General features: G+C 71.4%; 62 protein-coding genes (2 of these 62 running past the window's edge). 33 read left to right on the top strand and 29 right to left on the bottom strand.

Translation table 11 applies throughout. The features are described 5' to 3' along the window. The 6 genes from E4V99_RS16880 to E4V99_RS16855 all read right to left on the bottom strand — a co-directional run. Nucleotides 1–181, bottom strand: the start of a protein-coding gene (locus tag E4V99_RS16880) for a hypothetical protein (protein WP_209305647.1). 1,478 nt of this gene lie to the left of the window's left edge; 181 of the gene's 1,659 nt are visible here — the first part of the coding sequence; its start codon is at nt 179–181; the stop codon falls past the left edge of the window. Further along, a complete protein-coding gene (locus E4V99_RS16875) occupies nt 178–1,137 on the bottom strand; it encodes an ABC transporter ATP-binding protein (RefSeq protein WP_135065178.1) in 960 nt (319 codons plus the stop codon). Before E4V99_RS16875 ends, E4V99_RS16880 begins: the two co-directional genes overlap by 4 nt. A 111-nt stretch (nt 1,138–1,248) precedes the next feature. After that, nucleotides 1,249–2,025 carry a MerR family transcriptional regulator gene (locus tag E4V99_RS16870; protein WP_135065181.1) on the bottom strand — a complete coding sequence of 259 codons (777 nt, stop codon included), beginning with the start codon at nt 2,023–2,025 and terminating at the stop codon, nt 1,249–1,251. A 15-nt stretch (nt 2,026–2,040) separates the two neighbouring features. Beyond that, nucleotides 2,041–2,814: an ABC transporter permease gene (locus tag E4V99_RS16865; RefSeq protein WP_135065184.1), complete on the bottom strand. Its 774-nt coding sequence runs from the start codon at nt 2,812–2,814 to the stop codon at nt 2,041–2,043. Then, nucleotides 2,811–3,626: an ATP-binding cassette domain-containing protein gene (locus E4V99_RS16860; RefSeq protein ID WP_135065187.1), complete on the bottom strand. Its 816-nt coding sequence runs from the start codon at nt 3,624–3,626 to the stop codon at nt 2,811–2,813. Before E4V99_RS16860 ends, E4V99_RS16865 begins: the two co-directional genes overlap by 4 nt. 236 nt (nt 3,627–3,862) lie before the next feature. Continuing rightward, on the bottom strand, nt 3,863–4,165 hold the full coding sequence (locus E4V99_RS16855) for an antibiotic biosynthesis monooxygenase (protein ID WP_135065190.1): 303 nt from the start codon (nt 4,163–4,165) through the stop codon (nt 3,863–3,865). A gap of 178 nt (nt 4,166–4,343) precedes the next feature. Between E4V99_RS16855 and E4V99_RS16850 the strand changes: the two genes are divergently transcribed. The 4 genes from E4V99_RS16850 (at nt 4,344) to E4V99_RS16835 (ending at nt 10,074) form a co-directional block, all read left to right on the top strand. After that, nucleotides 4,344–5,798, top strand: a complete 1,455-nt coding sequence (locus tag E4V99_RS16850; protein WP_240742843.1) for a cytochrome b N-terminal domain-containing protein — start codon at nt 4,344–4,346, stop codon at nt 5,796–5,798. Beyond that, nucleotides 5,788–6,795 (top strand): RNA polymerase sigma factor SigJ, encoded by a 1,008-nt coding sequence (sigJ, locus tag E4V99_RS16845; RefSeq protein WP_240742844.1) that lies wholly within the window; start codon nt 5,788–5,790, stop codon nt 6,793–6,795. Before E4V99_RS16850 ends, sigJ begins: the two co-directional genes overlap by 11 nt. An 88-nt stretch (nt 6,796–6,883) precedes the next feature. Beyond that, complete coding sequence (locus tag E4V99_RS16840) at nt 6,884–9,616, top strand: LuxR family transcriptional regulator (protein WP_135065193.1); 2,733 nt, start codon at nt 6,884–6,886, stop codon at nt 9,614–9,616. Nucleotides 9,617–9,708: 92 nt separating this feature from the next. Next, a complete protein-coding gene (locus E4V99_RS16835; protein WP_135117920.1) occupies nt 9,709–10,074 on the top strand; it encodes a MerR family transcriptional regulator in 366 nt (121 codons plus the stop codon). A 129-nt stretch (nt 10,075–10,203) separates the two neighbouring features. On the opposite strand, the gene E4V99_RS16830 is transcribed toward E4V99_RS16835, so the two are convergent. From E4V99_RS16830 to E4V99_RS16810, 5 genes are all read right to left on the bottom strand, one after another. Continuing rightward, nucleotides 10,204–10,842, bottom strand: a complete 639-nt coding sequence (locus tag E4V99_RS16830) for a hypothetical protein (RefSeq protein ID WP_135065199.1) — start codon at nt 10,840–10,842, stop codon at nt 10,204–10,206. Between the two features lie 26 nt (nt 10,843–10,868). Next, on the bottom strand, nt 10,869–11,453 hold the full coding sequence (locus tag E4V99_RS16825) for a small multidrug efflux protein (RefSeq protein WP_135117919.1): 585 nt from the start codon (nt 11,451–11,453) through the stop codon (nt 10,869–10,871). A gap of 83 nt (nt 11,454–11,536) precedes the next feature. Further along, the gene (locus E4V99_RS16820) at nt 11,537–12,316 is read right to left on the bottom strand and encodes a MerR family transcriptional regulator (RefSeq protein WP_135117918.1); all 780 of its coding nucleotides are present in this window, start codon (nt 12,314–12,316) and stop codon (nt 11,537–11,539) included. A 13-nt stretch (nt 12,317–12,329) separates the two neighbouring features. Then, nucleotides 12,330–12,551, bottom strand: a complete 222-nt coding sequence (locus E4V99_RS16815; protein ID WP_135065208.1) for a hypothetical protein — start codon at nt 12,549–12,551, stop codon at nt 12,330–12,332. Between the two features lie 103 nt (nt 12,552–12,654). Beyond that, on the bottom strand, nt 12,655–13,161 hold the full coding sequence (locus E4V99_RS16810; RefSeq protein WP_135065211.1) for a hypothetical protein: 507 nt from the start codon (nt 13,159–13,161) through the stop codon (nt 12,655–12,657). A gap of 95 nt (nt 13,162–13,256) precedes the next feature. Between E4V99_RS16810 and E4V99_RS16805 the strand changes: the two genes are divergently transcribed. Further along, the gene (locus E4V99_RS16805) at nt 13,257–14,606 is read left to right on the top strand and encodes a hypothetical protein (protein WP_135117917.1); all 1,350 of its coding nucleotides are present in this window, start codon (nt 13,257–13,259) and stop codon (nt 14,604–14,606) included. Nucleotides 14,607–14,617: 11 nt separating this feature from the next. Here E4V99_RS16805 and E4V99_RS16800 read toward each other — a convergent pair whose 3' ends face one another. Continuing rightward, complete coding sequence (locus E4V99_RS16800) at nt 14,618–15,019, bottom strand: SRPBCC domain-containing protein (RefSeq protein ID WP_261799163.1); 402 nt, start codon at nt 15,017–15,019, stop codon at nt 14,618–14,620. Nucleotides 15,020–15,129: 110 nt separating this feature from the next. Here E4V99_RS16800 and E4V99_RS16795 point away from each other — a divergent pair, with 110 nt between their 5' ends. Further along, nucleotides 15,130–16,197: a VanZ family protein gene (locus tag E4V99_RS16795; protein ID WP_135117916.1), complete on the top strand. Its 1,068-nt coding sequence runs from the start codon at nt 15,130–15,132 to the stop codon at nt 16,195–16,197. A gap of 141 nt (nt 16,198–16,338) precedes the next feature. After that, entirely contained in the window at nt 16,339–17,094 is a 756-nt protein-coding gene (locus E4V99_RS16790) for a CPBP family intramembrane glutamic endopeptidase (protein WP_135117915.1), read from the top strand. Here the strand turns inward: E4V99_RS16790 and E4V99_RS16785 are convergent. Beyond that, a complete protein-coding gene (locus E4V99_RS16785) occupies nt 17,086–18,519 on the bottom strand; it encodes an MFS transporter (RefSeq protein ID WP_135117914.1) in 1,434 nt (477 codons plus the stop codon). The genes E4V99_RS16790 and E4V99_RS16785 overlap by 9 nt on opposite strands. A 60-nt stretch (nt 18,520–18,579) precedes the next feature. Between E4V99_RS16785 and E4V99_RS16780 the strand changes: the two genes are divergently transcribed. After that, a complete protein-coding gene (locus E4V99_RS16780; RefSeq protein ID WP_209305646.1) occupies nt 18,580–19,014 on the top strand; it encodes a helix-turn-helix domain-containing protein in 435 nt (144 codons plus the stop codon). A gap of 16 nt (nt 19,015–19,030) precedes the next feature. On the opposite strand, the gene E4V99_RS16775 is transcribed toward E4V99_RS16780, so the two are convergent. Further along, a complete protein-coding gene (locus tag E4V99_RS16775) occupies nt 19,031–19,390 on the bottom strand; it encodes an MmcQ/YjbR family DNA-binding protein (RefSeq protein WP_135117913.1) in 360 nt (119 codons plus the stop codon). A 69-nt stretch (nt 19,391–19,459) separates the two neighbouring features. Here E4V99_RS16775 and E4V99_RS16770 point away from each other — a divergent pair, with 69 nt between their 5' ends. Further along, a complete protein-coding gene (locus E4V99_RS16770) occupies nt 19,460–20,035 on the top strand; it encodes a PadR family transcriptional regulator (protein ID WP_135117912.1) in 576 nt (191 codons plus the stop codon). After that, the gene (locus E4V99_RS16765; protein WP_135117911.1) at nt 19,977–20,606 is read left to right on the top strand and encodes a GyrI-like domain-containing protein; all 630 of its coding nucleotides are present in this window, start codon (nt 19,977–19,979) and stop codon (nt 20,604–20,606) included. Before E4V99_RS16770 ends, E4V99_RS16765 begins: the two co-directional genes overlap by 59 nt. Before the next feature lie 32 nt (nt 20,607–20,638). Here the strand turns inward: E4V99_RS16765 and E4V99_RS16760 are convergent, their stop codons facing one another. Both E4V99_RS16760 and E4V99_RS16755 read right to left on the bottom strand, forming a co-directional pair. Further along, nucleotides 20,639–21,274 (bottom strand): transcriptional regulator, encoded by a 636-nt coding sequence (locus E4V99_RS16760; protein ID WP_135117910.1) that lies wholly within the window; start codon nt 21,272–21,274, stop codon nt 20,639–20,641. After that, nucleotides 21,271–21,660: a DNA-binding protein gene (locus E4V99_RS16755; RefSeq protein ID WP_135117909.1), complete on the bottom strand. Its 390-nt coding sequence runs from the start codon at nt 21,658–21,660 to the stop codon at nt 21,271–21,273. The genes E4V99_RS16760 and E4V99_RS16755 overlap by 4 nt, the downstream gene beginning before the upstream one ends. A 56-nt stretch (nt 21,661–21,716) precedes the next feature. Between E4V99_RS16755 and E4V99_RS16750 the strand changes: the two genes are divergently transcribed. Genes E4V99_RS16750 through E4V99_RS16740 form a run of 3 tightly spaced genes read left to right on the top strand, consistent with a single transcriptional unit; the run spans nt 21,717 to nt 24,136 of the window. Further along, on the top strand, nt 21,717–22,958 hold the full coding sequence (locus tag E4V99_RS16750; RefSeq protein ID WP_135117908.1) for a PEP/pyruvate-binding domain-containing protein: 1,242 nt from the start codon (nt 21,717–21,719) through the stop codon (nt 22,956–22,958). Between the two features lie 37 nt (nt 22,959–22,995). Next, nucleotides 22,996–23,604: a histidine phosphatase family protein gene (locus E4V99_RS16745; RefSeq protein WP_135117907.1), complete on the top strand. Its 609-nt coding sequence runs from the start codon at nt 22,996–22,998 to the stop codon at nt 23,602–23,604. Between the two features lie 10 nt (nt 23,605–23,614). Further along, the gene (locus E4V99_RS16740) at nt 23,615–24,136 is read left to right on the top strand and encodes a GAF domain-containing protein (RefSeq protein WP_135117906.1); all 522 of its coding nucleotides are present in this window, start codon (nt 23,615–23,617) and stop codon (nt 24,134–24,136) included. A 20-nt stretch (nt 24,137–24,156) separates the two neighbouring features. On the opposite strand, the gene E4V99_RS16735 is transcribed toward E4V99_RS16740, so the two are convergent. Beyond that, on the bottom strand, nt 24,157–24,870 hold the full coding sequence (locus E4V99_RS16735) for a TetR/AcrR family transcriptional regulator C-terminal domain-containing protein (protein ID WP_135117905.1): 714 nt from the start codon (nt 24,868–24,870) through the stop codon (nt 24,157–24,159). 65 nt (nt 24,871–24,935) lie between these two features. Between E4V99_RS16735 and E4V99_RS16730 the strand changes: the two genes are divergently transcribed. Beyond that, entirely contained in the window at nt 24,936–25,337 is a 402-nt protein-coding gene (locus tag E4V99_RS16730; protein WP_135117904.1) for a VOC family protein, read from the top strand. Nucleotides 25,338–25,355: 18 nt separating this feature from the next. On the opposite strand, the gene erm is transcribed toward E4V99_RS16730, so the two are convergent. The 4 genes from erm to E4V99_RS16710 all read right to left on the bottom strand — a co-directional run bounded on the left by erm (nt 25,356) and on the right by E4V99_RS16710 (nt 28,423). Next, nucleotides 25,356–26,147, bottom strand: a complete 792-nt coding sequence (gene erm, locus E4V99_RS16725; protein WP_135117903.1) for a 23S ribosomal RNA methyltransferase Erm — start codon at nt 26,145–26,147, stop codon at nt 25,356–25,358. 261 nt (nt 26,148–26,408) lie between these two features. Then, a complete protein-coding gene (locus tag E4V99_RS16720; protein WP_135117902.1) occupies nt 26,409–27,281 on the bottom strand; it encodes a sigma-70 family RNA polymerase sigma factor in 873 nt (290 codons plus the stop codon). 27 nt (nt 27,282–27,308) lie between these two features. Then, a complete protein-coding gene (locus E4V99_RS16715; protein WP_135117901.1) occupies nt 27,309–27,794 on the bottom strand; it encodes an OsmC family protein in 486 nt (161 codons plus the stop codon). Then, nucleotides 27,791–28,423, bottom strand: a complete 633-nt coding sequence (locus tag E4V99_RS16710) for a GntR family transcriptional regulator (RefSeq protein ID WP_167758142.1) — start codon at nt 28,421–28,423, stop codon at nt 27,791–27,793. Before E4V99_RS16710 ends, E4V99_RS16715 begins: the two co-directional genes overlap by 4 nt. 129 nt (nt 28,424–28,552) lie before the next feature. Here E4V99_RS16710 and E4V99_RS16705 point away from each other — a divergent pair, with 129 nt between their 5' ends. From E4V99_RS16705 to E4V99_RS16690, 4 genes are read left to right on the top strand one after another with little or no spacing between them, the layout of a single operon-like run. Beyond that, nucleotides 28,553–29,326, top strand: coding sequence for an NAD(P)H-binding protein (locus tag E4V99_RS16705; RefSeq protein ID WP_135117899.1), 774 nt, complete (start codon nt 28,553–28,555; stop codon nt 29,324–29,326). A 3-nt stretch (nt 29,327–29,329) separates the two neighbouring features. Then, complete coding sequence (locus E4V99_RS16700) at nt 29,330–29,671, top strand: hypothetical protein (RefSeq protein ID WP_135117898.1); 342 nt, start codon at nt 29,330–29,332, stop codon at nt 29,669–29,671. A gap of 36 nt (nt 29,672–29,707) precedes the next feature. Further along, nucleotides 29,708–30,697, top strand: a complete 990-nt coding sequence (locus E4V99_RS16695) for an aldo/keto reductase (RefSeq protein ID WP_135117897.1) — start codon at nt 29,708–29,710, stop codon at nt 30,695–30,697. Between the two features lie 12 nt (nt 30,698–30,709). After that, a complete protein-coding gene (locus E4V99_RS16690; RefSeq protein ID WP_135117896.1) occupies nt 30,710–31,276 on the top strand; it encodes a mismatch-specific DNA-glycosylase in 567 nt (188 codons plus the stop codon). A 6-nt stretch (nt 31,277–31,282) separates the two neighbouring features. Here E4V99_RS16690 and E4V99_RS16685 read toward each other — a convergent pair whose 3' ends face one another. From E4V99_RS16685 to E4V99_RS16675, 3 genes are all read right to left on the bottom strand, one after another. Next, nucleotides 31,283–31,939 (bottom strand): response regulator transcription factor, encoded by a 657-nt coding sequence (locus E4V99_RS16685; RefSeq protein ID WP_135117895.1) that lies wholly within the window; start codon nt 31,937–31,939, stop codon nt 31,283–31,285. Continuing rightward, nucleotides 31,936–33,159, bottom strand: a complete 1,224-nt coding sequence (locus tag E4V99_RS16680; RefSeq protein ID WP_135117894.1) for a histidine kinase — start codon at nt 33,157–33,159, stop codon at nt 31,936–31,938. The genes E4V99_RS16685 and E4V99_RS16680 overlap by 4 nt, the downstream gene beginning before the upstream one ends. 68 nt (nt 33,160–33,227) lie before the next feature. Beyond that, entirely contained in the window at nt 33,228–34,448 is a 1,221-nt protein-coding gene (locus E4V99_RS16675; protein WP_135117893.1) for a serine hydrolase domain-containing protein, read from the bottom strand. Nucleotides 34,449–34,611: 163 nt separating this feature from the next. Between E4V99_RS16675 and E4V99_RS16670 the strand changes: the two genes are divergently transcribed. From E4V99_RS16670 to E4V99_RS16640, 7 genes are all read left to right on the top strand, one after another. Further along, complete coding sequence (locus E4V99_RS16670; RefSeq protein ID WP_245233224.1) at nt 34,612–35,052, top strand: DUF2809 domain-containing protein; 441 nt, start codon at nt 34,612–34,614, stop codon at nt 35,050–35,052. Next, nucleotides 35,049–35,960 carry a L,D-transpeptidase gene (locus E4V99_RS16665; protein ID WP_245233223.1) on the top strand — a complete coding sequence of 304 codons (912 nt, stop codon included), beginning with the start codon at nt 35,049–35,051 and terminating at the stop codon, nt 35,958–35,960. Before E4V99_RS16670 ends, E4V99_RS16665 begins: the two co-directional genes overlap by 4 nt. Before the next feature lie 69 nt (nt 35,961–36,029). After that, nucleotides 36,030–36,833, top strand: coding sequence for a glycosyltransferase family 2 protein (locus tag E4V99_RS16660; protein ID WP_135117892.1), 804 nt, complete (start codon nt 36,030–36,032; stop codon nt 36,831–36,833). A 2-nt stretch (nt 36,834–36,835) separates the two neighbouring features. Next, nucleotides 36,836–37,135, top strand: a complete 300-nt coding sequence (locus E4V99_RS16655) for a DUF1905 domain-containing protein (RefSeq protein WP_135117999.1) — start codon at nt 36,836–36,838, stop codon at nt 37,133–37,135. A gap of 1 nt (nt 37,136) precedes the next feature. Beyond that, on the top strand, nt 37,137–37,643 hold the full coding sequence (locus tag E4V99_RS16650) for an A24 family peptidase (protein WP_135117891.1): 507 nt from the start codon (nt 37,137–37,139) through the stop codon (nt 37,641–37,643). 62 nt (nt 37,644–37,705) lie between these two features. Beyond that, on the top strand, nt 37,706–38,701 hold the full coding sequence (locus tag E4V99_RS16645) for a YihY/virulence factor BrkB family protein (RefSeq protein ID WP_209305645.1): 996 nt from the start codon (nt 37,706–37,708) through the stop codon (nt 38,699–38,701). Further along, nucleotides 38,694–39,407 carry an NAD(P)H-hydrate epimerase gene (locus E4V99_RS16640; protein WP_135117889.1) on the top strand — a complete coding sequence of 238 codons (714 nt, stop codon included), beginning with the start codon at nt 38,694–38,696 and terminating at the stop codon, nt 39,405–39,407. Before E4V99_RS16645 ends, E4V99_RS16640 begins: the two co-directional genes overlap by 8 nt. Here the strand turns inward: E4V99_RS16640 and E4V99_RS16635 are convergent. Then, on the bottom strand, nt 39,395–40,132 hold the full coding sequence (locus E4V99_RS16635) for a glutamine amidotransferase (RefSeq protein ID WP_135117888.1): 738 nt from the start codon (nt 40,130–40,132) through the stop codon (nt 39,395–39,397). The genes E4V99_RS16640 and E4V99_RS16635 overlap by 13 nt on opposite strands. Next, nucleotides 40,129–42,672, bottom strand: a complete 2,544-nt coding sequence (gene glgP, locus E4V99_RS16630) for an alpha-glucan family phosphorylase (protein ID WP_135117887.1) — start codon at nt 42,670–42,672, stop codon at nt 40,129–40,131. The genes E4V99_RS16635 and glgP overlap by 4 nt, the downstream gene beginning before the upstream one ends. A 65-nt stretch (nt 42,673–42,737) precedes the next feature. Here glgP and E4V99_RS16625 point away from each other — a divergent pair, with 65 nt between their 5' ends. Then, nucleotides 42,738–42,965, top strand: a complete 228-nt coding sequence (locus tag E4V99_RS16625; RefSeq protein WP_135065304.1) for a response regulator — start codon at nt 42,738–42,740, stop codon at nt 42,963–42,965. Then, nucleotides 42,962–43,594, top strand: a complete 633-nt coding sequence (locus E4V99_RS16620; RefSeq protein WP_135117886.1) for a CYTH domain-containing protein — start codon at nt 42,962–42,964, stop codon at nt 43,592–43,594. Before E4V99_RS16625 ends, E4V99_RS16620 begins: the two co-directional genes overlap by 4 nt. Nucleotides 43,595–43,679: 85 nt before the next feature. Here E4V99_RS16620 and lpdA read toward each other — a convergent pair whose 3' ends face one another. Continuing rightward, nucleotides 43,680–45,077 (bottom strand): dihydrolipoyl dehydrogenase, encoded by a 1,398-nt coding sequence (gene lpdA, locus E4V99_RS16615; protein ID WP_135065310.1) that lies wholly within the window; start codon nt 45,075–45,077, stop codon nt 43,680–43,682. A 10-nt stretch (nt 45,078–45,087) separates the two neighbouring features. Continuing rightward, nucleotides 45,088–45,726 carry a copper resistance CopC family protein gene (locus tag E4V99_RS16610; RefSeq protein ID WP_135117885.1) on the bottom strand — a complete coding sequence of 213 codons (639 nt, stop codon included), beginning with the start codon at nt 45,724–45,726 and terminating at the stop codon, nt 45,088–45,090. Between the two features lie 253 nt (nt 45,727–45,979). Here E4V99_RS16610 and E4V99_RS16605 point away from each other — a divergent pair, with 253 nt between their 5' ends. The 3 genes from E4V99_RS16605 (at nt 45,980) to E4V99_RS16595 (ending at nt 47,809) form a co-directional block, all read left to right on the top strand. Then, nucleotides 45,980–46,480, top strand: a complete 501-nt coding sequence (locus E4V99_RS16605; protein ID WP_135065317.1) for an FHA domain-containing protein — start codon at nt 45,980–45,982, stop codon at nt 46,478–46,480. Beyond that, the gene (locus E4V99_RS16600) at nt 46,480–47,166 is read left to right on the top strand and encodes a MerR family transcriptional regulator (RefSeq protein ID WP_135065320.1); all 687 of its coding nucleotides are present in this window, start codon (nt 46,480–46,482) and stop codon (nt 47,164–47,166) included. The genes E4V99_RS16605 and E4V99_RS16600 overlap by 1 nt, the downstream gene beginning before the upstream one ends. Nucleotides 47,167–47,263: 97 nt before the next feature. Further along, nucleotides 47,264–47,809: a MerR family transcriptional regulator gene (locus E4V99_RS16595; protein WP_135065323.1), complete on the top strand. Its 546-nt coding sequence runs from the start codon at nt 47,264–47,266 to the stop codon at nt 47,807–47,809. 109 nt (nt 47,810–47,918) lie between these two features. On the opposite strand, the gene E4V99_RS16590 is transcribed toward E4V99_RS16595, so the two are convergent. Continuing rightward, the gene (locus E4V99_RS16590) at nt 47,919–48,731 is read right to left on the bottom strand and encodes a ParA family protein (RefSeq protein WP_135065326.1); all 813 of its coding nucleotides are present in this window, start codon (nt 48,729–48,731) and stop codon (nt 47,919–47,921) included. A 64-nt stretch (nt 48,732–48,795) separates the two neighbouring features. Between E4V99_RS16590 and E4V99_RS16585 the strand changes: the two genes are divergently transcribed. The 3 genes in view from E4V99_RS16585 to E4V99_RS16575 are tightly spaced (at most 47 nt apart) and all read left to right on the top strand, a layout consistent with a single transcriptional unit that may run on beyond the window. Next, nucleotides 48,796–52,203, top strand: a complete 3,408-nt coding sequence (locus E4V99_RS16585; RefSeq protein ID WP_135117884.1) for a pyruvate carboxylase — start codon at nt 48,796–48,798, stop codon at nt 52,201–52,203. Between the two features lie 47 nt (nt 52,204–52,250). Continuing rightward, entirely contained in the window at nt 52,251–53,912 is a 1,662-nt protein-coding gene (locus E4V99_RS16580) for a MinD/ParA family protein (protein WP_245233222.1), read from the top strand. A 4-nt stretch (nt 53,913–53,916) separates the two neighbouring features. Continuing rightward, nucleotides 53,917–54,051 carry the 5' portion of a peptide deformylase gene (locus E4V99_RS16575; RefSeq protein WP_135117883.1) on the top strand. It continues 357 nt past the right edge of the window, so only the first 135 of its 492 coding nucleotides appear in the window; its start codon is at nt 53,917–53,919; the stop codon falls past the right edge of the window.

Raw genomic sequence — 54,051 nt, 5'->3', positions numbered from 1 at the left:
GCGCGCTGGTCGCTGTCGCGTAGTACACGCAGAACACTGCGAGCGACCCGACCCACACGGCCAGGCGCCTCCAGTCGCGTCGGAGCAGGAACCGCAGAAGGTGTCCGGTGCCCGCCGTGGCCGAAACCCAGATGGGTGTCTGACCCATGGGGCGGGTGCGCGCGACAGTTTCCGACGTCATCGGGGGACCGCCCTGGACTGTTCGAGGCCGCCGACGGCGCCGGCGGAATCACCGTAGTGCCGCAGGAACAGTCCCTCGAGCGACGGTGGTGCGGCGGCGAGCGCGTGCACGCCGAGCTGGGTGAGTGCAACGAGAACGTGGCCCATGGCGGCCGCGTCGACCGCGAACCCGACCCGGGTGCCGTCCTCTCCCGCCGAGATGGTGAGGTCGTGGATTCCGGTGATGGACCGCAGCGTGGTCGGATCCTGCGCGACCACGGCGGTGACCGCAGTGCGGGACAAGTGGCGCAACTCGGTGATACTGCCGCTCTCCACAGTGCGACCGTTACGGATGATGGTCACGGTGTCACAGAGCTTCTCGACCTCGCTCAGGATGTGGGAGGACAGCAGAACAGACTTGCCGGCGGCCTTGGCCTGCTGGACCTGCTCGGTGAAGATCGCCTCCATGAGCGGGTCCAGACCCGAGGTCGGCTCGTCGAAGATGTAGAGCTCCGGGTCGGTGAGGAACGCGGCGACCAGTGCCACCTTCTGGCGGTTTCCCTTCGAATAGGTCCGTGCCTTCTTCGTCGGGTCCAGGTCGAAGCGGTCCAGCAGTTCGGCCTTGCGGGATTGTCGGGTCGCGCTGTCGTACGACTGGCGATGCAGCCGTGTGAGGTAATCGATCGCCTCCCCGCCGGTGAGGTTCGGCCAGAGGCTCACATCTCCGGGAACGTACGCCAACCGGCGGTGCAAGGCGACAGCATCGCGCCACGCGTCACCGCCGAAGAGCCGGGCGATGCCGGAATCCGTCCGCTGCAACCCCAGCAGAGCCCGGATCGTGGTCGATTTGCCGGCGCCGTTCGGCCCGAGGAAGCCGGCGATCTCCCCGGGACGGACGGTCAGGTTGAGGCCGTCGAGCGCTGCGACGGAGCCGAACGACTTGCGCAGATCGATGACTTCGATCGGATTGTCGGTCATGGCCATGTGGATGGGTCCGTTCGTAGGGGGTTCGTTGAGAGCGCGCGGGCAGCGCGCAGCGAATGCGGCGAGGCCGGGCGCGGCATCACCGGGTGCAGTCGGCGGGGTCGGCTACGGGGCGTGTTCGTCGGCGAGTACTCGCTGGACGCGGGTCCAGCCTTTCCAGCCCCGCTCCTCCAGGAGAGTCAGCAGCCGCCTCGCAGCCGGTGCGGCCTGAACCATGGTCGCGTCCAGCAGGGCGACGAAGCGGTCGTCCAACCCGTCGCCGCCGGCCGTGCCCGCCTCGACGGCACGCGTGTTGATCCGGTGCAGGACGTCGGCGGCCTCGACCACGCGCGGGTCGTCCGCCGTCCAATCCATCCCGTCGCTCAAGAGCGTGTAGAGCCGCACCATGTCGGGGTCATCCAGGTCGGCGTGCTTCTGGGCGATCACGGCGTCGATCTGGTCTGGTAGCTGGGCGGCGACCATGATCCAGGCGTTTCTTTCCATCTCGATGTACCGCTCTGCGATGCCGAGCCGGCGCAGCCGGTCCAGGTAGCCGACCACGCTCGCGGGGAGCGCGGCCAACTCGCCGGCAGCGAGCCGGGCGAGGCGCCTCCGGGAGTCCTGCAGCCGTCGAACCTCGGCACGCAGCCGCTTGTCGATGGCCCGCACCCCCACGGCGAACTCGTCCGGGCCGGCGTCGAGGAGGTCCTCCACCTGGGCAAGAGGTACGCCGGCGCCGGCCAGCACGTGGATGCGGATCAGCCGCACGACGGCAGCGGCGTCGTAGCTGCGGTACCCGGAGCGGTCGCGTTCCGGCTCGGGCAGCAGCCCGATCTTGTGGTAGTGCCGGACGGTGGCCACCGTCACCCCGGCATACGCGGCGAGTTGGCTGATCGCGAGCATGGCACTCACCCTGCCTCAGGAGATCTTCCGCCGGTAGACGACCTTCGCGGCGACGTACGCTGCGACGAAGATGCCGACGCACCACGCGAGCGCGATCCAGATGTCGCCGCTCACCGGCTGCTGGGTGAACAGATCGCGGATGGTGTTCACGATGGAGGTCACCGGCTGGTGCTCCGCGAACCATCGCACAGGGCCGGGCATCGACTCGGTCGGCACGAACGCGGAGCTGATGAACGGCAGGAAGATCAGCGGGTAGGAGAAGGCACTGGCGCCCTCGATCGACTTCGCCGACAGACCGGCGATGACTGCGACCCAGGTGAGCGCAAGGATGAACAGGAGCAGGATGCCCGCCACAGCAAGCCACCCGAGCACGCCGGCATCCGCGCGGAAACCGAGCAGCAGCGCGACGCCGATCACCAGCACAACCGAGATGAGGTTGGCCATCAGCGAGGTCAGCACGTGCGCCCAGAGCGCTGCCGAGCGGGCGATGGGCATGGAGTGGAACCGGTCGAAGATACCGCCCTGCATGTCGGTGAAGAGCCGGTACGCGGTGTACGAGATGCCCATCGCCACCGTGATCAGGAGGACGCCGGGCAGCACATAGTCGATGTATCCCCCCGAAGCGGAGTCGGGGCCGGTGTCCACGGCGCCGCCGAGCACGTAGACGAACAGCAGCATGATCGCGATCGGCATCACGGCTGTCGTGATGATCGTGTCGGGGCTGCGGGTGACGTGCTTCATCGAACGCCCGGTGAGGGTGGCGGTGTCGCCGAAGAAGCGCGTGGTCATGATGATCCCTTCTCGTCCGCACCGTCGTACCGGGCGCCGCTGTCGCTGTCCGCGCCCACGAGCGCGAGGAAGATGTCTTCGAGGGAAGGCTGTTTCTCGACGTACTCGACTCTGGTGGGCGGCAGCAGTCGCTTCAGCTCGTCCAGGGTTCCCTCGACGATGATCCGGCCCTTGTGCAGGATGGCGATCCGATCGGCCAGCTCCTCGGCTTCATCCAGATACTGCGTCGTCAGCAGCACCGTCGTCCCCCTCGCTGCGAGCTTTTCGACGGCCTTCCACACCTCGATGCGCAGCTCCGGGTCAAGGCCGGTGGTCGGCTCGTCCAGGAACACCACCGGCGGGTTCCCGATCAGGCTCATCGCGATGTCCAGCCGTCGGCGCATGCCGCCCGAGTACGTGCCGACCTTCCGCCCGCCGGCATCCGTCAGTGAGAACCGGCCGAGCAGGTCGTCGGCGATCGCACCCGGGTTCGTCAGGTGGCGGAGTCTGGCCACGAGGACCAGATTCTCCCGCCCGGTGAGGATGTCGTCCACGGCGGCGAACTGACCGGTGAGGCTGATGGACTCCCGTACCTGTGCCGGCTGGGAGGAGACGTCGAAGCCGTTGACGGCGGCCGTCCCCGCGTCGGAGCGCAGGAGTGTGGACAGGATCCTCACGACGGTGGTCTTGCCCGCGCCGTTGGAGCCGAGGAGGGCGAAGATGCTCCCCGGGGCGACCTCGAAGTCCACCCCGCGCAGCACCGCGAGCTTCCCGTACGACTTCTCCAGCGCGTGCACCCGGATCGCCGGCGCACCTGTCGTCCCCGCGGTCATGACCGGCGGCTCCCGTTCTCTGACCCGTTGCCGATGTCGCCGACGACCTTCTCGATGAAACTCGACATCATCCGCCTCTCTCGATGCGCCGCGCCGCCTTTGCGGGGGCCGCTGCACTCAGGATGCGGGGTTGATGCAGGATCAAGGTCAAGCCCGAATCTGCCACGGAGGGGAGGGTGCGACCGAAGACGGCTCGCTGTCGTTCAGATGCGCCCGTGCCGCCCCCGTCGCTCGGGTCAGGCGGTGAACTCGGCTGCCACGGCGTACCGACCGGGACCGGGCCGCGCGATGGCTGCCGTGCGACGGGCGTACTCGACTGCCGCCGGGTCGCTCTGCGTGGCCTTCACATCCTCGGCGCTCTCCCAGACGGCGATGTTGATGACGCGCGTCCTGTCGAGGCTGGCGAGCAGCGTGACCGAGATGAATCCCTGCCGTGTGGAGATGACCTTCTCGGTGCCCTCGATCAGCAGGTCGATCAACTCCTGCTGGTTCGACGGCTCCACCTCGATGACGTTGACGAACGTGACGGGCTGGGACATGTTCTTCTCCTTCATTCGCATCCACGGGACGGGAGGGTCCCTCTCAGTGAGGGAGACGAGACGGTCGTGCGGATTGTCAGGGCGGCGAGCGGCGTGGCGTCTCGCCTGACGTTTCGACGGGTTACGTCGTCCTTGTCTACGCGGCGCGCATCGGCCGGCCGCGAGAGGAGGCGAGTCGTTGAGTCGTTCAGAGCACGGAACCGGGCAGCTCACGGACCGATTGGCGCGCTGGCTGGACGACCGCACCAACATCGCGACGGTGATCTCGTCCTGGCAGCGACGGGTGATCCCGGATCATTGGTCGCTGCTGTTCGGGCAGGTCGCCGTGGCGAGTGCCGTGGTGTGCGGGCTGTCCGGGGTCTTCCTGCTGTTCTTCTACGAGCCCTCGACGACTGCGGTGATCTACGAAGGCGCCTACCGACCGTTGCGCGGTATGGAGGTGTCGAAAGCGTTCGAATCGACGCTCGAGGTCTCGTTCGAGACCCGCGGCGGCCTGCTGGTGCGCCAGCTTCATCACTGGAGCGCGTCGGCGATGATCGCGGCGGTGATGCTGCACATCCTGCGCGTCTTCTTCACGGGCGCGTTCCGGAAGCCTCGTGAGCTGACCTGGCTGCTGTGGATCGGCGTCCTCCTGTCGAGCATGGCGGCCGGGCTGCTGGGCCACATCCTCCCCGACGACGCCCTGTCGGGCACGAGCCTCATGGTGATGGACGGCCTGCTCAGGGGCATCCCGGTCATCGGCACATGGCTGTCGGCGCTCATCTTCCAGGGCCGTTTCCCCGGCGGTGCGATCGCAACCTTCTACCCTGTGCACGTCATGGTGCTCCCCGGCATCATCGTCGTGCTTCTGGTCGCTATCGGCGCGCTGAGCCTCCTGCACCGCCCTCCGCAGTTCCCGGGGCCCGGGCGCACCGAGCACAACGTCGTCGGGCGGCCGATGAAGGTCGCCCTGGTCACAAGCGTCGGCCTCTTCATGGTCGTCTCCGGGATCCTGACCGTGATCGCCGCGACCACCACGGTCAATCCCATCTGGGTGTACGGGCCGGCCGATCCTGCCGTCGCCTCGGCGGGCGGGGGAGCGCTGTGGTACCTCGCGTTCCTCGACGGTGCTCAGCGCCTGGTGCCACCGGGATGGGAGGTGGTGCTGTTCGACCGCACCTGGACACCCGCGCTCCTCGTGCCCATCGGGGCAGCCGGGCTGTTCTTCCTGGCGGCGATGAGCTACCCGTTCGTCGAGGGCTGGTTCACGGGCGACCAGGACGCGCACCACGTGCTGACCAGGCCGCGGGACGCACCGGCACGCACCGGCATCGGCGTCGCGGGCGTGGTCGTGTACGGGGTGCTGTGGCTGGCAGGCGGAAGCGATGTGATCGCGATGAAGCTCGCGCTGAGCAACGAAGGCCTGACCTTCGCCCTACGGCTCACCCTCGTCCTCGGCCCCCTCGCCGCGTTCTCCCTGACGAGACGGATCTGCCTCGGACTGCAGCGCAGAGACCGCGATGTCGCCCTCCGCGGCCACGAGACGGGCAGGATCCTCCGCCGTCCGGGAGGCGAGTACGTCGAGGTCCATGGGCATGTCGGGCCTCTCCGAAGCCAGGACCGACGACGCGAGGGGATATCCCATGCACAATGACCGTACGGATGCGGCGAAGGGACGAAGGATGCCGGCAGGCGCCACATCGCAGCCCGGCGAGCCGCCGGAGTTCGCGGACGCGATCCGCGAACGAAGCGTCCTTCTGGGGCTGAGTTACCGCCTGCTCGGCTCGCTCGCCGACGCGGAGGATGCGGTGCAGGAGACCTACAGCCGCTGGTACCGGCTCAGCGATCACGAACGACGGAGCATCTCGCACCCGCGCGCGTGGCTCATCAAGACGGCCAGCCGCATCGGGCTGGACATGCTCGACTCCGCCCGTGCGCGCCGGGAGCACTACGTCGGCGAATGGCTTCCTGAACCCCTGCCCGCAGTCGGTCGATGGAGCAGCCAGGGGGCGGCGGGGGAGATGGACCCCGCGGACAGGGTGGCCCTGGACGACTCGGTGTCGATGGCGCTGCTCATCGTCCTGGAATCCATGACGCCGGCCGAACGGGTCGCGTTCGTGCTCCACGACGTCTTCCGGTACACCTTCGGCGAGATCGCCGACGTCGTGGGGCGCACACCGGCGGCGTGCCGCCAGCTCGCCTGGTCGGCTCGTCGTCGCATCGGTGAGCAGCAGCGGACGCCCGTCCGGCCCGCCCAGCATGCTGCAGCCGTGCAGGCATTCAAGGCCGCATGGCAGCGGGGGGATCTGGCCGCACTCATCGACGTGCTCGACCCCGAGGCCACGGCCATCACGGACGGCGGCGGCCTCGTATCCGCGTCCCTGGAACCGCTGCACGGGGCGGAGGCCATCGCGACGTTCCTCCTGGGCGTGCGCGATCGTCAGCCCGACCTCATCATCGGCGAGGAACTGGTCAACGGGGAGCCGGGGCTCGCGGCAACCGACGGCGAAGACCGCACGCTCGCCGTGCTCGCGCTCGCCGCGACCGACGACGGCCGCATCGCGCGGGTGTGGGCTGTCCGCAATCCGCAGAAGCTCGAGATGTGGGGCCCGTCGCGCCGACCGGGACGGGATGCAGCGCCGGGGCCATAGTGTGGGGTGAGCACAGGGTTGAGGGGCGCGTTAGGTGCGAACCGATGACGCCGGTCCCGTTCCTGACTGATGTTCACGGGGGTGACGCGTGCGGTTGTTCGGACGCCAGGAGGAGCGGGCGAGGGTCGAAGGCGTCCTGGCGGAAGCGCAGGCCGGCCGAGGCGGCGTCCTGGTCGCCCGCGGTGAGGCCGGGATCGGGAAGTCGACACTGCTGGACTACGCCGGCGCCGTGGCCGAGCCATCGGGGTTCCGGGTCGTGCGTGCGATCGGCATGGAGTCGGAGCGGCAGTTCGCCTACGCGGCGCTGCACCAGCTGTGTGCCCCTCTTCTGGAGCACGTCGCCGCGCTGGCCGAGCCCCAGCACGACGCGCTCGCCATCGCGTTCGGCACGAAGGCGGGCTCCCCGCCCGACCGGTTCCTCGTCGGCCTCGCCGTCTTGAATCTGCTGGCGGAGAGCGCTGACGAGCGGCCGCTCCTCTGCCTCATCGACGACGCGCAATGGCTGGACCAGGCCTCGGCAGAGGTCATCGCCTTCGCGGCCCGGCGCGTGTACGCCGAACGCCTGGCACTGCTCATCGCAGCTCGCGATTCCGACCACGGCGAGTCCGCACCCTTCGACGGATTGCCGGCACTGACTCTCGGCGGGCTCGGGGAGAGCGACGCGCGGGCGCTGCTGGCTGCGGAGATCCGCATCCCGATCGACGACGCCGTCCGCGATCGCGTCGTCGCGGAAGCACACGGGAATCCGCTGGCGCTGCTGGAACTGCCGCGGAACTCCCGCCCCGAGATCCTGGCGAGCGGGTTCGGGGCGCGGGAGCGACCGAGCGTCGCACGCCGGATGGAGGAGGCCTTCCTGCAGCGGTCGGCGGCGCTGCCAGGGGAGACGCAAGGGCTGCTCCTGGTCGCTGCTGCCGAACCGACCGGTGAGGTGGCGTTGCTGTTCCGGGCAGCGTCGCACCTCGGCATCCCCCGCTCCGCCGCCGCTCCGGCGGAGAACGCCGGACTGTTCCGCATCGACTCGGCGGTCCGATTTCGTCACCCCCTGGTGCGCTCTGCCGTCTACGCCGCCGCCACGCCGTCCGAACGCCGTCGCGCGCACGAGGCGCTGGCGGCTGCCGGCGACGCACGCATCGATCCGGATCGCCACGCGTGGCATCGGGGGCAGGCCGCCCTCGGCCCGGACCAGGACGTCGCCGACGAGTTGGAGCGCGCCGGCCACCGGTCGCTCGCCCGCGGCGGTATGGCGGCGGCTGCTGCGTTCCTCCAGCGTGCGGCCGAGCTCACGCCCGAACCCGCGCTGCGCACACAGCGGGCGACCCTCGCGGCGCAGGCGAAATACGAGGCGGGCGCGGCGGACGAGGCGTTGACGCTGCTCGCGCTCGCCGCGCAAGGACCGCTCAGTCCTTTTGAGGCGGCTCGGCTCATTCTGTTCCGCGCGCACACGACCTTCTACCTCGCGCAGGGCAACGATGTCCCCTTGGAATTCCTGGATGCTGCGCGTGCGTTGACGCCGCTTGAGCCGAGGATGGCGCGGGAGTCTTTTCTGTTCGCCCTCAACGCCGCCATCATCATCGGCGGCGATGTGCGCGGCGCCGCCGAGGCCGCCCGGGCCGCACCTCGCGCGCCGGAGCCTCCCCGGCCCCTCGACCTGCTGCTCGACGGTCTCGTGTCGATCTATACGGAGGGCTACACCGCCGGTGTGAGCCGGCTCCGGGCGGCGCTGACATCGTTCTGCGACGAGGAACTCGATAGAGACGCCGTCGGGCAGACCGACAGCGACCGCTGGCTGTGGCTCGCGAACCGCACGGCCCTCGCGCTCTTCGACGACGATCTGATGCACGACCTGGCGGTGCGCAATGTCGCCATCACCCGCAAGGCGGGGGCGTTGGCGACCCTTCGCGCCGCCCTGGTCTCGCACTCCGTCGCCCTCGCCCTGAGTGGCGACTTCACCGGTGCGGAGGCGATCGTGGCGGAAGCCGCGGCGATCGCTCGCGCGACAGGGGCGGCCTCCCTGCGGTACGGGGACCTCATCCTGGCGTCGTGGCGCGGACGGACGGCGGAGACCACCGCGCTCCACCGGGAAAGCGTCCGGGGGAGGGAGGAGGGTCGGGGAGCGGAGGTCACGCTGGCGCACTACGCGCTCGCCGTGCTCCACAACGCCACCGGCGAGTTCCTTCCCGCCCTGACCGCGGCCCAGCGCGCGGTGGAGTCCGATGAGCTCGCCGTCGTGAGCCTGGCTCTCCCGGAGCTCGTCGAAGCGGCCGCGCGGTCCGGGCGCCTGGATCAGGCTCGCGCAGCCGCCGACGAGCTGGGCGTGCGAGCGCAGGCGAGCGGCACGCACTGGGCGCGCGGTCTGGCGGCCGGTGCACAGGCGCTGATCGCCCAGGACAGCGATGCGGAAGGGCACTACCGCGAAGCGATCGAGCAGCTGACCGGTTCCCGCGCCGCGGGTCACCTCGCCCGAACCCACCTCGTCTACGGTGAATGGCTCCGCCGGGAAGGCCGCCGCCGCGATGCGCGCGAGCAGCTGCGTACGGCGCACGACATGCTGACCGACATGAGCGCGGCGGGGTTCGCCGAACGTGCGGCGAAGGAATTGCGCGCCACAGGCGAGCACCCGCGTGCACGCGCATCCGCGCCCGGCGTGGTGCTGACGGAGCAGGAGCTGCACATCGCACGTCTGGTCGCCACCGGAGCCACCTCCCGGGAGGTCGCCGCGACGCTGTTCCTCAGTCCGCGGACGATCGAGGCTCACCTGCGGAGCATCTTCCGGAAGCTGGGCATCACTTCCCGTCGCCACCTCAAGGAACTGCAGCTCTGACCTTGGCTCGATGCCTCAGGACCCGGCGCCGAGCTTGACCCGGTCCCGACCACAGGGCGTGGACTGAGATCGACGGAGATGAGGTCGATCGAATGTCCTGGAGCACACGAGAGCTGGCGGAACTTGCCGGAACCACGGTCAACGCCGTGCGGCACTATCACCGGATAGGCCTTCTCGACGAACCCGAGAGAGGCGCCAACGGCTACAAGCACTACGGGAGCAGCCACCTGCGGCAACTGCTCCACATCCGGCGTCTGAGGGAGCGCGGCGTTCCCATCGCGGAGATCCCCCCGGACGACGAATCGCACTCAGACGAGCGGATGCTCCGCCTGATCGAGGCGGATCTGTCGGCGAGTATCGACCGGCTTCAGCTCGCGAGGGCCGAGATCAGGGCCATGCTCTCCGCCCGTGGCGACGGCGCCGGCGACGCCGAGTCGAGCGCCGCGGCGACGAGGTGACTCAGGTCGATGGATACGGTCGGCGGCAGGGCGATGTCACCGGGGCGGGGCACGTACATGGGGCTCTCCTGGGCTGGGGGTGGCGGGAACGCCGTGGGTGAGTTCGGACGAGTCTGCGGGACGCGGTCTCTAGTCGCCGCCGAAGAGCCCGCCGTCGAGGAGCCAGTTGTAGCGCAGCCGCAGCGCCCGCTCGGTGCTGGCGGCCAGCGTCGCCACGAGGAGTGAGATGTTCACCCACCCGGGGAGTTGGACGGGGCTGGAGAATGTGCCCACCGTCTCGGCGACCGGAGGGATCTGGGTGATCTGCTCGAGAATCTGCGGTATGCCGAGAACGAGGGCGACCGCGAGGACGACCATCGACGCGACGCCCAGGGTGCGGCTGACCCCGGGGTGCGTTCGATCCAATCGGGCACGCCGTCCCTCGGCGGAGGAGGGATCGGGGGAGAGCTGACGCTCCCTCCCGTCGAAAGTGACGTAGTGACTCCGTTTGACCCCGAAGGCGCTCACGGCGACCTCGATGGTTCCGCCGGGCACCGGAAACGCTGCCGGGACTTTCGCCGTGGCCTGGTGCACACCGTCGAGGTACAGTCGTGCGCGCACCACGCTGTCGGCATCGCCCCCCGGACGGACATCCACCGACCAGGTCTGCAGTGATCCGTTCCCGCCCGCGAGCTGCAGATGGAAAAGGGAGCGGGAGAACGCCTGCCACCAGCGGTACCGGGGCAGTCGCTCGCCCCCACCGAGGGTGACCGGCTCATCGCGCGACATGGGATGTCCTCTCCACTCCGCTGGGGTCAGACGCCGACGACGAAGGTGAGTGCGGCCCACACCGAGACGGTCGTCACGGTCGTCCAGAAGATGATCGCCACCGCCTGCCAGAGCAGAACCCATGCGCGGGCGACGCCGCTGCCGACGAGGATGGCGGAGGTGATCTGGGTCGGGATGGCCAGGGGACCCAGGATGCTCGCGCCGGGGACGCCGAAGCGGACGAGCCACTTCTTGAAGCGCACCCGCCCCTTGGATTCGGGCTTGGCGGAGGTGATCTCATCGAACGTGTCGGCCGGCTCATCGAAGCGTGATGCCTCGGGTGATCCGGCTCCCACACCCGCTCCCACCCGGATCGGTCGGCGGGTGGCGACGGCGGTGCGTGCCCCGGACGTGAGCAGCACCACGAGGAGCACGCTCACGAAGTTGCCGATGGCCGCGGCGATGCCGGCGACCAGGGGAGGGAGGCCGCCGATGATGCCGATCGTGGCTCCCAACTCCCCCTCGAGGAAGGGGATGGCGGCGGCGAGCATCACGATGAGGGGCTGAACGAGTTCGGGCACCTGGCTCACGAGCTGTTGGAAGTTGCTGACGAGTTCCTGCAGGGGATTCATGGCTCCGACTTCTTTCTTCGGGACGGCGGATCGGGAGATCTCTCGACCCGGTGCCCAGTAGAAACCGTGTTCTCAGAACCAGGTCAAGAGGTGTGTCGCACGGACGGCGAAGCGTCGTCATCCGCCGAGCGGTGCGCGGAAAGCAGCTCTTGCGCAAGCAATCCCGCGCGCGCGAGCACGTCGAGCTGGGCGGGGTTGTACAGCTCGGTCACGGCCTGGATGAAGGTCTGTCGGGTCACAGAGGCGCTCTTGGACAGGTGCCCCGCCGGATCCGACAGCCACGGGTACTCGATCAGGTTCTGCGCGAGCGAGGGCGCGAGCTTCTCGGCGAGTTGCTGCCGGGTGACCTCGTCCGCATCCGCGGGGAGAGCGCCGATCTCGTCGCCGACGGCGCCGGCTTCGGCATCCACTTCGACCATGCGCCGCAGATCCGCCATCGCCTCCTCGTCGTAGAGCTGCGAGTAGATGTGGATGATCGAACTGTCGGCCTCGGACAGGTGCGAGGCGACGGACGCGAAACCCGGGGGCGCGTCGGCGGGGGCTCCGTCATCCAGGATCGCCGCGATGTCGGCACGGGCCTGCTGCAGACGTGCGATGTTCTCCGCCAGTTCGGCATCCAGCGCGTGCAGCACCTCGGGAGTGTTCTCCCCACCTGCGCCGACCACTCCCACCTGCGACAGCGGCACCCCGAGGTCGGCCAGCCGCCGGATCCGCAGCAACCGCACCAGGTGGCGCACGCCGTACTGCTTGTAGCCGTTGTACCTGCGATCGGGTTCGTCGAGCAGACCGACCCGGTGGTAGTGACGGACGGTGTTCACGGTCGTGCCCGCCAGGTCGGCGAGCTCACGTGTGCTCCAGGCCATGCGTCGGCCCTCCTCAGCGCGCAACCGGGCCGCGCGTCCCGGCTGCGCACAGCAGGGTGCCACCCAGCGCCGCGGCAAGGCTGATCGCCCCGGCGTAGCGGGTCGCACGCTCGCTCCCGGGCGCGGCCGGCCGGGTCAGGGGATGCGGCGTGGTGTCGCGTGTCCCGGTCAGGGCGCCGGGCCGCGCCGCCGGCCTCCGCTGCGTCGTCAGGGGTTCTCCGTGTTCTTCGAGCATGCAGCCACGATGGCAGTGGCACCGGCGGCTTCGCGTCGGTAGCTCACCCTTATTTCCACCGAGTGGTGAGAACCGGGTTCATCACACGGCGGGCTCCCGACCGTCAGCGCCGGCGGGCGAGCATGCGTTCCTCCACGTGCCACGTGCGCGCCTCGTCGTCGGAGTACTCGCCCAGCCACACGAACCGGTCGGGGCCGATCTCGGTAAATCGCCACCGGAGGAAAGGCGCGTCGTCGGTGCTGACGAGGTGGATCTCGTCGCCCACCTCTCGGCCGATGAACTTCCGCACCCGCCCGTTGACCGGCTCCATCCACGTGGATCGCCACGCCCCCAGCACCTCGTCGAAGAATCTCACCGTCGTGCCGTGGAAACCATAGGGCGCCTCGCCGGCGCCCGGCTGCCCGGGCCCCGGCACCGTCCACACGTCCTGGACCGCGCGGCCGCCGAGCACCCAGCCGAAGTGGACCTCGCCGACGGCATGATCCGGCGCAGCCGGGTCACCCGGTCGCGACCACTCGAGCCGCCACGAGCCGATGAACCGGCCGAAGGTCTCGGATGATGCGTGGTCGGGCGGGCGGCTGAGCAGGTGTTCGTTGAGGGGAGTCGACATGCGGTGAGGATAGGCGCGCCCACCGACGTCCGGGTGGCGCGCCCGATAGCGTGGGAAACCCCGGCCACGTGCTGATCCTGCAGAGCGGAGACACCATGACCGAGGCTCACCCACCGTCGCGCGCGCCCTTTTTCGCCGGGCCCCGGCGTGGCGCAGCGATCGCCGCCGCGATTCTCGGCGCGGTGGGTGTGGCCGGCGGAGTGGCCGCGGTCGTCCTGGACCTCGGCTGGGCGGTGTGGGTGGCGTCACTGGTCGTCGTCGGACTGGCGCTCGTGTGCGCACTGAGCGGAACGCGGCGCTCGGCCCTCATCGGCCTTGTCGCCGGCGCCGCTGTGGTGGCTGGCGGATGCATCGCGATCGATGTTCAGCCGCCCGTGCCGTCGGGCTCGCGGGTGCTCGCCGGCATCTCGCCCAGCGAGGACGTCGACGACTACTGGGAAGTGGGCGGCACGGGCGACGTGCGCGTCGTGGTCGAACGGGATCGGAACGCCCTCGTCGGGTACTCCCCGGACGGGTCGGTCCTCTGGGTCAACGACGACGCCGCCCGGGCGCCGAGTTGGTCCGCCGTCTCGGCGGAAGACTCGGTCGTGGTGTTCGCCGATGGGACGTCGGAGGGATCGGCGATGTCCGTCTCCACGGCGACGGGGCAGACCGAGTGGTCTGCCGAGGTCGGTGATGCGGAACCCTTCTCCGCGAACGCCGACGTCGTCGTCTTCACCGACGGAGAGCGCACCCTCGGCGTGGACCGCCGCACGCGCGAGGGCGTGTGGGAGGCGGAGTCCGGGGCGGTCGCGAGCAGCGGGGGTAGATCGTCCTTCAACCCGCGCCGGTGGACTCCCGAGGCTCAGTGGATCGTCCTGTCCGACGCGGAAGCGGGCCGGCACACCGTCGTGGATTCCCGCACGGGGCAGACCGCCACCACCGTGGAGCTGGCGGACGATTCGCACAACGCGTGGGTGATCGCGGGCGACACGTTCGTCACGTTCGGCTACGAGGACGACCGGCCCGTTGCCGTGGGCACGCCGCTGACGGGCGGTCGCGGCTGGACGACGGAGATCACCGGTGGCGACTGGCTCGAGTCGTATGAGCCGGTGGGCGGGGATGTGCGTCTGGTGAACCGGGCCTCCGTGCAGTGGGTGGACGGGCGTGACGGCGAGCTCACGACGCGGGAGCTGCCGACGGGATGGACGATCGATACCCGCGGCGACATCGACGGCGCCACGGTCCTCATCGTCCAGCATCGCGACCGCGACGATGACTCCGTCGTCATCGGCCTGATGGATTCGCGCACCGGAGATCTGACCCCGCTCGATCCACGGGTGCGAAAGGTGAGCGTCGTCGACTCGACGGCGGGCGGGACGCTCGTCCGGGTGGGATATCGCGACGCCGTCGGCGGCAGCCACGATCGCACGGTGCTGATCCCCGACCCGGGTCTGTCTCCCTGACGCGGCGAGGCTCAGCCTCGCAGGCGCGTCGCTTCCTCGCCGAGCACGGCGGAGAGCCCGTTCAGGCGCAGGGCGATGCCGCCCCGCAGGTGCGGAAGATCCGCGCTGCCGTCACCGGTGCGGACGAGGAAGGCGACCTGCTCGGTCCAGGTCAACAGCGTGGCGGCGGCGGCGTCGGCCAGGAGCACGGTGACGAGGGACGCCCACCTCACGACGTCGTCGATGATCGACTCGTAGGTGAAGACGATCCGGCTCCCGGGAACGATGTCGAGATAGTGCGACCGGTACTCCAGTGCCTCGGGTGCGCTGTCCATGCTCCGGAAGTCGCTGTGCGCGTCCTCCCCGCCGCCGGCGCGGAAGTCCCGGCGCATCCGCGCGCCCGACCCGGGGAGGCGGAACCACCGGCGGTACACGGCCTTCCCGGCGTGCCGCGAGGCTCGCGGTGGTGCTCATCGACGACACCGCAGACGGTTCGGAGATTCCGTGTGCGCCGGCCGGTGGGCGATTCGTTACGCTCAGCATCATGCGCGACCAACTCGTGCTCGCCCTCCTCGCCGTCCTCATCGGCGGAATCGTCGGCTTCCTCTTGTTCGTGCCTTTCGTGGCGGCCAGCTATCGGCACGGGGGGCGGCTGCCGCTGAGCCGACTCGCGATGTGGTCGGCGGCCCTCGTCTACTTCTGGGCGATCTGGACGTACACGCTCCTGCCGCTTCCCGACCCCGACACGATGGTGTGCGCGGGGGTGAATCTCAATCCCGCGCAGTTCGTCGCCGACATCCTCGAGGCGATCTCCGCGCCGGGCGCATTCCTGACCAACCCCGCGGTCTTGCAGCTGCTCCTGAACGTCGCGCTGTTCGTACCGCTCGGCTGCTTCGTCCGCGTGCTCGGGCAGCGTGGCGTCGTCGTCTCCGCTGTGCTGGGTCTGAGCATCTCGGCCATTGTGGAGTTCACGCAGCTCACGGGGGTGTGGGGCCTCTATCCGTGTGCGTACCGAGTCTTCGACGTGGACGACCTGCTCACGAATACGATCGGTGCGGTGATCGGGTCGCTGCTCGCGCTGGCGCTGCCTCGCGCGATGCGTGCAGGCGTCGCGTCGACGAGTGCGGCACCGGGCGGCGAGGTGACGCGCGGGCGCCGCATCTATGCGATGGTCAGCGACCTCGTCGCCGCGCTGATCATTCAGGGGAGCACCGGGATCCTCGTCCAGCTCTGGCTGCAGTTCGTCGTCCAGGATCGATCGGCCGTCATCGCCGGCACGATCGCAGGCGTCACCGGCACCCTCGCCGCCATCATCGGAACGCTGGCCGTCGTGATGGCGACGGGGCGGACCATCGGAGACATCGCCGTCGGAGTCCGATTCGCCGGCGGCCCCGGTGACGAGTGGGTCGCAAGGCTCATGCGCTATCTCGGTGGCATCGGCGGGTACCTTCTGCTGAGTGCTCTGCCCGGCGGATGGGGCGGCCTGGCGTTCGTCTTCGCCGTCCTGTCGCTCGTCCTGGTCTTCACCCGGGTCGGCCCCGGGGGGCTTCCGGGCCTCCTGGCGCGCCGACGGCTCTGCGACGCGCGACGCGGAGCCTCCCGGCCGCGCTAGCCGATCCTCGCGTCACCGGGCTCGATCCACGCGCGCGAAGGGCGCACGGTGGTGATCCCCGACCCGGCCCTGTCTCCCTGACGCGGCGGGGTCTAGCGTCGGGTCCGACGGCGCCCGCGCAGCGTCGGAGGGTGGGGTCGCATGCGGAAGCTCCAGGACAGCCAGCCCCTCTGGCACGCGTTGATCTGGATCGGGATCTACATCGTCGCCGTCAACGTGGGCGACGTCGTGGGGGGAGTGCTGAACTTCCCGGGGGCGACGAGCATCGTTCTGCTCATCCTCTCCGCAGTCCTGCTCGTCTATCTCCGGCGCACGCGCCGGCTCGCCTTCTACGGGGTGCGCCGCGTGCAACCGGGCACGCTGCCGGCGACGGCCTTCTTCATCCCGCTCTTCGTCACCGCCTTCGTGTCCTACGGCAAGGGATGGGCTCCCGGACTGGACACGGAGACGGTGGTCTTCGCGATCCTGCTGGTCGCGGGTGTGGGGTTCGTCGAGGAGCTCGTCTTCCGCGGGTTCCTGCTGCGCGCACTGAGGGCGGAGGGGCGGACGACGTGGGCGATCGTCGTCTCCGGTGTCACGTTCGGGGTCGGGCACGTCGTCAACCTGCTCCGCGGGTACTCGCTCCCCGAGCAGCTGGTGCAGATCGTGCTGGCGATCCTGGTCGGCATCGCGCTGGCCTACGGGGTCGTTCTGACCGGCAGCATCCTGCCCGGAGCCGTCTTCCACGCGTTGTTCAACCTCAGCGGCACGCTCACGTCCGACTCCGTCTGGGGTGAGACCGTCGTGGCGGGGATCATCGCGGCCGTGATGATCCCGTACATCTTCTTTCTGCGCAGTCGCCTCGCCGCGGTGGGGCCGGCGCCCGATCCGCCGGTCGCGTCCGACGGCTCACGCTGACCTTTCGGTGGGGGAGGTCGCGGGGACGGATGCTGCCGGCCGGGGCCGCGACCGCCGCCGGATCGTCGTCACCACGGCCGACGCGAACCCGAGCGCGGCCGCCGCGATGGGCGCGATCAGCGCGATCTTCAGCGCCGTCAGGCCGTCTCCAATCGTCTCGGTGGCGCTCGAATGCAGGGCCGAAGCCCCGGCGATGCCGAGAGCGGCACCGAACTGGAAGCACGTGTACAGGACCGCGCTGACGACGCCCTGGTCCTCGCGTGGGGCGCGCTCGGTGGCGGCGATCGTGAGCGGGCCGTAGGCGAGGGTGAAGGCCAGCCCCACGGCGACCAGCCCCGGAAGGAAGTCCAGGTAATGGTCCGTGCCATCCAGCGGGAGGAACAGCGTGTAGGCGAGGAGCGCGAAGCCGAGCCCGGCGGTGGCCACCGGCCATACCCCGAATCGCCGGACCAGAAGGGGCGTGACCAGGGGTGCCAGGACCGCATCCATCGCCACCACCAGCATGCCCAGCGCGGAGTGCCAAGCGGACCATCCCAGAGACTCCTGCAGGTAGATCACGAAGACGAGCTGGAAGCCCGCGAAACCGGCGGCGAGGGACGCGGCTCCGACCACCGCCGGCACCGCCGACGACTGCGAGAGCACCCCGAGGGGCAGGAGCGGCTCGGCGGCGCGGCGAAGTCGCACGATGAAGAGCAGGAAGGCGGCGACGGCCGCGACGGTCCACGCCACCGGCGGGAACGGGCCGGCGTGGTGGGCGAGGGACTCGATGCCGAGCATGGCGAACGCGACCGCGGCCGCGATGAGCACCGCGCCGGGATAGTCCACGCGCGACGCGCGCCGGTTCCCGACATCGCGCGGGACCAGCGCGGATGCCCCGGCCAACAGGACGAGTCCGACGCCCGCGGGGAAGAGGAAGACCCAGCGCCAGCCCAGCATCGACAGCAGGCCGCCGGCGACCAGGCCGGTCGAGAAACCCGCCGCCCCGATGCCGGCGTAGATGAGAACCGCGCGATCGCGCGCGTGACCGGCCGGATACGTCGTGTTGATGATCGCGAGGCCCGCCGGCATGAGGAAGGCCGCGCACGCACCGGTGAGGACGCGCATGGCGATCAGGACCCAGGCGTCGTCGGCGAGCCCGCCCACCAGTGAGAACCCGACGAACGCGGCCAGCCCGACGAGAAAGACGCGGCGATGTCCGTAGGCGTCGGCGACGCGCCCGCCGACGAGCATCAGAGCGCCGTAACTCACGACGTATCCGCTGACGATCCACTGCACCTGCGGGGTGGTCAAGCCCAGGTCGGCGCGGATGGAGGGAAGGGCGACGTTGAACATCGCGACGTCCATGCCCTCGAGGAAGGCCGCGCCGCACAGGACGGCGAGGAGGGCCGCTTTCGCCAGGGGTGCCGTGGGATTAGGGCGTGACATGGGGTTCTCCGTGTTCGGTTACCTATTGTTCGAGGCCCCATCCTGGGTCACCATGGACGCATGACGGAAGAAGGCACTTTGCAGTCACCCGGTTACCCCAGGGGAACCGAGGGGTGGGACGCCTTCCAGTGGGACCGGCGCGAGGACTGCGAGGTCCGGCAGATCCTCGACCGCATCGCCGACAAGTGGTCGTTGCTGGTGATCGCCCTGCTCGACGGCGCCCCGATGCGGTTCACCGAGCTTCAGCGCGCCGTGGACGGCATCAGCCAGCGCATGCTCACCGTGACGCTGCGGAACCTGGAACGCGACGGCCTGGTGCATCGGGAGGTCTACGCGGTCATCCCCCCTCGCGTGGAGTACAGCCTCACCTCGGTGGGACGGGGCCTGCACGCGACGGTGCAGTCGCTGGTGGCCTGGACCGAGGAGAACACCGAGTACATCATCCGTGCCCGCAACGAGTACGACCGTCGCGACGACGGCGCGGTCGCCGGGTGAGGTGCGACCGTGCGGATCAGCCCGGTCCGTGAGGGTGGGCCAGGTCGTAGGCGCGCGAGAGCTTCTGCGGGACGACCATGCGCCACGCATCCACGACGAGTTCCCGCGCCTCGCCGGCTTCCAGCGCCGCGAGATCCGCGTGTACCCAGTTGAAGCGGAGGTCGGATGCCGAGGGCAGCTGGAACTTGCGGGGGTCGCCGCCCACGAGCGCCTCACGCTCCTCCCTGGGGAAGGCGAACCCCATGACGCCCTCGTCCAGCGAGAAGGCGACGTAGACGAGTTGACCCACGCGGAACTTGAGCCTCCCGCGCACGTAGGCGGGGGAGGAGCGCTCGAGCGACGTGCCCAGGGCGAGGACGTCGCCGATGACCGCCATCCCGACATCCCAACCGCATCCGTCGCATCCGTCAAGGACGAACCGCTATTCTGGCGCTAGGATAGCCCTGTGGAACTCACGCCCGCCGAGTTGACCGTCCTGGGGCTCGTCGTCGAGCGCCCGCAGCACGGCTACGAGCTCGAGCAGGTCATCGAGCAGCGCGGCATCCGGCAGTGGACCGAGATCGGCTTCTCCTCCATCTACTACCTGCTCGCCAAACTGGAGAAGCGCGGTCTCGTGGCAGCCGAGCACGCACGCGGCGGTGCGAAGTCGCGCCGTGTGTTCCGCGCCACGGCGGAGGGGCGGGATGCTGCGGCCCGCAGCGCACGCGCACTCATCGCCGACACGGCTCCCACCCCGCACCCCGTGCTGGTCGGGGTCGCGAACTCCCCGCTGCTCTCCGAGCGCGAGTACGCCGCGGCGCTGGGCGCCCGGCTGCTGCACGTGGATGCGCGGATCTCGGCGGTCGAGGCCGCCGAGCGCGCCCTCGGACCCGTCCCGAAGCCAGCATCCGAAGTTCTTTCCTACTCGCTGAGCCTCATGAAGGCAGAGAGGTCGTGGCTCGCGGAGCGGGCCCAGGTGTCCGATGACCGAGAAGATCGACCTGAAGAAGACGCTCGACAGCTACCGGGCGCGGCGCGGTGAGTTCCGCCTCGTCGATGTGCCCGACCTGCAGTACCTGATGATCGACGGGCACGGTGACCCGAACACCTCACCGGCCTACGCCGAGGCGCTGGAGGCGCTGTACCCGGTGGCGTACAAGGTGAAGTTCGCCAGCAAACGCGAGCTCGGGCGCGATTACGTCGTCCCGCCCCTGGAAGGACTGTGGTGGGCCGATGACATGGCGGCGTTCACCGCATCGCGCGATAAGTCCCGGTGGGACTGGACCATGATGCTCCTGGTCCCCGACTGGATCGAGACCGCCATGATCGCGGATGCCGTCGCCCAGGCCGGAGCGAAGGCGCCGCCGGCGCGCCTGGCCGACGTCCGCCTCGAGGGGCTCTCGGAGGGCCGCTGCGTGCAGACGCTGCACGTCGGCTCGTTCGACGACGAGGCGCCCGTGCTCGAGCGCATGCACGAGGAGGTCATCCCCGCACAGGGCCTGCGGATGGCCGGCCGGCATCACGAGATCTACTTCAGCGATTTCCGCACGGTCGCGCCGGAGAAGCTCCGGACTCTCCTGCGGCAACCCGTCGCGCCACGCGCAGCGAGGTGAGCCGACCTTCGTGCGGCGCGGCCTCGCCCGCCTCAGGGGGCTTGCCCGCGTGTGAGCCCGAGGGTTGCGATGAGGTCCTCGTGAAGCTGGAACCAGACGCGGTGACACGAGTCGACGCCTCCCCGGTCGACCCAGTCATGGTCTCCCGCCCGCGCCCGCCGCAGTGCGGCCGCGAAACGGGTGTCATATCCGGCGAACCGCTCCAATCGACCGCTGAGTCGCCGGGTGAACGGGCTCAGGAATTCCTCGACTGAGTCCAGTTCCGCCAGGACGCCGGCGTCCCACTGCACGTCCCGGTGGTCGTTGTGGGCGAGCACGTCCGTGGGGGAGGGGCGCACCTGCCAGTCGGTGCAGGCCGCCAACAGACGTGCGTTGGCAGGCAGAAAGTCCGTGTGGGCCCTGGTGAGCGCTTCTCGTGCGCCGGCGTCGTCGAGCTCCTTCGCGAGCTGTTGCTCGTTCTCCGCTTTTCCCGTCTCCGTCAGCGACCACCCCGCGATGTCGAGGAACGTCGAGTGCTGGACCCACCCCTGCTCCTGGAAGTCGCGCAGTGCGTCGGCGGTCGGCGCGGGCTCGAGGTCGAACCGCTCCGCGACCTCGGGGGTGTCGGCGAAACCGGTGAGGCGCACGGAGTGCAGGACGAGCACTCCGAACGCTGAGGCGTGCGTCATCGGCGGCCGCTGCGCTCGGTCAGGCGGTTGTAGTGCTGCTGGCAGGCCTGCGGGGAGTTGAATCCCATCGATTCGGCGATCTGAGCCCATGTCAGACCGGCGCTGCGGGCGACGAACAGCAGCCCCGCTTCCAGCCCCTCGACTTCGGCGCGGGCCTCGGCGAGAAGCGTGAGCGCGCTGAGCAGTCCGTCGGTGGGGAGGTCGGCTGACCGCCAGAGGGCGAACTGGGCGAGGTCGACCGCGGACGGGTGCGACGCCGGTCGCCACGGTCGGGGGTCCAGCGCGCTCGCGCCGTGCTCGTGCAGGGTCGCTCGCGCCGTCCGGTAACGGTCTGCCGCTGCGTGGTCTTCTCGCGCCGCTTCGGCGATGGGGGTCTTGCGGATCACGGCACCAGCATGAAGAATCAACGAGCCGTTGTCAACATTGTGTTGAAGGAGGTGTCGTGATCCGCTGGCTCGAGGACGCCGTCGCGCAGGATTGCGGGGGGAAGGCGGCGACCATGGGCGCGTTGCGCAGGTCGGGGTTCCCCGTTCCGGAGGGCTTCGTCATCCCTTTCTCCGCATACCTCGCCGCAGCGACGCCGAGCGCTCCGCCGGACGCCGACGTCCACGATGACGCGGTCCGGTCCGGCGCCGGGGGGCCGGTGATCCCACCGGAGCTGACGGAGTCGATCGCGCGACACCTGTCGCGCTGGGGCGGCGCCCCCGTGGCGGTGCGCTCCTCCGCACGCGACGAGGACACCCGGGGAGCCTCCGCCGCCGGCCAGTACGCCACAGTGCTGGGCGCGCGCGACGTCGCGTCGGTGAGCGCCGCCGTCCGCACCTGCTGGTCCTCCTTGCACTCCGACCGTGCCCGTTCGTATCGTCATGGCCGCGCGCGCCGGGCGCTCGCCGGGCCGGCGGCGATGGCCGTTCTCGTCCAGCGCCTCGTCGACGCGCGTGTCTCCGGGGTGATGTTCACCTCGAGCCGGGGGCACGTCACTCGCATCGAAAGCGCGTGGGGATTGGGAATCGGCACGGTGGGCGGAACCGTCGATCCCGACCGGTACGAGGTCCACGACGACGGCACCGTGATGCGCACGATCGGGCGGAAGCTCACCCGTTCCGACCGCTCGGGAGACACCATCCGCACGCGCCGCGTCCCGGAGCCGCAGCGCGTCGCACCGACACTCGATGACGCTCTGGCGAACACTCTGAGAGGGCTGGGCGAGGGCATCGCCGACCTGCTCGGCGCACCGCAGGACATCGAGTGGGCCATGGATGGCGGAGGGATCTGGATCCTCCAGGCACGTCCCGTGACCGCTGAGGTCCCCTCGCCCGCCAGCGCCACGGCGTCCTCCCCCCTCCGCGGCATCCCGGGCAGCCGGGGGATCGCGCGTGGTCCGGCGCGGATCGTCACGGGACCGGCGGATTTCGCGCGAGTCCGGCGCGGGGACATCCTCGTATGCCGGTACACCGACCCCAGCTGGACGCCCCTCCTGCGCGTGGCGGCAGGCGTCGTCACCGAGACCGGCGGTGCCCTCTCCCACGCCGCGATCGTGGCCCGCGAGCACGGTATTCCCGCTGTCCTGGGCGTCCCGGGCGCCACCGGCCGCATCATCGAATCCGCCGCGCTCACCATCGATGGGGCGCGCGGCACCGTCGACATCCACCTCGCGCCCAGACATCCGAAGGAGCAGAAGTGAGAACACCCGCCACGCCCATCCCGCATCACGCGCGACCATGACGACACGACACCTCTACATCGCACGTCACGGCGCAGCCGACCCGTTCGGAACACTCACCGAGACCGGCCGTCGGCAGGCGGAACTGCTGGGGAAACGGCTCGCCGCACTGCCCATCACCGCGATCTGGCACTCACCGTTGCCCCGCGCCGCCGCCACTGCCCTCGAGCTCGTCCGGCACCTTACAGACGCACCCGTAGCCGAAGCTGCCGAGCTCATCGACAACATCCCCTACGTCCCGCCCGCCGAGACGATGCCCGCGAGCTGGGCGGGTTTCTTCGACGGTTATGCCGAGGCCGACGCAGCCGCGGGCCGCCGGACAGCGGATGCGCTCACGGAACGCTTCGCGACGGCGGGGCCCGCGGGAAACGGTGTGACGGAGCGGCATGAAGTGCTCATCACGCACGACTACCCGATCGCATGGCTTGTGCGCCACGCGCTGGAGGCCCCTCCCGCGCGTTGGCTGGACCTCACCAGCGCGAATGCCGGGCTGACCGTGCTCACCTACCGTGCGGGAGCCGCTCCGACGATGATGATGTTCAACGACATGAGTCACCTTCCCGTGGACCTGCGGTGGACGGGCTTTCGACCGGGCCTCCGCCCGTGAGAATGGATCCGTGACGGCATCGACCCGGGTCTTCCGCGCGCCTCTGCGGTCGCGGCGGCCCGACGTGGACGGGGGAGCGGCCGTGGAACGCGCCCTCACGCACGGCCTGTGCGGGATCGGCGGCGTCCTGGCATCCCCGCCCGCCTCGCTCGTGGCGGCCGCCGAGCAGGTGGCGGCCCGCTACGACGAGCGGATGGCGCGCCGGCTGGAGCGGTTCGCGGCGGCACCCGAGGGTGCGTTCGTGTGGACGCGGGATGCCGAAGGGCTCTTCTGGCTGGGCCGCCTGGGCGGCGGGTGGCGCTACGACGGGAGCGCCGATGCGGCAGGCGTCGACCTCGTACACGTCCGCCCCTGCACGTGGCTGGATGCGCCGATCCCCGACGGTGACGTGCCGCCGGGCGTGCACCGGACCTTCGCGCGGGGCGGGCGCAACTGGCAGGAGATCCACGATGGCGCGGTGGGTGCGCTCACGTCGGGGCTGTGGAACGAGTCGCAGCGAACGGCATCCGCCGGGTCGGACGACGCCGGATAGGACGACGCCGCGGCGGCGGGCTACTCGTCGATGATGGCGGCCAGCCCGGCGATGATGCGGCCCAGGCCGAACTCCCAGGCGGCGGCCGGGCTGTACGGGCCGCCCATGCGCTCGCCCGCCGCTGCACCCACGCGGCGCGCGAGTGGGTAGTCCCGCCCGACGTACTCGCCGAGCTTCACGGTCGCGTCCGACCAGACCGCGTCGAACCCCGTGGCCACGAGCCGGGCGGATGCGTTGGCCCGGACGAAATCGAGGACGAAGGTGAGGGCGGCATCGCGCTCCACGCCGTCGATCCCGGTGTCGTCGAACGCGTGCAGCTCGTGATCGTACTTGGCGATGGTGCCCGGTCCCAGGGCCGAGCGCGGGTCGTGGACCTCGAGAAGCCAGGGGTGGGCGGTCAGGAGCGCGAGGTTGGAGTCGGCGACCGCGCGCACGCGCGCGCGCCAGTCTGTGCCCCGGTACGGCGGCAGCGACATCGTCGCGTGCGCGCTGTCGGTCATGAGGACCAGTAGGTCGTCGCGCGAATTCACGTGGGTGTACACCGACATCGTCGACATCCCGAGCGACTGCGCCAGCGCCCGCACGGTCAGTGCGTCCAGCCCTTCGGTGTCCGCCAGCGCGATCGCCCCGCCGACCACGGCGGTCGTCGATCGCTTCGCGCGGGGGCCGCGGCTCCCGCCGTCGGGGGCGTTCGGGTGCCCGCGCCACAGCAGGTCGATCAGCGTCTTCGGCACGTTCCCCATTGTGTCGCACCCCCTTTATCCGTACAGTGTACGCGGTAACTCGGAAGGGAGTGTCCATGCACATCAACCAATCAGCGATCTCTCTCAACGTGCCTGACGTGGAGGCGTCGGCGGACTTCGCCCGGAGCAACTTCGGATTCCAGGACCAGATGTCCTCCGAGGGCTTCGTGTCGCTGGGGCACCCCACAGCGGGGGTCAACCTCATCTTCCTGGCCACCGGCCTGGCAACGTTCCGGCCGGCCGAGGTGGCCGGAGCGGCGGGTCAGGGCCTTCTTCTGGTGTTCGTCGTCGACGGTCTGGACGCGGAGTTCGCGCGCATCCAGGCCTCCGGCGCGCGTGTCGTGACGGCGCCGGAGACGGAGCCGTGGGGCGAGCGATTCTGCCAGTTCGCCGACCCCAACGGTCTGATCTGGCAACTGGTGGAGTGGGTCGAGGGCACATCGCCGGCAACGTCCTGACCCCCTGAGCCGGCCGGCTCACCGCTGTCGCCTGTCTACAGCGGTGGGCCGGGTCGCGCGCCAGATCTCCGCCCACTGCACAGGCCGCACGTCGCGGGGGAGCGCCGAGGGGGCCACACCCGCACGCGCCAGCGCATCCGCCACCGCGGCGGCCGAGGAACCCGGCGCGGCGCGGGCGACCAGGCGCGCCAGCGTGCCGCCGCGTCCGGTGAACACCCGGCGGACGAACGCGGCGTACGACCCGCGCTCGGCGAGGGGCACGAGCGGAGTGGCGCGCCGCTGGATGCGCAGCAGGCCAGCGTCCACGCCCGGGCGGGGCGAGAACGCGTGGGAGGGGATGCGCCCCTCCAGTGAGAACGAGAACCAGGGGTCGGTCTGAGCGGTCATCATCGTGCGACCGCCCACCCCGGCCCGCTTGCGGGCGACCTCCCACTGCAGCACGAGGACGGCGTGCGTCCACGTCCCGGAGTGCAGGAGGCGGCGCAGCAGCGGCGTGGTGAGGTGGAACGGGACGTTGCTGACCACGGTGGGCCGATCCAGCGGCACGGCGAGCCCGTCCGCGGCGACGACGTCGATGTGGGGGGCGCGTCTGCGCAGCGCCTGAGCGCGCACGGGGTCGATCTCGATCGCGCGCAGAGGGCGGGCCAGGCGGGACAGCGGGAGAGTCAGGGCGCCGTCGCCGGCTCCGATCTCGAGGATGGGGCCGGGCGTCGAGCGCACGAGATCGATCGCGCGTGCGATGGCGCGGGGGTCGCGGAGGAAGTTCTGGCCGAGCTCGGCACGGCCGCCGTACGGAGAGTGCATGGGCATGCGAAAAGATCCAGTCGTACTCGGGTGCGGAGCACGCGGACGACGCGGCGTGAGTCGCCCCTAGAGAGGGGCGGAGGGTCACGCTCGCGGGTCCGGGTGCAGGGTCCGGAGCGGAGCGACCGGCTGTTCAGTCAGCGGGGCGCGCCGTCAGGCGCTGCGCAGCCGCGTCAGGGCGAGGCGGCCGAACGCCCCGTGCTTCGTGTATGCCATGCAGGCGAGAGTAGCGGAGTGGCGAGCGCGAGCGGGACCCCCAGTTTCGTGTCAGGCGAGCCCAACTGCCTCATCCAGCCCCGCGATGGTGCGCAGTCGTTCGGCGCCGGCCAGTACCTCCAGGGCGGTGATGCGCCCGTGGTGGATGCCGAAGATCATCACCGACACGACGCGGCCGCGCACCACCGCCGCCACGGCGGGACGTCCGTTGACGAGGATGCGCGTGGAGCGAGCCGCGAGCGCTGCCGACAGCGCCGCACGCCCCGCGATGTCGCGGGCGCCGCGGATCGTCTCGCTGTGCGTGCCGTAGTCGGCCCGCAGCACGGCGCCTTCATCCAGCAGCTCCAGCAGCGTCGCGAACTCGCCCTCCCGCGCCGCGCGCAGCCACGCCGCGACCAGCCGGTCGTCCGCGCGCGACGCCGTGCGCGACGGCGCCGCGCCGCGCACACGGGCACGCGCGCGCGAAGCGAGTTTCCGGGACCCCGCTTCGCTGCGGTCGAGGATGGCGGCCACTTCGGGGAAGGAGAGGCCGAAGACGTCATGCAGGACGAACGCGAGCCGCTCGGCAGGTCCGAGGGTCTCGAGCACCACGAGCAGGGCGACGCCGACGCGGTCGGCGGCGGCTGCGTCCTCCTCCGGGGTGGGCGCAGCATCCGCGTGCGAGCGCCATCGCTCGGCGCTCAGCGGTGCCTCATGTCGCCGGCGGGCGGAGCGGAGCACGTCGAGACTCAGCCGGGACACGACCGTCGTCATCCATGCGGCGAGGTTGTCGATTCCCGCGGGATCGGTGCGCTGCAAGCGCAGCCATGCCTCCTGGACGACGTCCTCGGCCTCAGCGGCGTCGCCCAGGAGGTTGACGGCGATGGCGACCAGGCGCGGGCGCTGCGACTCGTGCCATCGGGCCAGCATCCGGGGGTCGGTCATGTCGCCGCTCGCTCTCTTCCGTCAGGGCTATGACGGGATGGGCGCCCCACGTGTGACGACCGGGATGTGGCGCACCGGGAAGTTCACCGAGCGGGCGATGAAGCAGTAGTCGCCCACCTGGCCGTGCAATCGTTCGGCGAGGTCCAGGTCGCTGTCGGGAGCGATGAGGACCCGCGGACGGAGCACGACCTCGGAGAACCTGCCGGCGCCCGTGGCGTCCTCCGTCATCGTGCCGGTCGCGTCGTCGCGGTACTCCGTCACGACGATCCCCGCCGTTCCGGCGAGGTGGAGGTACCACAGCATGTGGCACTGCGAGAGGGAGGCGACGAGGAGCTGTTCGGGGTTCCAGCGGCTGGGATCCCCGCGGAAGGCCGGATCCGAGGAGCCGGGGATGGGCGGGGCCATGGGATGGGCGACGACGTGATCGCGGGAGTAGTCCCGGTAGCCGGATGTCCCGGTGCCCCGGTTGCCGGTCCACTCCAGCGACAGGGAGTAGGTGTGCGCGCGGCTCATGAGTCCTCCTTCGACAGGACCTCTCGCGTCCGACGGACATGGTCGGCGGCCAGGCGGGCCGCAGCCGCCGCGTCGCCGCCGGTGAGGGCATCCAGCATCCCGCGGTGTTCCCGGTCGACGCTGTCGGCCCGGCGGGCCTCGTCCAAACCGGCGCGGGTGGCGATGGCGATGAGGTTCCAGTACCCCTCGAGCGTGCGCTGCACGAGCGCGTTCTCGCACAGCGCCGTTGCGGCGAGGTGGAACTCCCGGTTGGCCGACACGGCTGACGCGAGTTCGCCCGCGCGCGTGCGTTCGTCCGCCTCCGCGGCGAGCGTACGCAGGCGGGCCAGGCGCGCCGGGGGGACCAGCCCGGCGGCGACGCGTTCGGCCGCGCGGCCCACCGCCCATGACTCCAGCGCCTCTCGGGCCTCCAGAACCAGGACCAGCGCCGCGACGTCCAACGACGCGACGCGCACGCCCCGGCCGCGCGCGTGCACGAGGCCGTCCCCTTCCAAGCGGGCCAGCGCCTCGCGGACCGGAGTGCGGGACACATGCAGCCGCTCCGACAGTTCGGCCTCCGATACGCGCACGCCCGGATGGATGGCGCCGGAGAGGACGAGGTCCTTCAATGCTTCGTACACCTTAGCCATGCGGCGAGTATTGCATGCACAACACGACATCGCATACAACAAGCGCGGTGCGCCGACGCGGCGGTCACACCGCGGCACGCTGCACCGTCAACGCATCGGGCGACATCCCGCCCGGAGACGGAGACCACCATGCCCGCGATGCTCGTGACCGGAGGAACCGGGAACCTCGGACGCCATGTCGTGCCACTGCTGTGCGCGGAGGGCGCGACCGTCCGTGTCCTCAGCCGCACGGCGCACTCCGGCGCGGACGGCATCGCCGTCCTGCACGGTGACACCGTCGCCGGGACCGGGCTGGACGCCGCGATGGATGGCGCCGACGTGGTGCTGCACCTGGCCGGCGGGCGCAAGGGCGACGATGTCGCGGCGCGCAACGTGGCCGCCGCGGCCGGCCGCGCCGGTGTCGCGCACCTCGTCCTGATCTCCGTCATCGGGGCCGACGCGATGCCGATCGGCTACTTCCGCGCCAAGGCGGCGGCGGAGGAGGAGTTCCGCGCGTGCGGGGTTCCGTACAGCATCCTGCGCGCGGCGCAGTTCCACGACTTCATCCTCACCACGATCGGGGCGATGGCCCGGCTCCCGGTCGTCCCCGCGCCGCGGGGCCTGCGCTTCGAGCCGGTCGAGGTCGCCGAGGTGGCCGCGAGACTCACGCGCATCGCGCTGGGCGCGCCGGCAGGCCGGGTCCCCGACCTCGCCGGGCCGGCCGTGCTGGACGTGCCGGAGATCGTGGGCCCGCTGCTGCGGATCAGACGGCGACGACGGCCGACGGTGCGCGTGCCCCTGGGCGGGGCGATCGGTGCCGCCTACCGCGAAGGACGCAACCTCGCCGGGCCCGGAGCGGCACGGGGAGCGGTCACGTGGCCGGAATACCTGATGACGCGCGCCGGCGCTTCTGCGAGGGTGTGAGGCATGGCCGCACGCGACGACTCGCAGAACGATCACCTGCTGTGCTGCCTCCTGTGGGCCCGTGAGGGGCGGCTCCAGGATCTGCACGACTACGAGGACGCCGTCCTGGCGTTTCTCCCCGATCACGGTGCGGAGGTGTCACTGCGCGTCTTCGGCGACGGCACGGAGACCGACCCCGTCGAGGTGCAGCTGCTGCGCTTCCCCGATCCCCGTGCGGTCGAGGTCTTCGTCGCCGATCCGCGGCGCGGCGCCCTCAGCGGTGAACGCGAGCGAGCGGTCGCGCGCACGGTCACCTTTCCCGTGACCGTGCCCGCCGCACGCGGCGCGGGTGTGGCAGGGTCGTAGTCGGCCGGCACACCGCCGGGCACGAGAGGATCCCCCATGCAGCAGCGCGAACTCGCCCGCACCGGCCGCTCGGTCTCGGTCATCGGATTGGGCACGTGGCAGCTCGGGGGCGACTGGGGCGATGTCGGCGAGGATGACGCGACGGCCGTGCTGGCCGCATCCGCAGACCGCGGGGTGACCCTCTTCGACACCGCCGACGTCTACGGCGACGGGCGCAGCGAGACCATCATCGGCCGCTTCCTCGCCTCGCGGCCGGGAGCGGGCATCACGGTGGCGACCAAGATGGGCCGGCGCATGGCGCAGGAGCCGGGCAACTACACGCCGGAGAACTTCCGGGCCTGGACGGAGCGCTCCCGGCGCAACCTCGGTGTCGACACGCTCGACCTCGTGCAGCTGCACTGCCCACCCTCGGCCGTCATCGAGGCGGACGAGACCTACGACGCGCTGGACGCGCTCGTGGCCGACGGGGCGATCGCCGCGTACGGCGTCTCGGTGGAGACGTGCGCCCAGGCGCTCGCCGCCATCGCCCGCCCGCATGTGACGAACGTGCAGATCATCGTCAACCCGTTCCGGCTCAAGCCCCTCGACGAGGTGCTTCCCGCCGCGCGCGCCGCCGGGGTCGCCGTGTTCGCCCGGGTGCCGCTGGCCTCCGGCCTGCTCTCCGGCCGCTACACCGCCGCCACGACGTTCGCCGCGAACGACCACCGCTCCTTCAACCGTCACGGCGAGGCGTTCGATCGGGGCGAGACGTTCTCGGGCGTGGACTTCGAGACCGGGGTCGCCGCGGCAGCCGAGCTGGCCGCAGCCCTGCCGGCGGGTGTGCCGCTGCCGGCGGCGACGCTGGCATGGATCGCCGCGCAGCCGGGCATCACGAGCGTCATCCCCGGCGCCCGCAACCCCGCACAGGCCGAGGCGAACGCGGATGCCGCGGCGCTCCTGGACAGCGGCGACCTGGCCGGCTTCGATGCCGCCGTGCACCGCGTCTACGATGAGCGGCTGCGCGCGCACATCCACCCCCTGTGGTGACACCCTGCTGACATGGGCTTCACGCGCGCCGAACTGGAGTCGTACCGCGACGCGACGATCCCCGATCTGATGCCCGCCCGGCCCCGGCTCGTGTTCGTCGGCATCAATCCGGGGCTGTGGACGGCGGCCACGGGGACACCGTTCGCCCACCCCGGCAACCGCTTCTACCCGGCGCTCGTGGCAGCGGGAATCCTGCCGAGGCTCCCCGCGTTCTCGGGTCCGCTGAACGAGGCCGACCGCACGATCATCCTGGAGGCGGGCATCGGCATCACGAACCTCGTCCGCCGTGCCACCGCGCGCGCGGACGAGCTCACGCGACCCGAGCTGCGCGCAGGGGCGGAGCGGGTGGCGGCGGATGCGGCGCGCTGGCGCCCCCGCGTCGTGGCGGTCGTGGGGATCACGGCGTACCGGCAGGGCTTCGACCGTCCCCGTGCGAAGGCGGGGCGGCAGGAGCAGCGCATCGGCGGGGCGGAGACCTGGGTCGTGCCCAACCCGAGCGGTCTCAACGCGCACGACACCGTCGCCACGCTCGCCGAGGCGTACGCGGCGCCGGCGCGAGCGGCGGGCGTGCTGCCCTGATCCGCCTCAGCGCACCTCGATCGCGCCGGTGCGGATGCCCCACAGCACCGCCTGCAGGCGATCGCGGGCGCCGGTCTTCTGCAGGATCTGGGCGAGGTGGTATTTCACGGTGGTCGGTTCGACGTACAGGCGCGCGGCGATCTCGTTGTTGGACAGCCCCTCGGCCAGCAGCGCGAGCACGTCGTGCTCACGTTCGGTGAGGGCGACGGGGAGGGCGGTCTGCGGCTGGGGGGCGCGGCGCCGCGCGGTGAACTCCCGCAGGATGCGGCGGGTCAGCCGCTGATCGAGGGTGCCCTCGCCGGCGGCCACCGACCGGATGGCGGCGACCAGTGTGGCCTCATCGGCCCCCTTGAGCAGGAAGCCCGCCGCCCCCGCCTCCAGCGCCGCGAACACGTCGTCGTCGATGTCGAAGGTCGTGAGGACCAGCACCTCGGTATCGAGGTCGGCGTCGGCGGAGATGGCGCGGGTCGCGGCGATGCCGTCGGTGCCGGGCATCCGGATGTCCATGCAGACCACATCGGGGCGCAGAGAACGGGTCAGCGCGATCGCCTCGGCGCCGTCGGCGGCCTCGCCGACCACGTCGAGGTCGGCTTCGGCGCCGAGGATGACCGACAGTCCGGCGCGGACGATGGTCTGGTCATCGGCGATGAGCACCCGGATCATGCGCGTTCCTCCTCCACGTCGCCCCCGAGGGGGACGACCAGCTCATTGCGCCAGCCGCCGTCCGGCGTGGGGCCGGTGGTGAGCCGGGCCCCGATGAGGTCGGCGCGTTCACGCATCCCGGCGAGGCCGTAGCCGTCGGTCCGGCGGGGCGCGGGCGCCGGAGCCGGCGGGCGGTCGTTGCTCACGGCAGCCCGCAGCATCCGGGTGGCGGACTCGATGCGCACGACGGATGCGGCGCCGGGGGCGTGGTGCGCGACGTTGGCGAGCGACTCCTGCACCATGCGGTAGACGGTGGCGTCGGCCAGCGGAGACAGCGGCGGGAGGGTGTCGTCCATCTCGAGCTGGACACGGCGACCGGCCGTGCGGGCCTGCGCCACGAGGTCCGGCACGCGCGCCAGCGACGGCGTCGCGACCGGTGCGTGGGACCCGTCGGCGTCCGTGCCCTCGTCGCGCAGAAGCCCCACGGTGCGGCGCAGGTCGGCCAGTGCCGTGCGTGCCTCCTCCTGCACCGTGCCGAGCAGGTCGCGTGTGCGTGCGGGGTCGGTGGCGGCGAGGGCGGAGGCGGCCTGGGCGGTGACGATGATGCCGGAGAGGTGATGGCCGGCGATGTCGTGCAGTTCGCGGGCGAGGGCGGTGCGCTCGGCGCGGAGGGCGCGCTCGGTCTCCTCGCGCCGGCCCCGTTCGACCAGTGCCGCGCGCTCGCGCTCCGCCACGGTCAGGCGCGCGCGGTTGCGGACGTACTCGGCGGCGCCGACGGGCAGCGCGTACAGGAGGAGAACCCGTGCCGTCGCGGCGACCGCGATCAAGAGCACCGGCAGGCCGGCGACCGCCATCGCGGTCGCACTGACCACGATCGTCGCGACGGCCGCGCCGGCGAGAGTCGCGGCGGCGCCCGGCGAATCCCGCCGCCACACGGCGTAGACGGCGATCAGCACGGCCAGGGAGCCGATGCCCAGCTGGCCTCCGCTGGTGGCGAGGATCAGCAGATCCAGCGCCACGACGACACCCAGCACCGTCCGCGGCGCACGCTCGCGCCACAGCAGTGCGGCGGCCTGCAGCACCACCAGGGCGGCATGGGCCAGGGGAGGGAGCGGCGAGAGCACCGGTTCGTCGACGCCGGTGAGGTCGATGCCCACGTACCCCAGCGCGACGGCGGCCGTGAGCACCGGCGCGACGGCCGCGCGCATCCGGGATGCCGGGGTGGCCGGAGCGACGGACATGGAGGAAGTCAACCACGCCGGCTGCCGACGCGGATCCGCGCCGGCAGCCGGGTCGTGGTGGTCCGAGGTCACGAGTCGCACAGCGTCTCGTCGAGGGCGTCCATCACGATCTCGTACTTCGGCAGCAGGACCGCCTCGTCGGCGGGATCGGCGATCGCCCACGGCAGTGCGGTCACCGCGATCGTCACCGCGGTGCCGTCGGGTGCCACGGCGTTGCGCGTCTGGGTGCCGGGGATGTCGCCGCCGTGACCCCACATGACCCCGCACTCGAGGGAGTAGGTCTGCAGCCCGAGTCCGTAGCCGAGGTCGGGGTGGAAGGGATCGTCGGCGGGAACGGTGTCCTGCATGAGCGCCACGCTCTCCTCGCTCACCAGCTCGCCGCCCAGCAGCGCCTGCATGAAGCGGTTCATCTCCGTGGGCGTGGACACCACCGCGCCGGCGGCCCATCCGAAGGCGGGATCCATGTCGGTGATCTCCCGCAGCTCGCCGGGGAAGTCGGCGTGGTAGCCCTCCACGTGCGCCCCGCGCAGTTCGCGCTCGCCGGGCACGGGCAGGTAGGTGTGATCGAGCTCCAGCGGCTGCACGATCCGCTCGTCGATCTGCTCCCACAGCGGGCGCTGTGAGACGCGTTCGACCAGGAGGCCCAGCACGATGTAGTTGGTGTTGCTGTACTCCCAGCGGTCACCCGGCGCGAACGTCGCGGGCTGGGCCAGGGCGATGTCCAGCAGGTCGCGCCCGGAGATGTACACGTCCTGCATGCCGAACGGGTCCGTGGCGACGACCTCGGACGACTCCGGCAGGCCCGAGGTCTGACGCAGCAGATCGCGGACGGTGATCGCGGCGCCGTCGATCCCGTCGCCGGTGACGACGCCGGGCAGGTAGGTCTCGATCGGTTCGTCGAGGGAGACGGCGCCTTCCTCGATCAGCTGCATGACCACGGTGGCGACGAACATCTTCGTGTTACTGCCCACGCGCACTTCCGCGTCCTCAGGGGTCTCGCGGTCGGAGCTGAGGTCGCCGTCGCCGACGGACACGTCGATACTCGTGCCGTCCGGGCGCGTGACCGAGGCCAGGGCGGCGGGGTAACCGGCGTCCACGAGCGACTGCAGGCGTTCCTCCAGCGCGCTCTCGGCAGGGTCGGCCGCGGTCGTGCGGGCGGCGGCGCCGAAGGCCAGCGCACCGGCGACGAGCACGGCCGCCGTCGTCGCCGCCAGCGCGATGCGCCCCCGCGGGGCGCGACGCCGATCGGGGGTCGAGGTGGGGGTGGGGGTGGGGGTCTGTGCATCCATGACTCCAGCCTGCGCACCGCGGATGCCGCGCACCCCGGCCGCACGATCAGTCCGCCCTGTCCGGAGGGATAGGCCCCGCGGGGCGGATCAGTGACCCAGGCCCAGCCCTCACGGCGAGAACCCCACGCCCGAGCGCTAGCGGGAGTCGTCCATGATGGGGAGCATGATGTCTCCCGTGCGGCTGCGACGGTGGGCCGCCTCGGCCGCGCTCGCGGTCATCGTGGTGGCCGGGCTCGCCGTCCACGGCCTCGCGCCCGACACGGCGGCCACCGACATCGCGGGTGACGCGCTGTACGCCGCGGCGGTGTATGCCGCCGGCGTGCTGCTGCTTCCGCGCCGGCGGGTCGGCGTGGCGCTCGCCGCCGCGGCGTGGTGCGTCGCCGTGGAGGTGTTCCAGCTGACGGGCCTGCCCCTGACGTGGGGTGCCGCCTTCCCGCCCGTTCTGCTCGTGCTGGGAACCGTCTTCGACCCGCGCGATCTGGTCGTCTACGTCTGCGCCGTCGCCGCGGCGGCCGCTGTCGACGTTCTGGTGACGCGGCGGGCGCGGCCGGACGGCTCGGGCGGCTTGCCCCGTGGCACCGCACAGCGGAGCATGGGACGGTGACCGACTCCCGACCCGCGCCCCGCTCGCGCGGTGCCCGCGCCATCGCGATGGCGGTCGCAGCCGTGCTGGTGGCCGCCGGCGCGGTGACCGTGTGGGTCGCATCCAGCCGGCCCGCCGCACCGCCCGCGGCCTCACCGGCGGCCACCAGCCCGGCCGCGGTGCCGAGCGCGACGCCCACGCCGAGCCCGAGCGGGCATCCCGCCGACACCACGGCGTATCCGCTCGACCAGCTTCCCCAGGTCGACGTGTACGCCGTGATCCCCGCGCTCCCGGTGGACGCCGACCCGGCCGGGGCGTTCACGGGCGATCTCGCCCGCGCCAGCGCCGAACGCATCCCCGTCTTCGCCGTCCCCGGGCAGGCGCCGGTGGCGACCCTGCCCCGCGACCACGTCTACGACGGCACGACGGTGCCCGTGATCGAGCGCCAGGAGCACTGGCTGCACGTGCTGCTCACCGGCCGCGCCGCGCTGCCGTCGGCGGGGAATCCGGGGCAGGTGACCGGGTGGGTGCGCGCGCAGGACATGGAGCTGTCGGCGTGGGAGCAGAGCGTCGAGGTGGACCTTTCCGCACGCACGATCGACGTCGTCGGCCGCGACGGCGCCCGCGAGCGCGTCGCCGACGACTACGCGTGGGGCGCGGAGGGCACTCCGACCCCGCGCGGTCGCTCCTTCGTCATGATGGTGCGCTCGGAGCCGTCGCTGACGTACACGCGCGGTCATCCGCTGGTCTACCTCTCGGTCCAGTCGCCCACCCTCGACGGCTTCGGCGGCGCGCCGGTGGCCGTCACGGCCTTCCACTACCACGACGCCCGCTCCGGCGGCATCTCCAACGGCTGCCTGCGGCTCGGCCCCGAGGCGATCGCGCGGCTCGGGCAGCTGCCGGTGGGCACCCCCGTCGTCATCCGGTGACCGGGACGGTCGCGGCGTGCGGCGCGGCTTCCACCGCACCCCGCGAGCGGCGCGAGTAGCGTGGCCCCCGTGTCCGTCTTCCCGCGCATCGCCGTCGTCATCCCGTGCCGCAACGACGCGCCCTACCTCGAGGAGTGTCTGCAGGCCCTGGCGGCGCAGACGCGCCGGCCCGACGAGGTGATCGTCGTGGACAACGTCAGCACCGACGACTCCGCCGACGTCGCCCGCCGGCACGGCGCGCGCGTGATCACAGAACCGCTGGTGGGGATCTGGCCGGCGGCGGCGCGGGGATACGACGAGGCGCGCGGGTTCGACCTCATCGCCCGCCTGGACGCGGACTCCCGTCCGCACCGGGATTGGGTGGCCCGCATCGCGCAGGCCTTCGCCGCCGACCCCGACCTCGGCGTGCTCACCGGCGGCTCGGAGTTCTACGGCGCCACACCCCTCGTGCGCTATCTCGGCGACCACTGGTACATCGGCGGCGGCACGTTCTGGGTCAAGCAGTGGCTGGGCGTCCCGCTGGTGTTCGGATCGAACTTCGCCATGCGCTCGCGCGTGTGGGAGCGCGTGCGCGATCAGGTCGAGCGGACCAACCCGATCATCCACGACGACCTCGACCTCACCATCCACCTGCGCCCGAGCGACGGCGTCCGTTACGACCCCGACCTGCGGATGCCGGTGTCGGCACGCCCGTTCGCCCGCCCGTCGGCGCTGCTGCGACGGGTGTGGCGGGTCGTCCCGACGTTCGCCGCGAGCTGGCCGGAAGGCTCGCCGTGGCATCGTGCGCACGAGGCGCAGAGCGCCCGGCCCCTGCGCGCGGGCGACATCACGTGGCCTCGCGACGACGCGCCCGCTCCCGGGAACCGGCGGTGACGATGCACCTGCGCTTCGAGACCCGCGTCTACCGGTGGCAGGCGCGCCAGGACACGGCGTGGTTCTTCGCCGACGTGCCGGAGGAGCTGAGCGCGGAGGTGCGCGAAGTCATGCAGCCGTTCGCGCGCGGCTTCGGCGCCGTGCGCGTGGCGGCGACGGTGGGGGAGACGACGTGGCGCACCTCGATCTTCCCCGGCTCGTCGGGCACCTACGCGCTGCCGCTCAAGCGCGCGGTGCGTGAAGGAGAGGGGCTCGTGGAAGGCGGCCCCGTCACGGTGGACCTGGACATCCTGGACGGCTGAGATGACCGTCGCGCTCGGTGCCGCCGTGGCGTGCGCGCTCCTCGCGTACGCCCTGTTCGCGGTGCAGTCCGTCGTCCTGGCCGTCATCGACGCGCGCACGCACCGCCTGCCCGATCGGTACGTGCTGCCCGGCTACCCGATCGCCGCCGTGCTGCTGACGGTGTCGGCGATCGCCCAGGGCGCGCCGGAGCGACTCCTGCCGGCGGTCGGGGGAGCCCTCGCCCTGTTCGCGTTCTACCTGGCGCTGCGGATGCTGCGCCCCGCCGCGATGGGCGGCGGCGACGTCAAGCTCGCCGGCGTCATCGGTGCGTACCTGGGGTTCCTCGGCTGGGAGAGCGTGCTCGTGGGTGCGCTCGCGGGGTTCCTCCTCGCCGGGTTCTACGCCGTGGCGCTGCTGCTGACCCGCCGCGCCCGGGCGCGCACGGCGATCCCGTTCGGCCCGTGGATGCTGGGCGGGGCCTGGTTCGCGATCCTCGCCGCCGCCGTGCCCGCCTTCACCGGCGACTGACCCCGCGCGCGATGAGCGTCAAGCCCCGGGGCGCGGCTCACGGCCGCGGCTAGATTGGCGACATGTCGAGTACGGTCGTGTCCCGCCTCACCGCCTGGGCGCTGGCCCGCCGTCCCGTGCGCGCCTTCCTGCTGTACAGCCGCCACCGCGGGCCGATGCTGGCCGATTCGGTCACCTACCGCACCCTGTTCGCCCTCTTCGCCGGCGTGCTGCTCGGTTTCTCCGTCGCGGCGCTGTGGCTCGCCGGCAACCGGGAGGCATGGAACGCCCTCGTCGGTGCCCTGGATGCGGCCGTCCCGGGCCTGGTCGGAGTCATCGACCTGGATGCGGTCCGGGCCCCGACGGGGCTGACCGTGGCCGGGATCGTCTCGGCGATCGGTCTCGTCGGTGCCGCGATCGGCGCCGTCGGGTCGCTGCGCTCGGCGCTGCGGTCGATCGCCGGCGTCGCCGTCGACGACGTCCTGTTCATCTGGGTGATCCTGCGGAACCTCCTCCTGGCGATCGGCATCGGACTCGGCCTGGCCGCCGCCGCGGCGGCGACCTTCCTGGCCACGGCGGGCCTGTCGGTCCTGACCGGCTGGCTCGGCATCCCCGAGGGCGAGCCGGCGCTGGGATTCGTGGCCTGGCTGGTCTCCGCGCTCGTCGTCTTCGTCCTGGACACCCTCGTCGTCGGAGTGTCCTTCCGCCTGCTCTCCGGGATCCGGGCGCGTCCACGAACCCTGTGGCTCGGCGCGATGCTCGGCGGATTCGGTCTCACGGTCCTGCAGCAGCTGTCCGGCCTGTTCGTCGGGGGCGCCGCCGCCAACCCGCTGCTGACCACCTTCGCCTCCTTCATCGCGCTGCTGCTGTGGCTGAACCTCTCCAGCCAGGTGATCCTCATCGCCGCCGCGTACATCGTCATGGGCGTGGAGGAGGACGAAGACCGCGTGAGCGCCCGCTTCGGTGCCGCCACCTTCGCCCAGTTCCGCGTCCGTCGTGCGGAGAAGGAGGTCCAGGCGGTCTCGGCCGAGCTGGCCGCGGCCCGCGAGGCGGAGGAGGAGGAGCGCGCGAATGCGTGAGAACGCCCTCGGCTCCGCCTACAGCGCCGCCGCCGTGCGTGCCGCCGAGGCTCCGCTGCTGGCCGCGGGCGAGCCCCTCATGCGCCAGGCGGCGACCGCCCTGGCCGGCGTCGTGCGCGAGCGCCTCGCGCAGACCCCCGGCGGGCTCCTCGTGCTCGCCGGCGGCGGGGACAACGGCGGCGACGCGCTGTATGCGGCTGCCGAGCTCGCCGGACCGCGACAGCGCGTCGACATCGTCCTGACCTCCGACCGGGCCCACCGCGATGCCCTCGCCGCGGCGCTGTCGGCGGGCGCCGTGCTCCGCGGCGCGGGTGAGCTGCGCGAGGGTGCGGGGGACTACGCCGTAATCCTCGACGGCATCCTCGGCATCGGGGTCTCCGCCGATCCGCGCCTGCGTGGCGTGGCCCGCGCGGTCGTGGAATCCCTCCTGCCCGTGGTGCGCGGGGATGGGGCCGTCGTCATCGCCGTCGACCTGCCCAGCGGTCTGCATCCCGACGACGGCGGAGCCGATGACGTCGTGCTGCCGGCGACCACGACGGTGACCTTCGGTGCCGTGAAAGCCGGTCTCGTCCGCGGACGCGGCCCCGAGCTCTCCGGCGAGGTGCTTCTGGTGGATCTCGGGCTCGGCCCCGCCCTCGCGCGCGCCCGGCCCGAGGTGACCGGCCCCATCCCGGTCGTCTCGGTCGCCCGGCGTCAGCGCGCGTAGCGGGCGACGAAGGCCCGCAGGATCCGCGCCGGCTCGCTCACGCGCACCCGCCGCACGGCGGCGAGGGTGACATCCAGTTCGTCGGGGGCGAAGTAGCCGTGCGCGGCGTACGCGTGGATGCGCGTCGTGATCCCGTCCACATCCAGCTCGGGGTGGAACTGGGTCGCGTACACGTTGTGGCCGACGCGGAACATCTGCACCGGGCACGACGGTGAGGACGCCAGCAGCACGGCGGGCGCCGGGAGGTCGCTGATGGCCTCCTTGTGCCCCACGAAGGCGTCGAAGGTGCGCGGCATCCCCGCCAGCAGCGGATCGAGGAGACCGGCGTCGGTGAGGGTCACCGGCACGATGCTGATCGGCTCGGAGTACCGCCGGTCGATCCTCGCCCCCAGATGCGTGCCGATCGTTCCCACGCCGTAGCACGCCCCCAGGAACGGCACGTCCCGCGCGACGACCTCGGCGAGCAGATCGGCGAACTCCGCCTCCACGCGCCGCTGCACCGCCGACTTGCCCTCGTCGGGGTCGGAGGCGTTGAACGGGCTGCCGCCCACGAAGATGCCCGACACCGCGTCCAGGTCCATGTCGGGCATCGGCCCGGCCTCCAGCCGCACGCGACGCAGCTGCTCGGGGCGCAGCCCGCTGGCGCGCAGGAAGAGCGCGTACTCCTCGTCGGCGGGGCCGTCCTCCGCGCGCGTGGCGAGGAGGACGAAAGGTCGTGCGGTCATGACGCGAAGGCGACCAGGCCGAACTCCACCGCCGAGACCAGGTGCGGATGCTGCGGCACGACGCGCACGGTGTAGCCGAAGGGACCGGTGACATCCAGGTCCAGCATCGTCTCGAACACCGTCGCACCCTCATGCGCGCCGGTCGGGTCCAGCGCGCGCACGCTCCGTTCGCCGGTGAGGTCGCCGTCGGCGTCGGCGCGCCCGGACACCAGCTGCACGGCCACGTCGGCGGGGTCGAGGCCGCCGAGCTCCACCTCCGCCCGTACGATCAGCCGCTCGCCCGCCCGCGCCTGCTGGGCGAGCCCCGAGGCGTCCACGCTGCGCACGCGCACGCCGACCCACGCTGCCCGAACCCGTGCGATGTAGGCGGCCAGCTCGATCGCGGCGGCGTGGCCGTCGGCGGCGAGGGCGTGCGCGTGGACGGCGGCGGGCGTGTAGAGGGCACCGACGTACTCCCGCACCATCCGGTCGCTCGTGGCCTTGGCGCCCAGATCCGTCATGGTGTGGCGCACGCGCTCGAGCCAGCCCACCGGGATCCCGCCGTCGCGGTCGTAGAACGCCGGCACCAGCTGATGCTCGATGAGGTCGTACAGTGCGGCGGCTTCGAGGTCATCGCGCTCGGAGTCGCTCGTGGCCGTGTCGGCGGTGGGGATCGCCCAGCCGTTGCGTCCGTCGAACCACTCGTCCCACCATCCGTCGAGCACCGACAGATTGAGGGCTCCGTTCAGGGCCGCCTTCATGCCCGAGGTCCCGCACGCCTCGAGGGGACGCAGCGGGTTGTTCAGCCACACGTCGCACCCCGGGTACAGCGTCTTGGCGAGGGTGATGTCGTAGTCGGGCAGGAAGACGATGCGGTCGCGGACTCTGGGGTCGCGGCTGAACCGCACGAGCTGCTGGATGAGCAGCTTGCCGGAGTCATCGGCCGGATGCGACTTGCCTCCGATGACGATCTGCACGGGGCGCTCGGGGTCGGTCAGCAGCCGCGTGAGGCGTTCGGGGTCGCGCAGCATGAGCGTCAGGCGCTTGTACGTGGGCACGCGGCGGGCGAAGCCGATCGTCAGGACGTCGGGGTCGAGCACGTTCCCCGCCCACGCGCCCGCGGTCGATCCGGCGGCGGCGAGGCGGCCGCGCGCCTCGGCGATGAGCTCCTGCTTCATCGCGGTGCGCACCGCCCACAGCTCGCCGTCGCCGACGACGTCGCGGTCGCGCCAGTCGTGCTCGGTCGTGAGGGCGTCGCCGAAGGCCCGTTCGCTGAGTGCCTTGAGAGCGGGATGCACCCACGTCGGCGCGTGCACGCCGTTGGTGATCGATCCGATCGGGACCTCGTCGGTGTCCACTCCCGGCCACAGCGTCCCGAACATCGCCCGGCTGACGGTGCCGTGCAGACGCGAGACGCCGTTGGCGTGCTGCCCGAGGTGAAGACCCAGCACGGCCATGTTGAACACGCCGGCGTCCCCTCCCGGATAGTCCTCGGCACCGAGGGCCAGGGCGCGATCGGCGTCCAGGCCGGCGAGGAGGTCCGTCGCGAGGTATTCGGCGACGAGGTCGCGGGAGAACCGGTCGATCCCGGCGGGCACCGGCGTGTGCGTGGTGAACACCGTCGAGGCGCGCACCTGCGCGAGGGCGGCGTCGAACCCGAGGCCTTCGCCCGTGATGAGCTCCGCCATCCGCTCCAGGCCCTGGAAGCCGGCGTGCCCCTCGTTGGTGTGGTACACGTCGGGCTCTTCCCGGCCGGTGATGCGGCACCACGCCCGCACGGCCCGCACACCGCCGATGCCCAGGAGCAGCTCCTGCAGCAGGCGGTGCTCGCCGCCGCCGCCGTAGAGGCGGTCGGTGACGTGGCGGAGGTCCTCCGGGTTGGCGGGGGTCTCCGAATCCAGCAGCAGGAGGGGGACGCGGCCGATGTCGGCCACCCACACGCGCGCCGACAGCGTGCGCCCGCCGGTGACGGCGAGGGTGATCTCCACGGGAGTGTCGTCGTCCTCGCGCAGGAGCGTCAGGCCGAGCCCGTACGGGTCGAGCACGGGATAGCTCTCGCGCTGCCATCCGTCATCGGCGATGGACTGACGGAAATAGCCCGCCCGGTAGAACAGCCCGACGCCGGTGAGTGGGACGCCCAGGTCGGAGGCGCTCTTGAGGTGGTCGCCGGCGAGGATGCCGAGGCCGCCGGAGTACTGCGGCAGCGAGCCGTCGACGCCGAACTCGGGGGAGAAGTACGCGATGTGGGCGGGCTTGGGGCCCGGCAGCGACTGGAACCAGCGGTCGCCGGTGAGGTAGGCCCGCAGGCGCTCGTCCTCCTCGTCCACCCGCGCGACGAACTGCTCGTCGCGGCCCAGTTCGTCCAGCCGTGCCTGGCCGAGGGCTCCCAGCATCCGCGAGGGGTTCTCGCCCACCTGCGCCCACAGGCCGGGGTCCATCGACGCGAACAGGGCGTGCGTCGCGCGGCTCCACGACCAGCGCCAGTTGGACGCCAGCCGGTCCAGCGGCGCGAGGCGCTCGGAGAGGACGGGTCGGACGGTGAACGTGCGCAGGGCCTTCATCCGAGTGAGTCTAGGCTCTCGCCCTCCCCGGCTCCGCGGCTCCTGCCCGGGACTACGCTGTGGGCATGGCTATCGCACGACTGACCGGAGGGCCGCTGGACGGCCAGGTGCTTCCCCTCGACGACGACACCGACGACACCATGATCGTCGGCTACGGCGAGGGCCAGCTGGTCTACCGCCGTGAGGGCGGTTTCACGCACACGGGGGAGGACGACGGCCCCACCGAGGCGACGTTCCGTTTCGTGGAGGGCACCGAGGACATCAACCCCAATGAGGACGGGCGCCTGGAGTGACGGCGGACGCCGAACCGCGCCGCTCGATCGAGGTCGAGCGCAAGTACGACGCGGACGACGGCACCCAGCTGCCGGACTGGTCGGCGCTGCCGGGCATCGCGCACGCGGACGAGGCGGAGGTCCGCGAACTCGACGCGCGCTATCTCGACACCGCCGACGGCGCGCTCGCGCGGGCGCGCGTGGCCGTACGCCGCCGCTCCGGCGGCCCGGACGCCGGGTGGCACGTGAAGGTGTCGGCGCCCGACGGCCGGCACGAGTGGCAGTGGCCCCTCGACGAGGATGCGGAGGATCCGGTGGTCCCCGCGGCCGTCGCCGCCGCGATCGCGCAGTGGGCCGAGCCGCCGTTCACCCCGCTCGCCCGCGTGCGCAACACCCGCACGGCGTACGCACTGCGCGACACCGCCGGCGCCCTCGTCGCGGAGTTCGTCGATGACCGCGTGCGCGCCCGCGACGAGCGCAGCGGCCGCGAATCGGAGTGGCGCGAATGGGAGGTCGAGCTCGGCCCCGCCGCGCCGGCCGATCCGGCCTGGCAGGCGGCGTTCTTCGCCGCGGTGGATGCCGCGGTGGCCGCCGTGGGCGCCCGCCCCGCCGCATCCGACTCCAAGCTCGCCCGCACCCTCGCCCGCTGACCCGCGCGCACGGCCGGCGGAGAAACACTGCGGCGCCGCCCCCGGCTTCGGTCGGGGCGGCGCCGCAGGTCGGGCGGGTGAGACCTCAGATGTTGATCATGTGACCCGACAAGCCGTGGAACGCCTCCTGCAGCGCCTCCGACAGCGTGGGGTGGGTGTGGACGTTGCGTGCCAGCTCGAGGGCCGTCAGGTCCCACTTCTGCGCGAGGGTCAGCTCGGGCAGCAGCTCGGATACATCGGGGCCGATGAGGTGCCCGCCCAGCAGCTCGAGGTGCTCGGCGTCGGCGATGAGCTTGACGAAGCCGATCGGCTCGCCCAGGCCGTTGGCCTTGCCGTTGGCGGTGAAGGGGAACTTCGCGACCTTGACGTCGTGGCCGGCGTCGCGGGCCTGCTGCTCGGTCAGGCCGAAGGAGGCGACCTGCGGCGTGCAGAAGGTCGCGCGCGGCATCATCCGGTAGTCGCCCAGGGTCATCGTCTCGGCCTTGCCGATCGTCTCGGCGGCCACGACGCCCTGCGCCTCGGCCACGTGGGCCAGCTGCAGCTTGGCCGTGACGTCGCCGATGGCGTAGATGTGCGGGACGTTGGTGCGCATGTGGTCGTCGATGCCGATGGCGCCGCGCTCGGTGAGCTTGACGCCGGTGTGCTCGAGACCGAAGCCCTCCACGCGCGGAGCGAAGCCGATCGACATGAGTACGCGGTCGGCCTCGATAGAGCCCTGCGCGCCGTCCTTGCCGGTGTAGGTGACGGTGACCTTGTCGCCGGAGTCCTCCACCTTCTCCACCTTGGTGGAGGTGAGGATGTCCACGCCGTACCCGCGGTACTGCTTCTGGATCTCCTTGGAGACCTCGGCGTCCTCGTTGGGGAGGGCGCGGTCGAGGAACTCGATGATGGTGACCTTGACGCCGTAGTTGGTCAGGACGTACGCGAACTCCATGCCGATCGCGCCGGCGCCGACGATGACCATCGACTTCGGCAGCTCGCGGTTGAGGATCTGCTCCTCGTACGTCACGACGTTCTCGCTCAGGCTCACGCCCGGCAGCAGCCGCACGGTGGAGCCGGTGGCGATGATGGCGTTGTCGAAGGTCACGCGCTCGACGGAGCCGTTGGCGCCGGCGACGTCGATGGAGTTCGCGTCGACGAACGTGCCACGTCCGTCGTACTCCGTGACCTTGTTCTTCTTCATCAGGTAGTGGATGCCCTTGACGTGCTGGTCGGCGACCTTGCGGCTGCGATCCCACGCGGTGCCGAAGTCGAAGTGCACGTCGCCGGAGATGCCGAACAGGTCGGCCTTGGCGTGGAACGTGTGCGCCAGGTCGGCGTTGCGCAGCAGCGCCTTCGAGGGGATGCAGCCGACGTTGAGGCAGACACCGCCCCAGTACTTCTCTTCGATGACCGCGACAGAGAGGCCCAGTTGAGCGCTGCGGATCGCCGCGACGTAACCGCCGGGGCCCGCGCCGAGGATGACGACGTCGTAGTGAGGCATGACTCCCAGCCTATCGTCCGTCGCGCGGGCCGGAGCCGGCGCGAGCGCGCCGCGGGCGGATGACCAGGAGGTACAGAACGAGACCGATCACGACCACCAGCACGATCGCGCCGACGATCCACGGCAGGGGGTCCGCAGCTCCCGCGGCGTCCTCGTCGGAGATCGGCGTGGCGGCGGGGGAGGGCTCGGCGGACGGGGTGGGCTGAGCCGTCTCGATGGGCTCCGGGGTGGCGGTCGGGGTCTCCGCCGGGACGGGCGGTGTCACCGTGAAGGCGAACTCACCGGAGATCGGGTGGCCGTCGCTGGAGACAACGCGCCACACCACCTGGATGCTGCCGCTCGCGTCGCCGGCGAGCGCCTGCGTGAGCGTCGTGCCCGCCACGACGGCGGGTCCGTCGGTCAGCGCCGTGCCCGCGGCATCCGTCACCTGCACCTGGTTCGCCTCGTCGCCGCCGAGCAGCTCCGCGCTGAAGGTGAGTGTGAGGGCCTCGGGCAGGGCCGTGAGCTCGGCTCCGGCGGGCGGGTCGGTGGACACGAGCTCATCGTGCGCCGCGGCCGGCGAAGCGGCGCCCCACAGCACGGTGAGAGCCATCAGGAGGACCGTCGCGAGGACGGTCAGCGGGTGGATGCGGAAGCGGTCGGGGGTCACGTTTCCGAGCCTACCCGGGGCCCCGTTGGGGCCGCAGGCCGCCCGTCCGCGCAGCTCGGGAGACAGCCGAGGCAGGTGCGGACTCGACACGGTGGACTCCTTGTCAGTAGGTTCGAATTCCCGCCGGGCTCGGCGGATCCGGAATCCGGCGCCCGAACGCCGACGCGCAGCGCGGCCCAGCGCCGTGTCGGCCCGGGGAGAGGCCGCATCAGGCCCGCCGCTTTCGGTTAGTGTGGATGAGGAAGGAGGACTCGTGGACGAAACACGTCGACCCGAGCCGGGCGAGATCCGGCGCGACGCCGATAACGGCTCTTCGGAGGTCCGTTCGCACGACACCACGCAGACCTTCGGCCACGACGCCGACCTGTCCTTCGTGCCGTTCGGGAGCGAACTGAGCGAGACCGAGATCGAGGCGATCGGGGCGCTGCCCTCGGGAGCGGCCCTGCTGCTCGTGCGCTCCGGTCCCACCGCCGGCGCCCGCTACCTGCTCGACACCGACGTCACCACCGTCGGTCGTCACCCCGAGGCCGACATCTTCTTCGACGACGTGACGGTCTCGCGCCGGCACGCCGAGATCATCCGCGAGGGCGTGCGCTTCGACATCGTCGACCAGCGCTCCCTCAACGGCACCTACGTCAACGGAGAGCGCGTGGACCGCACGACGCTCGCCAACGGCGCCGAGGTGCGCATCGGCAAGTTCCGCCTGACCTTCTTCGTCTCGCCCGCGGACCTCCCGCCGGCCGCCGACGCCTGATGCCCGCCGCATCCGCCCGTGGACGTTCGTCGTCCGCGGGGCTGCTCAGCATCGGCCAGGTGCTGGCACGGCTGACGCCGGAGTTCCCCTCGCTGACCTCCAGCAAGCTCCGCTTCCTCGAGGTGCAGGGGATCGTCTCGCCCACGCGGACGGAGTCGGGGTACCGAAAGTTCTGCGCCGCCGACCTCGACCGGCTGCGCCTGGCGCTGACGCTGCAGCGCGACCACTACCTGCCGCTGAACGTCATCCGCGACTACCTCGCCGAGCTCGACGCCGGCCGCAATCCGTCGCCGCCCAGCTCCGTCCCCTCCATCGTGCCCGCTCCGCGCCGGTACCGCCGCGCGGAGCTGCTGGCCGCCGCGGGGGCCGCGCCGCAGCTGCTCAACGATGCGATCAGCACCGGCATGATCACGGCGTCCGAGACGTACACGGATCAGACGCTGGCGCTGCTGCGGGCGCTCGTGGCGCTGGATCGCCACGGCATCGAGCCGCGCCATCTGCGGAGCCTCCGCCAGAGCGCGGAGCGCGAGGCATCGCTCATCGAGTCGGCGCTGGCGACGCTCATGCGTCGCCCGGATGCTGCGTCCCGCGCGCGGGCGAGCGAGCTCGCTCCGGAGCTCGCCAAGCGTCTCGAGGACGTGCGCGCGGTGTTCGTGCGCGACGCGATCGATCGCATCATGTCGTGATGGCGCGACACGCCGAACCCGCGATGCGGATGTCGTTGCCGCAGGCCCCTCGCTCCTCTAGCGTGGATGTATCCGATTCCCCGAGGAGGTTCCTGGCATGACCGCTGGAAAAGCAGTCGGCGAACCTCGGTTCGTCTCGGACCTCCTGTTCACCGACGGTCTGCCGGAGATGGACGACGAAGTCGGGTACCGCGGTGCCGTCGCCGCTCGTGCGGCCGGCATCACCTACCGCCAGCTGGACTACTGGGCGCGCACCGAACTGGTCGAACCGACCGTGCGCGGCGCCTCCGGCTCCGGCTCGCAGCGGCTCTACGGCTTCCGCGACATCCTCGTCCTCAAGCTCGTCAAGCGCCTGCTGGACACCGGAATCTCGCTCCAGCAGATCCGCACCGCTGTGGACCAGCTCCGCGCCGCCGGCATCCGCGACCTCGCCGGCACGACGCTCATGAGCGACGGCGCATCGGTGTACCTGTGCACGTCCAACGACGAGGTCATCGACCTCGTCAGTCGGGGCCAGGGCGTCTTCGGCATCGCCGTGGGCAAGGTGCTCCGGGAGGTCGAGTCCACGCTCGTGGAGTTCGACGCGACCGCGCCGGACCCGGTCGACGAGCTCGCGGCGCACCGCGCGAAGCGCACCGCGTAGCATCCGACCCGCGTGCGTGCGCGCCCCGAATCAGGAAGATCGACGCAATCAGGCCGATTCGGCCCGATTCCATCCTGATCCGGGCGAATCACCTGATTTCGGAGGCGGGTCAGACGCTGGCAACGTCGCCGGGGATCGGGATGCGGCCGGTGCGCATGACGCGGTCCAGCAGCGCGTCGAAGTCGGCGGCGAGCTCCTGTGCGGAATCGCCCGGCCACACGTGCAGCGGCTTGGCCGCGCCCTGCGCCTGCTGCAGCGACGTGCGCTCGGGCAGCTGCGGGTTCAGCACCAGCGGGCCGAACATGTCGCGCAGCTCCTTGATGCGGAACTGGTGCTCGATCGACTGCGGGCGCACGCGGTTGACCACGACGCCGAGGGGCTGCAGGCGGGGGGAGAGACCGCGACGGATCTCCTCGATCGCCCGCAGCGCACGGTCGGCGGCGGCGACGGAGAACAGGCCGGGCTCGGTGACGACGATGACGCGGTCGCTCGCGGCCCACGCCGTGCGCGTGAGCGCGTTCAGCGACGGTGCGCAGTCGATCAGCACGAGGTCGTAGTCGGCCTCGATGGTGGCGAGGGCCTCTTCGAGCTTCCACACGTCACGGACGCTCGGATGCGGGCCGTCGAAGTTGATCGCGGACGGGCTGCCGATCAGCACGTCGATCGTGCCGGGGTGCACCTTGGCCCAGCCGCTCGTCGTGATCGCCTGACGCACGACCTTCTCCCGCGGATTGGCGAGGACATCGGCGATGTTCAGCCGGCCCGCCACCTGGATGTCCATGCCCGTGGACACGTCGGATTGAGGGTCGAGGTCGACGACGAGGGTGCGCACGCCGCGGGCGAAGGCCGCGGAGGCCAGACCGAGCGTGACGGTGGTCTTGCCGACGCCGCCCTTGAGCGAGCTGACGGAGAGTACGTGCACAAGGGTCTACGTTACCGTCCCCTAGGCTGAGTGCACACTCAACCGGCCGCCATGTGAGGTGTGCATGTTCCGAAAGATCCTGGTCGCCAATCGCGGCGAGATCGCCATCCGTGCTTTTCGAGCCGCCTACGAGGTGGGAGCCCGCACCGTTGCGGTGTACCCCTACGAGGATCGGTTCTCCCTTCACCGCCTGAAAGCGGATGAGGCGTACCAGATCGGCGAGCGCGGGCATCCCGTGCGCGCCTACCTGAACGTCGACGAGATCATCCGCGTCGCACGCGAGAGCGGAGCCGACGCGATCTACCCCGGCTACGGCTTCCTCTCCGAGAACCCGGAGCTGGCCGAGAAGGCCGCCGCCAACGGCATCGCCTTCATCGGTCCGCCCGCCGCAGTGCTGGAGATGGCCGGCAACAAGGTCACGGCCAAGGAGCACGCGGTCGCCGCGGGCGTCCCGGTCCTGCGCTCGACCGAAGCATCCGACGACATCGACGCGCTCGTGGCGCAGGGCGAGGACATCGGGTTCCCGCTGTTCGCCAAGGCCGTCGCCGGCGGCGGCGGGCGCGGCATGCGCCGGGTGGACTCCGCCGGCGAGCTGGCACCCGCGCTGGCCGAGGCGATGCGCGAGGCGCAGAGCGCGTTCGGCGACCCCCGGATGTTCCTCGAGCAGGCCGTGCAGCGCCCGCGTCATGTGGAGGTGCAGATCCTCGCCGATCAGGCCGGGCACACCGTCCACCTGTTCGAGCGCGACTGCTCCGTGCAGCGCCGGCACCAGAAGGTCATCGAGATCGCGCCGGCCCCCAACCTCTCCGACGACGTGCGCGACGCGCTGCACCGGTACGCCATCGCGTTCGCGCAGTCGATCGGCTACCAGAACGCCGGCACCGTGGAGTTCCTCCTGGAGACGGCGGGACCGCGCACCGGCGAGGTGGTCTTCATCGAGATGAACCCCCGCATCCAGGTCGAGCACACCGTGACCGAAGAGGTCACCGACGTCGACCTCGTGCAGTCGCAGATGCGCATCGCGGCGGGGCAGACCCTTGACGAGCTGCACCTCGCGCAGGACGACATCCGCCTGCGCGGCGCCGCGCTGCAGTGCCGCATCACGACGGAGGACCCGGCGCAGGGCTTCCGCCCCGACACTGGGAAGATCACCACCTACCGCTCGCCCGGCGGCGCAGGCGTCCGCCTGGACGGCGGCACGACGGCCGCGGGCGCGCAGATCAGCCCGCACTTCGACTCGATGCTGGCCAAGCTCACGTGCCGCGGGCGCGACTTCCCCGCCGCCGTCGCCCGTGCGCGGCGCTCGCTCGCGGAATTCCGCATCCGCGGGGTGTCCACCAACATCCCGTTCCTGCAGGCGGTGCTGGATGACCCCGCCTTCCTCGCCGGCGATGTCAGCACGTCGTTCATCGACGAGCGCCCCGAGCTGCTGCGCGGCCGGGAGTCCAAGGACCGCGGCTCGAAGATCCTCAACTGGCTCGTGGATGCGACGGTGAACCGTCCGCACGGGGAGAACCCCGTCTCGGTGAACCCGAAGCTGAAGCTGCCCGCGCTCGATGTGCTGACCCCCGCGCCCGCGGGATCGCGTCAGCGACTGGAGCAGCTCGGCCCGGAGGGCTTCGCCCGCGCACTGCGCGAGCAGAACGCCCTCGCGGTGACGGAGACGACGTTCCGCGACGCCCACCAGTCGCTGCTGGCAACGCGCGTGCGCACCAAGGACCTCGCGATCGTCGCGCCGTACGTCGCGCGCCTGACGCCTCAGCTGCTCTCGGTGGAGGCGTGGGGCGGCGCCACGTACGACGTCGCGCTGCGCTTCCTCGGCGAGGACCCGTGGGAGCGACTGGACGCCCTGCGCAGCGCGCTGCCCAACGTGGCGGTGCAGATGCTCCTGCGCGGGCGCAACACGGTCGGTTACACGCCGTACCCGACCGAGGTGACCGACGCGTTCGTGGCCGAGGCATCCGACAGCGGCATCGACATCTTCCGCATCTTCGACGCGCTCAACGACGTCGCGCAGATGCGCCCCGCGATCGATGCGGTGCTGGCGACGGGCCGCTCGGTGGCCGAGGTGGCCGTGTGCTACACCGGCGACCTGCTGGATCCGGCCGAGAACCTCTACACGCTGGATTACTACCTGCGCCTGGCCGAGCAGATCGTCGACGCCGGCGCGCACGTCCTGGCGATCAAGGACATGGCGGGGCTCCTGCGTCCCGCGGCGGCCTCGCGCCTGGTGTCGGCGCTGCGCGAGCGGTTCGACCTCCCCGTGCACGTGCACACGCACGACACCGCCGGCGGACAGCTCGCGACTCTGCTGGCCGCGTCGGCGGCCGGTGCGGATGCGGTGGACGCGGCGTCCGCGCCGATGGCGGGCACCACGAGCCAGCCCTCGCTGTCTGCCCTCGTGGCAGCCCTGGCCCACACCGAGCGCGACACCGGACTGGACCTGCAGGCGGTTTCTGACCTCGAGCCGTACTGGGAGGCCGTCCGCCACCTGTACCGCCCGTTCGAGTCGGGGCTCCCGGGCCCCACGGGACGCGTGTACCGGCACGAGATCCCCGGCGGCCAGCTGTCGAACCTGCGCCAGCAGGCCATCGCGCTGGGCCTGTCGGAGGACTTCGAGCTCATCGAGGAGATGTACGCCGCCGCCAACGACATCCTCGGCCGCGTGCCCAAGGTGACCCCGTCGTCCAAGGTCGTCGGCGACCTCGCGCTGCACCTCGCGGCGGTCAAGGCCGACCCGGCCGACTTCGCCGCGAACCCGGAGAAGTACGACGTGCCCGACTCCGTGGTCGGCTTCATGGCCGGCGAGCTGGGTGATCTCCCGGGCGGATGGCCCGAGCCGTTCCGCACCAAGGTGCTCGCCGGGCGCGACGTGAAGATCGGCGTGACGCCGTTGACCGACGAGGATGCGGTGCACCTGGCCGGCACGTCGGTCCAGCGCCGCGAGCGCCTGAACACCCTGCTGTTCCCCGGGCCGACGCGCACCTTCACGGAGGTGCGGGAGACCTACGGCGACCTCAGCGTCCTGGACACCGCCGACTACCTGTACGGGCTCGTGCCCGGCTCCGAGCACATGGTCGAGATCGAGAAGGGCGTGCAGCTGTTCGTCGGTCTCGAGGCCATCGGCGACGCCGACGACAAGGGCATGCGCACCGTCATGACCACGCTCAACGGCCAGTTGCGGCCCGTCTTCGTCCGCGACCGCTCGATCGCGGTGGAGACGCGGTCGGCCGAACGCGCCGACACCTCCAAGCCCGGTCAGGTCGCGGCCCCCTTCTCGGGTGTCGTGACCCTGAAGACCGCCGTCGGCGACACCGTCGCGGCCGGTCAGGCGGTCGCCTCGATCGAGGCGATGAAGATGGAGGCGGCGATCACCAGCCCCGTCGACGGCGTCGTGGAGCGGCTCGTGGTGGGCAGCACGCAGCAGGTGGACGCAGGGGACCTTTTGGTCGTCATCCGCCCCGCGCAGTAGCCTGGGGGGATGGGTGCGCGCGCCCTGATCCCGTTTGGAGACCTGCTGTGACCCCCGACCGACTCGATGAGACCCCTGAGGAGCAGCCCGAACACGGCATGCTCACCGACGCCGGGAGCGTCGACACCGCCGGCATCGGCATCCTCGGGGCCGCGACCGCGCAGGTGCGCGTGACGCTTCCGAACGCGGATGACGACGAGTTCGCCGAGGACGAGGTCGTCGACGACATCTCCATCGAGCACATCCCCACCGGCGACATCATCCTCGAGCACGCGCCGGAGGGCGACGCCGCCGCGTGGCGCTCGGACGACATCCACGACGCGGAGGAAGTCCACGACGACGCTCCCGCCGCCACTGTCGCCGACGAGACCGCCTCTCATGACACGGTCGCCGCGGACACCGCCTCCGAGGACACCGCCTCCGATGACACCGTCGCCACGGGCACCGTCGCCTCCGACGCTCCGGTCGCCCAGGACGCCCCCGCGGATGCGGCCGACGTGCCGCCGGCGGGGGAGGAGACCGCGCCCGAACCCGAGACGGTGGCCGCTGCCGCGGCCACGCAGCCCGCGGCATCCACGCGCCGATCCGTCCCGGTCGGCGACCCCGTGCCGCTCACCGGCGCCATCCCGACCACGCGGCGCGCCGCGCACCACGCCGACGAGCACGCGCGCCTCGACCGCGCGCACGCCGTCGAGCGGGTGCACCCGCCCCAGCCGGAGATCGCGCTGACCTCCAAGCGCCTCGGCGAGTTCGAGCCGAACCGCGAGACCTCCGACCTGCTGACGGCCGACCGCCTTCTGGACCGGGGACAGCTCAGCGGTGCCGAGCCGGAGGGGCTGTGGCAGCAGATCGTCTACTCGCTCTCACGGCACCGCATCAACCTCGGCGACAGCCGCAAGGCCCGCGAGCGCAAGCAGCTCGACGTCCGGATCGCCGCACCCCTTCCCGGCGGCGCGCGGTTCGTGCCAGTGCTCTCGCGCAAGGGCGGCGTGGGCAAGACCACGATCACGACGCTGCTCGGGATGGCGCTGGCCTCCGCGCGGGATGACCGCATCATCGCGATCGACGCGAACCCCGACCGTGGCACGCTCGCCGACCGGATCGGCCGCGTGGGCGGCCGCACCGTCCGCGACCTCGCGCGCGTGCGCGGCGAGGTCACCGGCTTCAACGACATCTCCACGATCGTGGCGCGCGACGAGACGCGCCTGGACGTGCTGGCCTCGGACTCCGACCCGCGCGTGTCGGAGGCCTTCAGCGACCGCGACTACCACGACGTCGCCGCCGTCGCCGCGCACTACTACTCCATCGTCCTCACCGACACCGGTACCGGCATCGTCCACTCCGTCATGGGGGCGACCCTGGAGATGGCCGACGAGCTCGTGATCGTGGCAGGGCTCAGCGTCGACGAAGCGCGGCTGGCGTCCGAGACCCTGACGTGGCTGGAGACGAACGGGTACGCCGATCAGGTGCGCAACGCCGTGGTCGTGCTCAACAACGGCCGCCCCGGCACGCCGCTGGTGAGCGAGCGGGAACTGGAGACGCACTTCCGCACGCGCGTGCGCTCGGTCGTGCGCATGCCGTACGACCCGCTCATCGGAGCGGGCAGCGAGATCACCTTCCGCGACCTGCAGCCGGCCACGCGGCAGGCGGCGCGCCAGCTGGCCGCCGCGGTCGTCGAAGGCCTGCGGTCGATGGCTCCGGCCGCGTGACGCTGTGACCGTCCGCAGCATCCGCCTCTTCGGCGACCCCGTCCTCCGCGCCGTCAGCGCACCGATCACCGACATCGACGACGGCGTGCGCGCCCTCGTGCGCGACCTGCTCGACACCGTCGAGCCCCCCGGCCGCGCC

This window comes from Microbacterium sp. dk485 (genome assembly GCF_004570445.1).
In the GTDB taxonomy this organism is placed as follows: Bacteria; Actinomycetota; Actinomycetes; order Actinomycetales; family Microbacteriaceae; genus Microbacterium; species Microbacterium wangchenii.
Note: the sequence above shows the minus strand (reverse complement) of the source record. Positions and strands in the feature narration are given on the sequence as shown.

Excerpts from the sequence above, each read along its gene's own strand:
- E4V99_RS16875 (WP_135065178.1), bottom strand. The coding sequence starts at position 1,137 with ATGACCGACAATCCGATCGAAGTCATCGATCTGCGCAAGTCGTTCGGC.
- E4V99_RS16870 (WP_135065181.1), bottom strand. The coding sequence starts at position 2,025 with ATGCTCGCGATCAGCCAACTCGCCGCGTATGCCGGGGTGACGGTGGCC.
- E4V99_RS16865 (WP_135065184.1), bottom strand. The coding sequence starts at position 2,814 with ATGACCACGCGCTTCTTCGGCGACACCGCCACCCTCACCGGGCGTTCG.
- E4V99_RS16860 (WP_135065187.1), bottom strand. The coding sequence starts at position 3,626 with ATGACCGCGGGGACGACAGGTGCGCCGGCGATCCGGGTGCACGCGCTG.
- E4V99_RS16855 (WP_135065190.1), bottom strand. The coding sequence starts at position 4,165 with ATGTCCCAGCCCGTCACGTTCGTCAACGTCATCGAGGTGGAGCCGTCG.
- sigJ (WP_240742844.1), top strand. The coding sequence starts at position 5,788 with ATGCACAATGACCGTACGGATGCGGCGAAGGGACGAAGGATGCCGGCA.
- E4V99_RS16835 (WP_135117920.1), top strand. The coding sequence starts at position 9,709 with ATGTCCTGGAGCACACGAGAGCTGGCGGAACTTGCCGGAACCACGGTC.
- E4V99_RS16830 (WP_135065199.1), bottom strand. The coding sequence starts at position 10,842 with ATGTCGCGCGATGAGCCGGTCACCCTCGGTGGGGGCGAGCGACTGCCC.
- E4V99_RS16825 (WP_135117919.1), bottom strand. The coding sequence starts at position 11,453 with ATGAATCCCCTGCAGGAACTCGTCAGCAACTTCCAACAGCTCGTGAGC.
- E4V99_RS16820 (WP_135117918.1), bottom strand. The coding sequence starts at position 12,316 with ATGGCCTGGAGCACACGTGAGCTCGCCGACCTGGCGGGCACGACCGTG.
- E4V99_RS16815 (WP_135065208.1), bottom strand. The coding sequence starts at position 12,551 with ATGCTCGAAGAACACGGAGAACCCCTGACGACGCAGCGGAGGCCGGCG.
- E4V99_RS16810 (WP_135065211.1), bottom strand. The coding sequence starts at position 13,161 with ATGTCGACTCCCCTCAACGAACACCTGCTCAGCCGCCCGCCCGACCAC.
- E4V99_RS16805 (WP_135117917.1), top strand. The coding sequence starts at position 13,257 with ATGACCGAGGCTCACCCACCGTCGCGCGCGCCCTTTTTCGCCGGGCCC.
- E4V99_RS16795 (WP_135117916.1), top strand. The coding sequence starts at position 15,130 with ATGCGCGACCAACTCGTGCTCGCCCTCCTCGCCGTCCTCATCGGCGGA.
- E4V99_RS16790 (WP_135117915.1), top strand. The coding sequence starts at position 16,339 with ATGCGGAAGCTCCAGGACAGCCAGCCCCTCTGGCACGCGTTGATCTGG.
- E4V99_RS16785 (WP_135117914.1), bottom strand. The coding sequence starts at position 18,519 with ATGTCACGCCCTAATCCCACGGCACCCCTGGCGAAAGCGGCCCTCCTC.
- E4V99_RS16780 (WP_209305646.1), top strand. The coding sequence starts at position 18,580 with ATGACGGAAGAAGGCACTTTGCAGTCACCCGGTTACCCCAGGGGAACC.
- E4V99_RS16775 (WP_135117913.1), bottom strand. The coding sequence starts at position 19,390 with ATGGCGGTCATCGGCGACGTCCTCGCCCTGGGCACGTCGCTCGAGCGC.
- E4V99_RS16765 (WP_135117911.1), top strand. The coding sequence starts at position 19,977 with ATGACCGAGAAGATCGACCTGAAGAAGACGCTCGACAGCTACCGGGCG.
- E4V99_RS16760 (WP_135117910.1), bottom strand. The coding sequence starts at position 21,274 with ATGACGCACGCCTCAGCGTTCGGAGTGCTCGTCCTGCACTCCGTGCGC.
- E4V99_RS16745 (WP_135117907.1), top strand. The coding sequence starts at position 22,996 with ATGACGACACGACACCTCTACATCGCACGTCACGGCGCAGCCGACCCG.
- E4V99_RS16730 (WP_135117904.1), top strand. The coding sequence starts at position 24,936 with ATGCACATCAACCAATCAGCGATCTCTCTCAACGTGCCTGACGTGGAG.
- erm (WP_135117903.1), bottom strand. The coding sequence starts at position 26,147 with ATGCCCATGCACTCTCCGTACGGCGGCCGTGCCGAGCTCGGCCAGAAC.
- E4V99_RS16720 (WP_135117902.1), bottom strand. The coding sequence starts at position 27,281 with ATGACCGACCCCCGGATGCTGGCCCGATGGCACGAGTCGCAGCGCCCG.
- E4V99_RS16715 (WP_135117901.1), bottom strand. The coding sequence starts at position 27,794 with ATGAGCCGCGCGCACACCTACTCCCTGTCGCTGGAGTGGACCGGCAAC.
- E4V99_RS16710 (WP_167758142.1), bottom strand. The coding sequence starts at position 28,423 with ATGGCTAAGGTGTACGAAGCATTGAAGGACCTCGTCCTCTCCGGCGCC.
- E4V99_RS16705 (WP_135117899.1), top strand. The coding sequence starts at position 28,553 with ATGCCCGCGATGCTCGTGACCGGAGGAACCGGGAACCTCGGACGCCAT.
- E4V99_RS16700 (WP_135117898.1), top strand. The coding sequence starts at position 29,330 with ATGGCCGCACGCGACGACTCGCAGAACGATCACCTGCTGTGCTGCCTC.
- E4V99_RS16695 (WP_135117897.1), top strand. The coding sequence starts at position 29,708 with ATGCAGCAGCGCGAACTCGCCCGCACCGGCCGCTCGGTCTCGGTCATC.
- E4V99_RS16690 (WP_135117896.1), top strand. The coding sequence starts at position 30,710 with ATGGGCTTCACGCGCGCCGAACTGGAGTCGTACCGCGACGCGACGATC.
- E4V99_RS16685 (WP_135117895.1), bottom strand. The coding sequence starts at position 31,939 with ATGATCCGGGTGCTCATCGCCGATGACCAGACCATCGTCCGCGCCGGA.
- E4V99_RS16680 (WP_135117894.1), bottom strand. The coding sequence starts at position 33,159 with ATGTCCGTCGCTCCGGCCACCCCGGCATCCCGGATGCGCGCGGCCGTC.
- E4V99_RS16675 (WP_135117893.1), bottom strand. The coding sequence starts at position 34,448 with ATGGATGCACAGACCCCCACCCCCACCCCCACCTCGACCCCCGATCGG.
- E4V99_RS16670 (WP_245233224.1), top strand. The coding sequence starts at position 34,612 with ATGATGTCTCCCGTGCGGCTGCGACGGTGGGCCGCCTCGGCCGCGCTC.
- E4V99_RS16655 (WP_135117999.1), top strand. The coding sequence starts at position 36,836 with ATGCACCTGCGCTTCGAGACCCGCGTCTACCGGTGGCAGGCGCGCCAG.
- E4V99_RS16650 (WP_135117891.1), top strand. The coding sequence starts at position 37,137 with ATGACCGTCGCGCTCGGTGCCGCCGTGGCGTGCGCGCTCCTCGCGTAC.
- E4V99_RS16645 (WP_209305645.1), top strand. The coding sequence starts at position 37,706 with ATGTCGAGTACGGTCGTGTCCCGCCTCACCGCCTGGGCGCTGGCCCGC.
- E4V99_RS16640 (WP_135117889.1), top strand. The coding sequence starts at position 38,694 with ATGCGTGAGAACGCCCTCGGCTCCGCCTACAGCGCCGCCGCCGTGCGT.
- E4V99_RS16635 (WP_135117888.1), bottom strand. The coding sequence starts at position 40,132 with ATGACCGCACGACCTTTCGTCCTCCTCGCCACGCGCGCGGAGGACGGC.
- glgP (WP_135117887.1), bottom strand. The coding sequence starts at position 42,672 with ATGAAGGCCCTGCGCACGTTCACCGTCCGACCCGTCCTCTCCGAGCGC.
- E4V99_RS16625 (WP_135065304.1), top strand. The coding sequence starts at position 42,738 with ATGGCTATCGCACGACTGACCGGAGGGCCGCTGGACGGCCAGGTGCTT.
- lpdA (WP_135065310.1), bottom strand. The coding sequence starts at position 45,077 with ATGCCTCACTACGACGTCGTCATCCTCGGCGCGGGCCCCGGCGGTTAC.
- E4V99_RS16600 (WP_135065320.1), top strand. The coding sequence starts at position 46,480 with ATGCCCGCCGCATCCGCCCGTGGACGTTCGTCGTCCGCGGGGCTGCTC.
- E4V99_RS16595 (WP_135065323.1), top strand. The coding sequence starts at position 47,264 with ATGACCGCTGGAAAAGCAGTCGGCGAACCTCGGTTCGTCTCGGACCTC.
- E4V99_RS16585 (WP_135117884.1), top strand. The coding sequence starts at position 48,796 with ATGTTCCGAAAGATCCTGGTCGCCAATCGCGGCGAGATCGCCATCCGT.